Origin of the sequence: Pseudomonas paraeruginosa, from assembly GCF_003025345.2 — a bacterium.
In the GTDB taxonomy this organism is placed as follows: domain Bacteria; phylum Pseudomonadota; class Gammaproteobacteria; order Pseudomonadales; family Pseudomonadaceae; genus Pseudomonas; species Pseudomonas paraeruginosa.
The window spans coordinates 1575739-1631724 of sequence record NZ_CP020560.1 but is presented as its reverse complement, the minus strand read 5'-3'; the positions used below and the strand labels follow the sequence as shown (position 1 = coordinate 1631724).

At 67.8% G+C, this 55986-nt stretch carries 50 protein-coding genes (1 of these 50 only partly in view); 29 read left to right on the top strand and 21 right to left on the bottom strand.

What is annotated here, in order from left to right; genetic code table 11:
* The first annotated feature begins 80 nt into the window (after positions 1–80).
* Positions 81–392, top strand: a complete 312-nt coding sequence (locus tag B7D75_RS07800) for a DUF1244 domain-containing protein (RefSeq protein WP_003150328.1) — start codon at positions 81–83, stop codon at positions 390–392.
* Between the two features lie 48 nt (positions 393–440).
* Positions 441–779, top strand: coding sequence for a HopJ type III effector protein (locus B7D75_RS07795; protein ID WP_034081886.1), 339 nt, complete (start codon positions 441–443; stop codon positions 777–779).
* A gap of 192 nt (positions 780–971) precedes the next feature.
* Here B7D75_RS07795 and B7D75_RS07790 read toward each other — a convergent pair whose 3' ends face one another.
* Together B7D75_RS07790 and B7D75_RS07785 are read right to left on the bottom strand one after the other, a co-directional pair.
* Positions 972–1187: a TOBE domain-containing protein gene (locus B7D75_RS07790; RefSeq protein ID WP_003091900.1), complete on the bottom strand. Its 216-nt coding sequence runs from the start codon at positions 1185–1187 to the stop codon at positions 972–974.
* 414 nt (positions 1188–1601) lie between these two features.
* Positions 1602–2240, bottom strand: coding sequence for a peroxiredoxin (locus tag B7D75_RS07785; RefSeq protein WP_034081890.1), 639 nt, complete (start codon positions 2238–2240; stop codon positions 1602–1604).
* A gap of 205 nt (positions 2241–2445) precedes the next feature.
* Between B7D75_RS07785 and B7D75_RS07780 the strand changes: the two genes are divergently transcribed.
* Entirely contained in the window at positions 2446–2655 is a 210-nt protein-coding gene (locus B7D75_RS07780) for a DUF6316 family protein (RefSeq protein WP_034081893.1), read from the top strand.
* Positions 2656–2857: 202 nt separating this feature from the next.
* Positions 2858–4429 carry a malate:quinone oxidoreductase gene (locus B7D75_RS07775; protein WP_034081895.1) on the top strand — a complete coding sequence of 524 codons (1572 nt, stop codon included), beginning with the start codon at positions 2858–2860 and terminating at the stop codon, positions 4427–4429.
* Positions 4430–4588: 159 nt separating this feature from the next.
* On the opposite strand, the gene B7D75_RS07770 is transcribed toward B7D75_RS07775, so the two are convergent.
* From B7D75_RS07770 to pap, 3 genes are all read right to left on the bottom strand, one after another.
* Positions 4589–5254 carry a YceH family protein gene (locus tag B7D75_RS07770; RefSeq protein WP_034081898.1) on the bottom strand — a complete coding sequence of 222 codons (666 nt, stop codon included), beginning with the start codon at positions 5252–5254 and terminating at the stop codon, positions 4589–4591.
* 113 nt (positions 5255–5367) lie between these two features.
* Positions 5368–6552 carry a thiolase family protein gene (locus B7D75_RS07765; protein WP_053813558.1) on the bottom strand — a complete coding sequence of 395 codons (1185 nt, stop codon included), beginning with the start codon at positions 6550–6552 and terminating at the stop codon, positions 5368–5370.
* Between the two features lie 152 nt (positions 6553–6704).
* Positions 6705–8195: a polyphosphate:AMP phosphotransferase gene (gene pap, locus B7D75_RS07760; RefSeq protein WP_003150630.1), complete on the bottom strand. Its 1491-nt coding sequence runs from the start codon at positions 8193–8195 to the stop codon at positions 6705–6707.
* Between the two features lie 142 nt (positions 8196–8337).
* On the opposite strand from pap, the gene mnmC reads away from it, so the two are divergent.
* Together mnmC and B7D75_RS07750 are read left to right on the top strand one after the other, a co-directional pair.
* Positions 8338–10302: a bifunctional tRNA (5-methylaminomethyl-2-thiouridine)(34)-methyltransferase MnmD/FAD-dependent 5-carboxymethylaminomethyl-2-thiouridine(34) oxidoreductase MnmC gene (gene mnmC / locus B7D75_RS07755; protein ID WP_107113895.1), complete on the top strand. Its 1965-nt coding sequence runs from the start codon at positions 8338–8340 to the stop codon at positions 10300–10302.
* 100 nt (positions 10303–10402) lie between these two features.
* The gene (locus B7D75_RS07750) at positions 10403–11155 is read left to right on the top strand and encodes a sulfite exporter TauE/SafE family protein (protein ID WP_012074816.1); all 753 of its coding nucleotides are present in this window, start codon (positions 10403–10405) and stop codon (positions 11153–11155) included.
* 254 nt (positions 11156–11409) lie between these two features.
* Here the strand turns inward: B7D75_RS07750 and B7D75_RS07745 are convergent, their stop codons facing one another.
* Positions 11410–11883 carry a MarR family winged helix-turn-helix transcriptional regulator gene (locus B7D75_RS07745; protein WP_003157436.1) on the bottom strand — a complete coding sequence of 158 codons (474 nt, stop codon included), beginning with the start codon at positions 11881–11883 and terminating at the stop codon, positions 11410–11412.
* Positions 11884–12025: 142 nt separating this feature from the next.
* Between B7D75_RS07745 and B7D75_RS07740 the strand changes: the two genes are divergently transcribed.
* The 5 genes from B7D75_RS07740 (at position 12026) to B7D75_RS07720 (ending at position 19960) form a co-directional block, all read left to right on the top strand.
* Positions 12026–13795 carry an N-acetylglutaminylglutamine amidotransferase gene (locus tag B7D75_RS07740; RefSeq protein ID WP_107113894.1) on the top strand — a complete coding sequence of 590 codons (1770 nt, stop codon included), beginning with the start codon at positions 12026–12028 and terminating at the stop codon, positions 13793–13795.
* A gap of 40 nt (positions 13796–13835) precedes the next feature.
* Positions 13836–15593, top strand: coding sequence for an N-acetylglutaminylglutamine synthetase (gene ngg / locus B7D75_RS07735; protein WP_107113893.1), 1758 nt, complete (start codon positions 13836–13838; stop codon positions 15591–15593).
* Complete coding sequence (locus B7D75_RS07730; RefSeq protein ID WP_012074813.1) at positions 15590–16786, top strand: osmoprotectant NAGGN system M42 family peptidase; 1197 nt, start codon at positions 15590–15592, stop codon at positions 16784–16786. Before ngg ends, B7D75_RS07730 begins: the two co-directional genes overlap by 4 nt.
* Positions 16787–16922: 136 nt before the next feature.
* The gene (locus B7D75_RS07725) at positions 16923–19679 is read left to right on the top strand and encodes a hybrid sensor histidine kinase/response regulator (RefSeq protein WP_107113892.1); all 2757 of its coding nucleotides are present in this window, start codon (positions 16923–16925) and stop codon (positions 19677–19679) included.
* A 50-nt stretch (positions 19680–19729) separates the two neighbouring features.
* A complete protein-coding gene (locus tag B7D75_RS07720; protein WP_003091959.1) occupies positions 19730–19960 on the top strand; it encodes a YheU family protein in 231 nt (76 codons plus the stop codon).
* A 128-nt stretch (positions 19961–20088) separates the two neighbouring features.
* Here the strand turns inward: B7D75_RS07720 and B7D75_RS07715 are convergent, their stop codons facing one another.
* Complete coding sequence (locus B7D75_RS07715; RefSeq protein ID WP_107114661.1) at positions 20089–21414, bottom strand: phospholipase C/P1 nuclease family protein; 1326 nt, start codon at positions 21412–21414, stop codon at positions 20089–20091.
* A 217-nt stretch (positions 21415–21631) separates the two neighbouring features.
* On the opposite strand from B7D75_RS07715, the gene B7D75_RS07710 reads away from it, so the two are divergent.
* Positions 21632–23350 carry an MFS transporter gene (locus tag B7D75_RS07710; RefSeq protein ID WP_058129889.1) on the top strand — a complete coding sequence of 573 codons (1719 nt, stop codon included), beginning with the start codon at positions 21632–21634 and terminating at the stop codon, positions 23348–23350.
* A gap of 121 nt (positions 23351–23471) precedes the next feature.
* Here B7D75_RS07710 and B7D75_RS07705 read toward each other — a convergent pair whose 3' ends face one another.
* Positions 23472–24812 carry a DEAD/DEAH box helicase gene (locus B7D75_RS07705; protein ID WP_074197440.1) on the bottom strand — a complete coding sequence of 447 codons (1341 nt, stop codon included), beginning with the start codon at positions 24810–24812 and terminating at the stop codon, positions 23472–23474.
* A gap of 185 nt (positions 24813–24997) precedes the next feature.
* On the opposite strand from B7D75_RS07705, the gene B7D75_RS07700 reads away from it, so the two are divergent.
* From B7D75_RS07700 to B7D75_RS07685, 4 genes are all read left to right on the top strand, one after another.
* On the top strand, positions 24998–26365 hold the full coding sequence (locus tag B7D75_RS07700) for an MFS transporter (RefSeq protein WP_034081918.1): 1368 nt from the start codon (positions 24998–25000) through the stop codon (positions 26363–26365).
* A gap of 169 nt (positions 26366–26534) precedes the next feature.
* Positions 26535–27863, top strand: coding sequence for a mechanosensitive ion channel family protein (locus tag B7D75_RS07695; RefSeq protein WP_053813553.1), 1329 nt, complete (start codon positions 26535–26537; stop codon positions 27861–27863).
* A gap of 25 nt (positions 27864–27888) precedes the next feature.
* Positions 27889–28431, top strand: a complete 543-nt coding sequence (locus B7D75_RS07690) for a dihydrofolate reductase family protein (RefSeq protein WP_033996714.1) — start codon at positions 27889–27891, stop codon at positions 28429–28431.
* Positions 28428–28886, top strand: a complete 459-nt coding sequence (locus tag B7D75_RS07685; RefSeq protein ID WP_003155946.1) for an NUDIX hydrolase — start codon at positions 28428–28430, stop codon at positions 28884–28886. Before B7D75_RS07690 ends, B7D75_RS07685 begins: the two co-directional genes overlap by 4 nt.
* Before the next feature lie 301 nt (positions 28887–29187).
* On the opposite strand, the gene B7D75_RS07680 is transcribed toward B7D75_RS07685, so the two are convergent.
* Positions 29188–30882 carry an NAD-dependent malic enzyme gene (locus B7D75_RS07680; protein ID WP_034081923.1) on the bottom strand — a complete coding sequence of 565 codons (1695 nt, stop codon included), beginning with the start codon at positions 30880–30882 and terminating at the stop codon, positions 29188–29190.
* Between the two features lie 456 nt (positions 30883–31338).
* Between B7D75_RS07680 and B7D75_RS07670 the strand changes: the two genes are divergently transcribed.
* Complete coding sequence (locus B7D75_RS07670; protein ID WP_034081925.1) at positions 31339–31935, top strand: C40 family peptidase; 597 nt, start codon at positions 31339–31341, stop codon at positions 31933–31935.
* Between the two features lie 20 nt (positions 31936–31955).
* Here B7D75_RS07670 and rarD read toward each other — a convergent pair whose 3' ends face one another.
* The 9 genes from rarD to apbC all read right to left on the bottom strand — a co-directional run bounded on the left by rarD (position 31956) and on the right by apbC (position 40776).
* The gene (gene rarD, locus B7D75_RS07665) at positions 31956–32855 is read right to left on the bottom strand and encodes an EamA family transporter RarD (RefSeq protein ID WP_033996716.1); all 900 of its coding nucleotides are present in this window, start codon (positions 32853–32855) and stop codon (positions 31956–31958) included.
* The gene (locus B7D75_RS07660) at positions 32852–33712 is read right to left on the bottom strand and encodes a carboxylate/amino acid/amine transporter (RefSeq protein WP_107113891.1); all 861 of its coding nucleotides are present in this window, start codon (positions 33710–33712) and stop codon (positions 32852–32854) included. The genes rarD and B7D75_RS07660 overlap by 4 nt, the downstream gene beginning before the upstream one ends.
* A gap of 93 nt (positions 33713–33805) precedes the next feature.
* The gene (locus B7D75_RS07655; RefSeq protein ID WP_012074802.1) at positions 33806–34612 is read right to left on the bottom strand and encodes a transporter substrate-binding domain-containing protein; all 807 of its coding nucleotides are present in this window, start codon (positions 34610–34612) and stop codon (positions 33806–33808) included.
* A 105-nt stretch (positions 34613–34717) separates the two neighbouring features.
* Entirely contained in the window at positions 34718–35326 is a 609-nt protein-coding gene (gene rhlI, locus B7D75_RS07650) for an acyl-homoserine-lactone synthase RhlI (protein WP_033996717.1), read from the bottom strand.
* A 177-nt stretch (positions 35327–35503) separates the two neighbouring features.
* The gene (gene rhlR, locus B7D75_RS07645) at positions 35504–36229 is read right to left on the bottom strand and encodes a quorum sensing system transcriptional regulator RhlR (protein WP_003119559.1); all 726 of its coding nucleotides are present in this window, start codon (positions 36227–36229) and stop codon (positions 35504–35506) included.
* 124 nt (positions 36230–36353) lie between these two features.
* Positions 36354–37634 carry a glycosyltransferase gene (locus tag B7D75_RS07640; protein WP_003155939.1) on the bottom strand — a complete coding sequence of 427 codons (1281 nt, stop codon included), beginning with the start codon at positions 37632–37634 and terminating at the stop codon, positions 36354–36356.
* Positions 37635–37701: 67 nt separating this feature from the next.
* The gene (gene rhlA, locus B7D75_RS07635) at positions 37702–38589 is read right to left on the bottom strand and encodes a 3-(3-hydroxydecanoyloxy)decanoate synthase (protein WP_012074800.1); all 888 of its coding nucleotides are present in this window, start codon (positions 38587–38589) and stop codon (positions 37702–37704) included.
* Positions 38590–39014: 425 nt separating this feature from the next.
* Positions 39015–39581 carry a dCTP deaminase gene (dcd, locus tag B7D75_RS07630; protein ID WP_003092017.1) on the bottom strand — a complete coding sequence of 189 codons (567 nt, stop codon included), beginning with the start codon at positions 39579–39581 and terminating at the stop codon, positions 39015–39017.
* Between the two features lie 100 nt (positions 39582–39681).
* Positions 39682–40776, bottom strand: coding sequence for an iron-sulfur cluster carrier protein ApbC (gene apbC / locus B7D75_RS07625; RefSeq protein WP_107113890.1), 1095 nt, complete (start codon positions 40774–40776; stop codon positions 39682–39684).
* Between the two features lie 130 nt (positions 40777–40906).
* On the opposite strand from apbC, the gene metG reads away from it, so the two are divergent.
* From metG to B7D75_RS07565, 12 genes are all read left to right on the top strand, one after another.
* A complete protein-coding gene (metG, locus tag B7D75_RS07620) occupies positions 40907–42946 on the top strand; it encodes a methionine--tRNA ligase (protein ID WP_107113889.1) in 2040 nt (679 codons plus the stop codon).
* 33 nt (positions 42947–42979) lie between these two features.
* A complete protein-coding gene (locus B7D75_RS07615) occupies positions 42980–43780 on the top strand; it encodes a DUF4349 domain-containing protein (protein ID WP_053816867.1) in 801 nt (266 codons plus the stop codon).
* A gap of 86 nt (positions 43781–43866) precedes the next feature.
* The gene (gene tse3, locus B7D75_RS07610; RefSeq protein ID WP_012074797.1) at positions 43867–45093 is read left to right on the top strand and encodes a type VI secretion system effector muramidase Tse3; all 1227 of its coding nucleotides are present in this window, start codon (positions 43867–43869) and stop codon (positions 45091–45093) included.
* On the top strand, positions 45090–45527 hold the full coding sequence (locus tag B7D75_RS07605; protein ID WP_034081936.1) for a Tsi3 family protein: 438 nt from the start codon (positions 45090–45092) through the stop codon (positions 45525–45527). The genes tse3 and B7D75_RS07605 overlap by 4 nt, the downstream gene beginning before the upstream one ends.
* A gap of 128 nt (positions 45528–45655) precedes the next feature.
* Positions 45656–46240: an electron transport complex subunit RsxA gene (gene rsxA / locus B7D75_RS07600; RefSeq protein ID WP_003158080.1), complete on the top strand. Its 585-nt coding sequence runs from the start codon at positions 45656–45658 to the stop codon at positions 46238–46240.
* Entirely contained in the window at positions 46237–46803 is a 567-nt protein-coding gene (gene rsxB / locus B7D75_RS07595) for an electron transport complex subunit RsxB (protein ID WP_107113888.1), read from the top strand. The genes rsxA and rsxB overlap by 4 nt, the downstream gene beginning before the upstream one ends.
* Positions 46800–49130 carry an electron transport complex subunit RsxC gene (rsxC, locus tag B7D75_RS07590; RefSeq protein WP_107113887.1) on the top strand — a complete coding sequence of 777 codons (2331 nt, stop codon included), beginning with the start codon at positions 46800–46802 and terminating at the stop codon, positions 49128–49130. Before rsxB ends, rsxC begins: the two co-directional genes overlap by 4 nt.
* A complete protein-coding gene (locus B7D75_RS07585; protein ID WP_107113886.1) occupies positions 49127–50161 on the top strand; it encodes an RnfABCDGE type electron transport complex subunit D in 1035 nt (344 codons plus the stop codon). The genes rsxC and B7D75_RS07585 overlap by 4 nt, the downstream gene beginning before the upstream one ends.
* The gene (gene rsxG, locus B7D75_RS07580) at positions 50161–50802 is read left to right on the top strand and encodes an electron transport complex subunit RsxG (protein WP_058136377.1); all 642 of its coding nucleotides are present in this window, start codon (positions 50161–50163) and stop codon (positions 50800–50802) included. The genes B7D75_RS07585 and rsxG overlap by 1 nt, the downstream gene beginning before the upstream one ends.
* Positions 50795–51514, top strand: a complete 720-nt coding sequence (locus tag B7D75_RS07575; RefSeq protein ID WP_053816865.1) for an electron transport complex subunit E — start codon at positions 50795–50797, stop codon at positions 51512–51514. Before rsxG ends, B7D75_RS07575 begins: the two co-directional genes overlap by 8 nt.
* Positions 51511–52149 carry an endonuclease III gene (nth, locus tag B7D75_RS07570; protein WP_003157202.1) on the top strand — a complete coding sequence of 213 codons (639 nt, stop codon included), beginning with the start codon at positions 51511–51513 and terminating at the stop codon, positions 52147–52149. Before B7D75_RS07575 ends, nth begins: the two co-directional genes overlap by 4 nt.
* A gap of 108 nt (positions 52150–52257) precedes the next feature.
* On the top strand, positions 52258–52437 hold the full coding sequence (locus B7D75_RS07565) for a PA3496 family putative envelope integrity protein (protein ID WP_003157203.1): 180 nt from the start codon (positions 52258–52260) through the stop codon (positions 52435–52437).
* A 138-nt stretch (positions 52438–52575) separates the two neighbouring features.
* On the opposite strand, the gene B7D75_RS07560 is transcribed toward B7D75_RS07565, so the two are convergent.
* The 3 genes in view from B7D75_RS07560 to purB are tightly spaced (at most 49 nt apart) and all read right to left on the bottom strand, a layout consistent with a single transcriptional unit that may run on beyond the window.
* Positions 52576–53649, bottom strand: a complete 1074-nt coding sequence (locus B7D75_RS07560; protein WP_012074792.1) for a class I SAM-dependent methyltransferase — start codon at positions 53647–53649, stop codon at positions 52576–52578.
* A gap of 49 nt (positions 53650–53698) precedes the next feature.
* A complete protein-coding gene (locus B7D75_RS07555; RefSeq protein ID WP_053816864.1) occupies positions 53699–55150 on the bottom strand; it encodes a class-II fumarase/aspartase family protein in 1452 nt (483 codons plus the stop codon).
* Positions 55150–55986: the 3' portion of an adenylosuccinate lyase gene (gene purB, locus B7D75_RS07550; RefSeq protein WP_107113885.1), read on the bottom strand. 597 nt of this gene lie beyond the right edge of the window; 837 of the gene's 1434 nt are visible here — the last part of the coding sequence; its start codon lies beyond the right edge, outside the window; its stop codon occupies positions 55150–55152. The genes B7D75_RS07555 and purB overlap by 1 nt, the downstream gene beginning before the upstream one ends.

The window sequence follows — 55986 nt, the reverse complement described above, 5'->3', positions numbered from 1 at the left end:
CGCACGCGGCAACTCTTATCATCGCCGGACCTGGCCCTGTGCCTGCACCCTGCCCCGAGCCATCGTCGAGAATCACCGCCATGACCGCAGCCAACCTCACCGAACAGCAACGCCTGGAGCTCGAAGCCGCCGCCTTCCGCACCCTGGTCCATCATTTGCAGACCCGCAAGGATGTGCAGAACATCGACCTGATGAACCTCGCCGGTTTCTGCCGCAACTGCCTGTCCAAGTGGTACAAGGCGGCAGCCGACGACCTCGGCGTGGAGGTCAGCAACGACCAGGCCCGCGAGGAAATCTACGGCATGCCCTATGCCGAATGGAAAGCCAAGTACCAGAAAGAAGCGAGCCCGGAACAACAGGCCGCCTTCGCCAAGAGCCAGGGCAAGGCCTGAGGCCCGCGCCCCTTGCCAACCCTGCCCCAACACCATGAGCCTGTTTCGATGACCCTGACCGATTTCCGCGCGCGCCTGCGCAGCGAGCAGCACCTGTTCACCGACACCCTGGCGTTCATCGCCGAGCACTACAGCTACACGCCGAGCGCCTTCGACAACGGCAGCGTGAGCAACCCGGCTGGGCAGAACGAAGGTTCCTGCAAGACCCTGGGCTTCGCCATCCTCGAAGGCCTGAGCCTCGAGGAAACCCTGCTGGCCTTCGGCGAGCACTACCGCGCGGTACGCGACAACCCGGAAGGCGACGACCACGCCAACATCCGCGCCCTGCAACAGACCGGCCTGGCCGGCGTGCATTTCGAGCGCCAGCCGCTGTCGCGCCGGGGCTGAGCACGCCCCACGGCGGATGACCGCGAGCGGTTATTCGTCCTACCGGCCGCCGCCGGACGGCCCCCTCTCCCGCGTGCAGTAGAGGATCGGGAAAGGGCAGGCACCCGGCCTTGCCGATACGCCGACGAAAAAAGGCGGGACCTCCTCGGAGTCCCCGCCCTTCTCGCCGCCGCAACCGCGGCGCAGCCAGCCTCACAGCTTGGCGATGGACACCTCGGTGGATTTGACGAAGGCGATCACTTCGCTGCCGATGGCCAGCTCCAGCTCCTTCACCGAACGCGTGGTGATCACCGAAGTGACGATGCCGGCGGCGGTCTGCACGTCGATCTCGGACAGCACCGGCCCTTCGATGATTTCCTTCACGGTGCCCTTGAACTGGTTACGGACATTGATGGCTTTGATGGTCATGGCGTTCTCCTTGGGGAGTCGGAACGAGGCATGGTTGGGTTAGAGCGCCCGGCGCAATTGCGTGGACAGGGGGGAAACGGGATCGGGTTGCGGCGGCGATCGCCGGGAGCGCCGCGGGAAGGAAGGCGAGCAGGGCCAGCCAGGCCCGGCAGCGCCGCAGAGAGGCGATCATGGGTCCGCTCCTCGAAAGAAGGTGGATGAGCGAGCCTTCTCCCCGTCTGGCGGGCAAGTCAGAGCCGGTTACGGTTAACGATACAAAGCGCCGCCAAGACGCGCCGGAACGAAAAAAAGAGGGCCGGTCGAAACCGGCCAAAAACCCTGCTCGTGGCTAAACAGCGTTGCAAGACGGCACGCACCGTCGAATAAAAGGTCCCACCTGCCGTGCCTGCCCAGGCAGGCGGGACGAATCCGGCTTCAGCGGTTGGGCTGGGGCGTCAGGCGCAGATAGGGCTTCACCGCGCGATAGCCTTTGGGAAAACGCCGCTTGATCTCTTCCTCGTCCTTCAGCGAAGGCACGATCACCACCTCGTCGCCGTCCTCCCAGTTGGCCGGCGTGGCGACCTTGTGGTTGTCGGTCAGTTGCAGCGAATCGATCACCCGGAGGATCTCGTTGAAATTGCGCCCGGTGCTCGCCGGGTAGGTGATGATCAGGCGCACCTTCTTGTTCGGGTCGATGATGAACAGCGAGCGCACGGTCAGCGTGTCGCTGGCGTTCGGGTGGATCAGATCGTAGAGCTCGGAGACCTTGCGGTCGGCGTCGGCGATGATCGGGAAATTGACCCGGGTGTCCTGGGTCTCGTTGATATCGTCGATCCACTTCAGGTGCGACTCCACAGGGTCCACCGACAGCGCCAGGACCTTGACCCCGCGCCGGGCGAACTGCTCCTCGAGCTTGGCGGTGAAACCCAGCTCGGTGGTGCACACCGGGGTGAAGTCGGCCGGGTGGGAGAACAGCACGCCCCAGCTGTCGCCCAGCCACTCGTGCAGGCGAATGCGCCCTTCGCTGGAGTCCTGTTCGAAATCGGGGGCGATGTCGCCGAGTCTGAGGCTCATGGGGGCCACTCCTTGTTCGTGTTGGAGGCCACTATGCCCAAGGTATCCATGCGTTAAAAAGAATATATTTCGATTTTCTTATAACCGGAATAACAGAACCGCTCCTTCGCCTGGAAATCCCGCGCCTTTCGTCCGTCGTCGCCTTCCCCCGCCACACCGCGCCTACACTGGAACCATCCTGAACCGCTATTTCGGAGCCGCCGCCATGTTGGGAAAACGCGCCACCGACCCCGCCCCGGCCACCCACTTCCGCAGCGAACGCATAAGTTCGGTGAATGGCCAGTACTTCTTCTCCACCCGCGAGGGCACCCTCGAAGGCCCCTACTTCACCCGCTATGACGCCGAACGGGAGATCGACGCCTATATCCGCCGGATGCGCCAGTCCAGCGAGATCCAGGCAAAGGGCACGGGCTGAAACGATACAGGCGGCGGTTTCATTTCCCGGCCGCTGAAACGTTCAAGAAAGGGAAGGCAGGTATTCTCGGCGGAACGCCGAGGCAAATGTCACCGCATGTGAACGCACTCACATCGGGGGTGAGTTCCAGTATCATTCACCCGGTGAATACCTGCCACGTCGTGCGTATCCACGCTTCTCCATGTTTTCTAGCGGTAAATCCATGAAAAAAATCTTATTGATGCTTCTGTGCGTCAGCGTGCTGGGTTGCTCCAAAAACAGCGTCGAATCGGAAAAACCGGTCGACGTGCTCCTGATCGGTGGCGGCATCATGAGCGCCACCCTGGGTACCTACCTGAACGAACTGGAACCGGGCTGGACCATCGAGATGGTCGAGCGCCTGGACAAGGTCGCCGAGGAAAGCTCCAACGGCTGGAACAACGCGGGCACCGGTCACTCGGCGTTCTGCGAACTGAACTACACCAGCGAGGCCGCGGACGGCTCGATGGACATCAGCAAGGCGGTGGCGATCAACGAGAACTTCGAGATCTCCAAGCAGTTCTGGGCCTACCAGGTCGACCGCAAGGTACTGAACGATCCGAAGTCATTCATCAACAACGTCCCGCACATGAGCTTCGTCTGGGGCGACGACAACGTCGCCTTCCTCAAGAAACGCCACGCCGCCCTGCAGCACAGCTCGCTGTTCCGCGGCATGGAGTACTCGGAAGACCCCGAGCAGATCAAGCAGTGGGTGCCGCTGGTGATGGAAGGCCGCGAGCCGGGGCAGAAGATCGCCGCCACGCGCATGTCGATCGGCACCGACGTCAATTTCGGCGAAATCACCCGCCAGCTGGTGGGCTCGCTGACGGCCAAGGACACCTTCACGCTGCGCCTGCAGCATGAGGTGCGCGACATCAAGCGCAACGACGACAATACCTGGACCGTGACCATGGCCGACCTGGCCAATGGCGACAAGGAAACCAGCGTCAAGGCGAAGTTCGTCTTCATCGGCGCCGGCGGCGGCGCGCTGAAGCTGCTGCAGATGTCCGGCATCCCCGAGGCCGAAGGCTACGCCGGCTTCCCGGTGGGCGGCTCGTTCCTCGCCACCACCAACCCGGACGTGGTCAAGCGCCACCTGGCCAAGGTCTATGGCAAGGCCTCGGTGGGTTCGCCGCCGATGTCGGTGCCGCACCTCGACACCCGCATGATCGACGGCAAGCCGGTGCTGCTGTTCGGTCCGTTCGCCACCTTCTCCACCAAGTTCCTGAAGAACGGCTCGCTGTGGGACCTGCCGGGCTCGGTGACCAGCGGCAACATCGGCCCGATGTTCAACGCCGGTATCGACAACCTCGACCTCAGCCAGTACCTGATCGGCCAGCTGATGCTCAGCCAGGACGACCGCATGGCCTCGCTGCGCGAGTACTTCCCGGAAGCCCGCGACGAAGACTGGAAGCTGATCCAAGCCGGCCAGCGCGTGCAGATCATCAAGAAGGACGCCGAGAAAGGCGGCGTGCTGCAGTTCGGTACCGAGGTGGTGACCGCCGCCGACGGCTCCGTCGCCGCCCTGCTCGGCGCCTCGCCGGGTGCCTCGACCGCCGCGCCGATCATGCTCTCGGTGCTGGAAAAGGCCTTCAAGGACAAGGTCGCCACCCCCGAGTGGCAGGCGCGCCTGAAGGAAATCGTGCCGTCTTACGGGCGCAAGCTGAACAACGACATCGAGCTGACCAACAGCACCCGTGCCTGGAGCAGCGAGCGCCTGCAACTGATCCACGTGCCGGTGCAGCCGGAGGCCTGATCGTCCACCGACGCTCGCGCATGAAAAAGCCCGGCAATAGCCGGGCTTTTTTCGCTGGCGTTCGCCTTGCGGGGCGGCGCACCGGCGGATAACGCCGCTGGCGCTACTCGTCCTGCCTTGGCTGGGGGAGAGAGGGATCGATTAGCCGCACCCGCGATGTCACACCCCTCCTTCGAGCCTGGCCAGGCGCTCCTCCAGCGCCGCCAGACGCGTCTCCAGCTCGGCGATGCGCGCCTCCGCATCGGCCGACAGAGCGGCCGGCGCGGCGCGTTCCGGGTCGCTGCCCATCGCCGCCACGGCGGCCTCGAGGTCGGCCTGGCTGCCGAGCAGGTGCATGTAGCGGTCCTCGCGTTGCCCGGCGCGACGCTCCAGGTGCACGGCCAGGCCGCGACCGGCAAGGCGCTCGAGGTGGTGGCGGATCTGCTCGACATCGTCGAAGTCGTGCAGGCGGTTGCTGCGGGTGAGCAGCTCGTTGAGGGTCTGCGGACCGCGCAGGAACAGCAGGCCGAGCAGCGCCACCTGTGGCGCCACCAGCTCCAGGCCCTTGCCCAGGGTGTGCTCCCAACGGTCGGCGCGGCTGCCCATCACCAGTTTCACCAGGCCGCGCCCCTCGAGCTGGCGCAGGCTCTGGCCGACCTGGCCGGGGGTGAGGTTCATCACCGGCTCGCGGCTAGTCTTCTGGTTGCAGGCCAGGACCAGCGCGTTGAGGGTCAGCGGGTAGGTTTCCGGAGTGGTCGCCTGCTTCTCGACCAGGCTGCCAAGAATCCGCGCATCGACGGCGCTCAGCGGGTCATCGACGAACGGCGAGTTGGGCTCGGTGGACATCGCTACATCCCTATGCAAGGAAAAGGCGACTAGCCTAGCGCGAGTCGCCCGCGATGGCACGGCGCGTTGCGTAAGAAAAAACCCAAGGCGGGCAGCGCGCCGCCGGTGGCGGATCAGCGCAGCGCTTCGAACAGCCCGCTGGCGCCCATGCCGCCGCCCACGCACATGGTCACCACGCCGTAGCGCAGATTGCGCCGACGCAGTTCACGGACCAGGTGGCCGACCTGGCGCGAGCCGGTCATGCCGAACGGGTGGCCGATGGCGATGGAGCCGCCGTTGACGTTGTACTTCTCGTTGTCGATCTCCAGCCGGTCGCGGCAGTACAGGCACTGCGAGGCGAAGGCCTCGTTGAGCTCCCAGAGGTCGATGTCGGCGATCTTCAGGCCCTTCGCCTTGAGCAGCTTGGGCACCGAGAACACCGGGCCGATGCCCATCTCGTCCGGCTCGCAGCCGGCCACGGTGAAGCCGCGGAACAGGGCCTTGGGTTCGAGCCCCAGCTCCAGCGCCTTGTCCAGGCTCATCAGCAGGGTCATCGAGGCGCCGTCGGAGAGCTGCGAGGCGTTGCCGGCGGTGACCGAACCGTCTTCGGCGAACGCCGGTTTCAGCGAAGCCAGGCCTTCGAGGGTCGTGTCCGGGCGGTTGCAGTCGTCGCGGTCGACCACTCCGTCGAGCAGCTGTTTCTCGCCCGTGGCCTTGTCCTCCACGGCGTAGCGGGTGGTCATCGGCACGATCTCGTCGGCGAACAGCCCCGCGGCCTGGGCCCGCGCCATCCGCTGCTGGCTCTGCAGGGCGTAGGCGTCCTGCGCCTCGCGGGTGACGCCGTAGCGGCGGGCGACGATTTCTGCGGTCTGTCCCATCGGGTAGTAGATGCCCGGCACCTCCCTTTGCAGCAGCGGGTTCACCAGGTGATCGGTGTTGACGCTCTTCAGGGTCAGGCTGATCGACTCGACGCCGCCGGCGACGATCACGTCGCTGCAGCCCGAGGCGATCTGGTTGGCGGCGATGGCGATCGCCTGCAGGCCGGAAGAGCAATAGCGGTTGAGGGTCATCCCCGGCACCTGGATGCCGAGGCCGGAGAGCACCGCCACGTTGCGTCCGATGTTGTGGCCCTGGGCGCCTTCGTTGGAACCGGCGCCGACGACGCAGTCGTCCACCAGCAGCGGGTCGAGGTCGTTGCGCGCCAGCAGCGCGTCGACGCAATGGGCGGCCATGTCGTCCGGCCGGGTCAGGTTGAACTTGCCGCGGAAGGACTTGGCCAGGCCGGTCCGGACGCTGTCGACGATCACCACTTCACGCATGGAAGAACCCTCGCTGTTGTTGTTGGACGGCCGCCGGGGCAGTGGCCGGATCAGGCGAGGATAAGACGAGGCAATCGCGCAAGGCACCGATCATTCATCCGGCGTATGCGTCGCCATCCCCGGGGAGGACGGCGACGCATCCCGGACGGACCTCACTTGTCCTTCTTGTACGCCGCCTCGATGGCATCGTTGATGGTGCGCAGCACCTTGACCCGGGCGAAGCGCTTGTCGTTGGCCTCGACCAGGGTCCAAGGCGCGATCTCGGTGCTGGTGCGGTCGACCATGTCGCCCACCGCGTCGACGTACTGGTCCCACTTGTCGCGGTTGCGCCAGTCTTCCTCGGTGATCTTGTAGCGCTTGTAGGGGGTCTTCTCGCGTTCCTTGAAGCGCTCCATCTGGGTCTGCTTGTCGATCGCCAGCCAGAACTTCACCACGATGATCCCGTACTCGCTGAGCTGCTCCTCGAAGTCGTTGATCTCGCCATAGGCGCGCAGCCAGTCGGCCGGGGTGCAGAAGCCCTCGATGCGCTCCACCAGCACGCGGCCGTACCAGGAACGGTCGAAGATGGTGAACTGGCGGCGCGCCGGGATGTGCCGCCAGAAGCGCCAGAGATAGGGCTGCGCGCGCTCCTCCTCGGTCGGCGCGGCGATCGGCACGATATGGTACTGGCGCGGGTCCAGCGCATCGGTGACGCGGCGAATGGCGCCCCCCTTGCCGGCCGCGTCGTTGCCCTCGAACACCGCCACCAGCGAATGCTGGCGGAAGCGCTTGTCGCGGATCAGCCCGGCCAGGCGCGCCTGCTCGGTGGCGAGCTGTTCCTTGTAGTCGTCCTTGTCCAGGTACTGGCCCAGGTCCAGCGAGTCCAGCAGGCCGCGGTTGTCCAGGCTCGACACCAGCGGCGCGGCGTGCGGCTGGCGCTTGGCGCGCTCCTTGGTGGCCAGCGCGGCCTGCAGTCCTTCGAGGATGATGCGGCCGACGGTCAGCGCGCGGTAGCGCTCGTCCGCGCCCTCCACCACGTACCAGGGCGCGTAGTCGCGGCTGGTGCGGCGCAGCACGCGCTCGCCGTAGTGCACGAATCTGTCGTAGACCTCGCTCTGCTTCCAGTCCAGCGGACTCAGTTTCCAGCTGTGCAGCGGATCTTTCTCCAGGGCCTTGAGACGTTCCTTGAGCTGCTTCTTGGAGAGGTGGAACCAGAACTTGAAGAGCAGCGCGCCTTCGTCGCAGAGCATCCGCTCGAAGCGCTCGGCGGCGTCGATGGCCAGGTCCAGCTTGGACTCCTTGATGTGACCCTCGACCCGTGCGTAGAGCATCTGGCTGTACCAGTTGCCGAAGAAGATGCCGATCCGCCCCTTCGGCGGCAGGCGCCGCCAGAAGCGCCACTGCGGCGGCCGCTCGAGCTCCTCGTCGGAGGGACGGAGGAAGCTCTGCACCTGGATCAGGCGCGGGTCCATCCACTCGTTGAGCAGTTTGACCGTCTCGCCCTTGCCGGCGCCCTCGATGCCGTTGATCAGGACGATCACCGGGAAGCGCGCCTGCTGCTTGAGTTCGAACTGAGCCTCGAGCAGCGCTTCGCGCAACTCGATGACGGCCTTTTCGTAGGTGTCCTTGTCGATGCTGTGGCCAACTTCCGCGGATTCGAACATGAAGGTCTCCCTTATCCTGAGTCCTTCAAGGTAGCGGATCGGCGTGCGGCTGTCTGCGCGCGGCGCGGCATCTTCGCGCAGCGCCTCGCCGCCGGCGGGCAAAGCCCCGTAAAATGCGCCATCCGCTTTTCCAGGTTCTGCCATGTCCGACTTCCAGCATGCCCAGCTCGACTGGGACGAAAACGGCCAGCCGCTGTCCCGCGTCTTCGGCGACGTGTATTTCTCCCGGCATTCGGGACTCAACGAGACACGCCACGTGTTCCTCGCCACCAACCGCCTCGCCGAGCGCTTCGCCGCGCTGGGCGATGGCGAGGCGCTGTGCATCGGCGAGACCGGCTTCGGCACCGGGCTGAACTTCCTCTGCGCCTGGCAGCTGTTCGAGCGGGTGGCACCGCCCGGCGCGCGCCTGGAGTTCGTCAGCGTGGAGAAATTCCCCCTCGCCGCCGCCGACCTGCGCCGCGCCCTGGCCCTGTGGCCGGAACTGGCGCCCTGGAGCGAGCCCCTGCTGGGCCAGTATCTCGCCCTGCACCCGGGCTTCCAGCGCCTGGCGTTCGCCGGCGGCCGGGTCGGCCTGACCCTGCTGCTGGGCGATGCCCTGGAGTGCCTGCCGCAGCTTGACGCGCGGATCGACGCCTGGTTCCTCGACGGCTTCGCCCCGGCGAAGAACCCGGACATGTGGTCGCCCGCGCTGTTCGCCGAACTGGCGCGGCTGTCGGCGCCGCAGGCGACCCTGGGCACCTTCACCAGCGCCGGTTTCGTCCGCCGCGAGCTGATCGGGGCCGGCTTCGCCATGCAACGGGTACCGGGCTACGGGCAGAAGCGCGAGATGCTCGGCGGCACCTACCAAGGGCCGCCGGCGAGTGCCGGCAAGCCCTGGTACGCACGCCCCGCGCCCCATGCCGGACGTCGCGCGGCACTGGTGGTCGGCGGCGGCCTGGCCGGCTGCGCCAGCGCCGCCAGCCTCGCCGCGCGCGGCTGGCAGGTGACCCTGATCGAGCGCCATCCCGGCCTCGCCCGGGAGGCCTCGGGCAACCCCCAGGGCGTGCTCTACCTGAAACTCTCGGCCCATGGCACGCCGCTGTCGCGCCTGGTGCTCAGCGGCTTCGGCCATACCCGCCGGCTGCTCGAACGCCTGCGGCGCGGCCACGACTGGGACGCCTGCGGCGTACTGCAACTGGCCTTCGACGCCAAGGAAGCGCGACGCCAGGCGCAACTGGCCGCAGCCTTCCCCGCCGACCTCCTGCACGGCCTGGACCGCGAGCAGGCCGAGCGCCTCGCCGGTGTCGCCCTGCCCGCCGGCGGCCTGTTCTATCCCGAGGCCGGCTGGGTCCATCCGCCCGCCCTCTGCCAGGCCCTGGCCACCACGCCCGGGATCACCCTGCTGAGCGGCCGGGCGGTACGCTTGCGCCGCGAGGGAGACGACTGGTGCGCCTACGCCGGCGACGAATGCCTGGCCCGCGCGCCACTCGCGATCCTCGCCACCGCCGCCGACATCCGCGACTTCCCGCCCGCCGCCGAGCTACCGCTGAAGCGCATCCGCGGGCAGGTCACCCGCCTGCCGGCCACCGCGCAGAGCCGGGCGCTGCGCACCGTGGTCTGCGCCGAGGGCTATGTCGCTCCGCCGCGTGGCGACGAGCACACCCTCGGCGCCAGCTTCGACTTCAAGAGCGAAGACCTGGCGCCGACCCTCGCCGAACACCAGGGCAACCTCGAACTGCTGCGGGAGATATCCCCCGACCTGTTGCAGCGCCTGGGCGCCGACGACCTGCCGCTGGAGCGCCTGGAAGGCCGCGCGGCGTTCCGCTGCACCAGCCCCGACTACCTGCCGCTGGTGGGCCCGCTGGCCGCGCGCGCGGCCTTCGACCAGGCCTACGCGGTGCTCGCCCGCGACGCCCGCCAGGTGCCGGAACAGGACTGTCCCTGGCTGGAGGGCCTGTACCTGAACAGCGGCCACGGCTCGCGCGGGCTGATCAGCGCGCCGCTGTCCGGCGAACTGCTGGCGGCGTGGATCTGCGGCGAGCCGCTGCCGCTGCCGCGCGCGGTGGCCGAGGCCTGCCACCCGAACCGCTTCCTGTTGCGCGACCTGGTGCGCGGGCAGCGCGGCTGAAGCCCCGGGCGCACCGATTTGCGCTACCCTGCGAGCCTGCCGCACGCGCAGGCCCTACCGGACCACCGGTGTGCTCACCCGCGGAAATAGTTGATCGACGATGGATGTACTGCTCTTCGAATCCCTGGGCATCGGCGCCGTTCTCGGCCTGCTGCTCGGCCTCACCGGCGCCGGCGGCTCGCTGGTCGCCTTGCCCCTGCTGCTCAGCCTGCACCTGCCGCTGCGCGACGCCATCGGCGTGAGCCTCGGCGCGGTCGCCCTGTCGGCGCTGATCGGCGCCATCCCGCGAGCGCGCCAGGGCCAGGTGGCCTGGCGGCCGGTGCTGATCCTGGCGCTGGCCGGCCTGCCGAGCAACGCCGTCGGCCAATGGCTCGGCCGCTTCGTCCCGGAAGGCGTGCTGATCGTCGCCTTCTGCCTGCTGGTACTCTGGTCGGCCTGGCGCATGTGGCGCGGCGCCGGAATGAAACGCGAGGCCAGCGACCAGGCACGGAACCTGCCGCTGCTCGGCATCGGCCTGGCGGTCGGCTTGCTGTCGGGATTGATGGGAGTGGGCGGCGGCTTTCTGGTGGTGCCAGGGCTGCTCTGGTTCACCCCACTGTCGATGATGGCCGCCACCGCCACCTCGATGGCGGTGATCGCGCTGGTCTCCGGCGGCGGCTTCCTCATCTACCTGACCGGCGCCCACCCGCCGCTGCCGCTGCTCGGCGGCCTCGCCGCCGGCGGCGCGGTCGGCGTACTCGGCGGCAACCTGCTGGCACAGCGCCTCGGCGGCCCGACCCTGCAACGCCTGTTCGCGCTGATGCTGGTGGCGGTGAGCTTCTCCCTGGCGGCGCAGAAGCTGTACGGCGGGTAGTTTTCCTCGGCGGCCGGGGCACCGGGGAAGCGGCGTTATGCGCCCTGCTCGACGGTCATGCCATGCCGTCGGGCGGATATCGCTGGGTCGGCGGATAACGCCGACGGCGTTATTCGCCCTACGCGGAGGTCACGCCATGGCGTAGGCGGTTAACCGCAACGCGGTTGTCCGCCAGCCTGCACCGGCAAGGCACCGGCAGGTTCGCCAGGTAAAGACCGCCGACGCGACTGTCTTTCGTAGCGAACCTGAATCCCTCACTCTTCCTCGACATCCTCTTCCGGCAGGCCGAACAGGTCGGCCGCGCGCAGCAACGCGGCCAGCAGGCCGTGGCGCTCCCACTCGGGCAACGCGGCGAAGCGCTCGATGACGTACTCCGGCAACAGCGGTGGCGCTTCGGCCAGGGCCTGGTGACCGGCCGGGTCGAGGTGCAGCCAGGACTTGCGCCGGTCCTGCTCGTCGCGCCGGCGGTAGAGCAGGCCGCGTCCTTCGAGGCGGTCGAGCACGCCGGAGAGCGATGCCTGGGACAGGCTGACCAGCTTGGCCAGTTGCGTCGCGGTCAACTCCCCCTCCACCGCCAGGACGTGCAGGATCAGCAATTGCAGCGGGGTCAGGCCGCCATAGCGGCTGAGCCGCTTGGAGTGGATTTCGGCCGCCTGCTGGAGACGGCGGATGGCGCGGAAAATAGCGAGCGAATAGGTATCGGCAGCGGTCTTATTACTTTCAACCATAATAAATTCTTCGTTAAGGGTCCTGATAGGCCCGGCAAATTCGTATAGAACTCCTTCCAACTGTAACGGTCCTCTGTTAGGTAAGTCATGTACCCGGAAGGAGTACACAACCCACTTCCCCAACGGAGAACCGGTAAGGAATATGTGCGGCATATCAGGAGAGTTTCGTTTCGACAACCAGGCAGCCGACCTCGCAGCGGTCGAACGCATCACCCACCACCTGGCCCCTCGCGGCCCCGACGCCTGGGGCTTCCACGCCCAGGGTCCGATCGCCCTCGGACATCGACGGCTGAAGATCATGGACCTGGCGGAAGCTTCCGGCCAACCGATGATCGATCCCGACCTAGGCCTGGCCATGGTGTTCAATGGCGCCATCTACAACTACCCCGAACTGCGTGGCGAACTGGAAAGCCTTGGCTATCGGTTCTTCTCCGGCGGCGACACCGAAGTTCTCTTGAAGGGGTATCACGCCTGGGGCGCCGATTTATTGCCCCGGCTCAATGGGATGTTCGCCTTCGCCGTCTGGGAGCGCGATCGCCAGCGGTTGTTCCTGGCCCGCGACCGCCTCGGCATCAAGCCTCTCTATTACAGCCTCGAGCGCTCGCGCCTGCGCTTCGCCTCGAGCCTGCCGGCCCTGCTCAAGGGCGGCGACATCGGCAGCGACCTCGATCCGCAGGCGCTGAACTTCTACCTCAACTTCCACGCCGTGGTCCCGGCGCCGCACACCCTGCTCGCCGGCGTGAAGAAACTGCCGCCGGCGACCTGGATGAGCGTCGACCTCGACGGCAGCAGCGAACAGCGCACCTGGTGGAGCCTGGACTACGGACCGCAACCGGACGAGCGCGAGCTGACCCTCGACGACTGGCAGGAGCGTGTGCTCGACGGCCTGCGCGAGGCGGTAGCGATCCGCCAGCGCGCCGCCCGCGAAGTCGGCGTGCTGCTCTCCGGCGGGGTCGACTCGAGCCTGCTGGTGGGCCTGCTGCATGAAGCCGGGGTGGACAACCTGCTGACCTTCTCCATCGGCTTCGAGGATGCCGGCGGCGAGCGCGGCGACGAGTTCCAGTATTCCGACCTGATCGCCGAGCGCTACCACACCCGCCACCATCGCCTGCGCATCGGCGAGCACGAGGTGATCGAGCAGTTGCCGGCGGCGTTCCGCGCCATGAGCGAACCGATGGTCAGCCATGACTGCATCGCCTTCTACCTGCTCGCGCGGGAAGTCTCCAGGCACTGCAAGGTGGTGCAGAGCGGCCAGGGCGCCGACGAGCTGTTCGCCGGCTACCACTGGTACCCGAAGGTGGATGGCGCCGCCGACGCCTTCGCCGCCTACCGCGCGGCGTTCTTCGACCGCGACCACGAGGAATACCTGGCCACGGTCGGCGAGCGCTTCCGCGTCGAGGACGTCGCCGGGCGCTTCGTCCGCGACCACTTCGCCAGCCCCGGCGCCGAGGCCGCGGTGGACAAGGCGCTGCGCCTGGACAGCACGATCATGCTGGTCGACGACCCGGTCAAGCGGGTCGACAACATGACCATGGCCTGGGGCCTGGAGGCCCGCGTGCCGTTCCTCGACTACCGCCTGGCCGAACTGTCGGCGCGCATTCCCGCCCGCTTCAAGCTCGGCGATGGTGGCAAGCAGGTGCTCAAGGGCGCCGCGCGCAAGGTGATTCCCAGCGAAGTCATCGACCGGCCCAAGGGCTACTTCCCGGTGCCCGGCCTCAAGCACCTGCAGGGTCGCACCCGCGAGTGGGTACGCGAACTGCTGCTCGACCCGAGCCAGGACCGCGGCCTGTTCCAGCCGGCGATCTTCGACCGCCTGCTGAGCGACCCGGACGGCGACCTCACCCCGCTGCGCGGCTCCAAGCTGTGGCAGCTGGCCGCGCTGAACCTCTGGCTCAGCGAACAGGGACTTTGAAAACGGACCCCCGACGCAGGGGCCCGAACCAGGAGCGATCATGAAAGGCCACTTGCATCTGCCTCATCCGCACAACCAGCGCCTGCAACGCATCCAGGCGCCCACCTACGAACGCCTGCAGGCGCGTCTTGCCGAAGATCACAGCGAGCCGACCGAGAAACCGCTGAGCATCCACTGCGGCTGGGGTCGCCTGCTGATCGGGCAGACCTATCCGGACGTCGAGGAGCTGGCTCGCGACCTGCTCCAGGAGGCCCCCGGCGAACGCGACATCGCGCTCTACGTGGCGGCGCCGCAACAGGTCCTGGCGCACGCCCCGCAACAACTGTTCCTCGACCCCTCGGATACCCTGCGCCTGTGGTTCACCGACTACCGCCCGGCACGCCGTCCGCCACGTGGCTTCCGCATCCGCCGGGTGCATACCGGGGAAGACTGGGCGGCGATCAACCGCCTGTACCTGGCGCGCGGCATGCTTCCGGTGCAGACCGAACGCCTCAGCCCGCGCCACCAGGGCGGGCCGATCTACTGGCTGGCCGAGGACGCCGACACTGGCGTCGCGGTAGGCACGGTGATGGGCCTGAACCACGCCAAGGCATTCCAGGATCCGGAGGGCGGCTCCAGCCTCTGGTGCCTGGCGGTGGACCCGCAATGCAGCCGGCCGGGGGTCGGCGAGGCGCTGGTGCGGCACCTGGTCGAGCACTTCATGAGCCGCGAACTGGCCTACCTCGATCTCTCGGTGCTGCACAACAACCAGCAGGCCAAGGCGCTCTACCGCAAGCTCGGCTTCCGCGAGCTGGCGACCTTCACCATCAAGCGCAAGAACGGCATCAACCAGTCGCTGTTCCTCGGTCCCGGCCCGGAGGAAGACCTCAACCCCTACGCCCGGATCATCGTCGACGAGGCCCACCGCCGCGGTATCGAGGTGCGCGTCGACGACGCCGAGGGCGGCCTGTTCACCCTGACCCAGGGCGGCCGGCAGATCCGTTGCCGCGAATCGCTCTCCGACCTGACCACGGCGGTGAGCATGACCCTCTGCCAGGACAAGGTCCTCACCCATCGCGCCCTGCACCGCGCCGGCCTGCGCCAGCCGCAGCAGCGCCTGGCCGGCAGCGCCGAGGAAAACGCCGCGTTCCTCGCCGAGCACGGTTCGCTGGTGGTCAAGCCGGTGGACGGCGAGCAGGGCCAGGGCGTGGCGGTCGACCTGCGCACCGCGCAAGAGGTCGAGGAGGCCATCGAGGCCGCCCGCCATTTCGACTCGCGCGTGCTGCTGGAGAGCTGCCACGCCGGCCACGACCTGCGCGTACTGGTGATCGGCTACGAGGTGGTGGCCGCCGCCATCCGCCGCCCCGCCGCGGTGATCGGCGACGGCCGGCACAGCATCCGCGAGCTGATCGAGGCCCAGAGCCGCCGACGCCAGGCCGCCACCGGCGGGGAAAGCCGCATCCCGCTCGACCACGAGACCGAGCGCACCCTGCAGGCAGCCGGCTACGGCTACGACGACGTGCTGCCCAGCGGCGAGCACCTGGCCGTGCGGCGCACCGCCAACCTGCACACCGGCGGCATCCTCGAGGATGTCACCGACGCCCTCCACCCGGCCCTCCGCGAGGCCGCGATCCAGGCCGCGCGCGCCCTGGAGATCCCGGTAGTGGGCCTGGACTTCCTGGTCGAGGCCGCCGACCAGCCCGACTACGTGATCATCGAAGCCAACGAGCGCGCCGGCCTGGCCAACCACGAGCCGCAACCGACCGCCGAACGCTTCGTCGACCTTCTCTTCCCCCTCAGCCGCGAGGTGCCTTCATGACCCCTCTGCCACAACCGGACCTCAACTACCTGCAACGGGTACTGCTGGAAATGCTCGCCATCCCCAGCCCCACCGGCTTCACCGACACCATCGTGCGCTATGTCGCCGAACAGCTCGACGAACTCGGCGTGCCCTTCGAGATGACTCGCCGGGGAACCATCCGCGCGACCCTCCAGGGCCGCCTGAACACCCCGGACCGGGCGGTTTCCGCGCACCTCGACACGATCGGCGCGCTGGTCCGCGAGATCAAGCCCAACGGCCGCCTCGGCCTGGCCCCGGTAGGCTGCTGGTCGAGCCGCTTCGCCGAGGGCAGCCGGGTCACGGTGTTCACCGAACAGGGCGTGTTCCGCGGCAGCGTGCTGCCGCTGCTGGCCTCCGGTCACGCGTTCAATACCGAGGTGGACAACCTGAAGATCAGCTGGGACAACATCGAGTTGCGCCTCGACGCCTATACCGCCAGCCGCGCCGACAGCGAGAGCCTGGGCGTCTCGGTAGGCGACTACGTGGCCTTCGATCCGTTGCCGGAGTTCACCGAGAGCGGCCACATCAGTGCCCGCCACCTCGATGACAAGGCCGGGGTCGCGGCGCTGCTGGCGGCACTGAAGGCGGTCAAGGAAAGCGGCCAGGAGCCGCCGATCGACTGCCACCCGCTGTTCACCATCACCGAGGAAGTCGGCTCCGGCGCCGCCGGCGCCCTGCCCTGGGACGTCAGCGAGTTCGTCGGGATCGACATCGCCCCGGTGGCCGAGGGCCAGAACTCCAACGAGCACAGCGTCAGCGTGGCCATGCAGGACTCCGGCGGACCGTACGATTTCCATCTGTCGCGGCACCTGCTGCGGCTCGGCGAGCGCCATGACATCGCCCTGCGCCGCGACCTGTTCCGCTACTACCACAGCGACGCGCAGTCGGCGATCGCCGCCGGCCACGACACCCGCGCCGCGCTGCTGGCGTTCGGCTGCGACGCCACCCACGGTTACGAGCGCACGCACATCGACAGCCTCGCCGCGCTGAGCCGCCTGCTCACCGCCTACATGCTCAGCCCGCCGGTCTTCGCCAGCGACGCCAAGCCGCGGGACGCCTCGCTGGAGCGCTTCAACAAACAGCTCGAGCATCCGGTGCACATGGAAAGCTGCACCCACGTCCCGCCAGTGGACGAGGTGCTCGACAGCAGCAACAACAGCGACAAGGACTGAATCCACGCCGGCCTCCCCGCCCCCGGGGAGGCCACTCTCCTCTCCAGCCAACTGCTAGGCTGATGGCAGGTTCCCTCGCCTGTCTCATTTCCTCCGTAGCATCATGCGTGCCGACTCGTGTCCATGGAGTAGTTGCATGTCCCGACTCTGCCTGGTCCTGCTGTTGCTCTGCTGCGCGCTGCCGGTCCGGGCGCAGCCGCCGGCGCCGCTGGACGGAGAGGACCTGCGCCTGTCACTGGGCGAGTACGCCGAGTACTACCGCGACGCCGGCGGCAAGGCGCGCCTGGACGACATCCTCGCCTTGCCGGCCCAGGCCTTCGCATCCCTGCACGGCGACCACGCGAACTTCGGCAAGAACCCCGCGGCCTGGTGGTTCAGGGTGCGCCTGGACAACCGCAACGGCGCCGACCTGGCTGGCTTCCTGGAAGTCAACTACCCGCTGCTGGACGACCTCAAGGTCTACCTGCTGACTGCCGACGGGCGCATCGAGCAGCAGGAGAGCGGCGACCTGTTCGCCTTCTCCCAGCGCCCGGTGCAGGTGCGCAACTTCTGGTTCCCGCTGCGACTGCCGCCCGGCGAGAGCACCCTGCTGCTGCGCGTGCAGACCACCAGCACCGTCTACGTTCCGCTGTACTTCGCCACCTACTCCGCCAGCGCGGCCAGCCAGGAGATCCTGATGGGCTTCAACGGGGCCTTCTACGGCGTGCTGTTCGGGCTGTTCTGCTACAACCTGTTCCTGTTCGTCTCGCTGCGCGAGGCGACCTATGCCTGGTACCTGCTCTACAACCTCAGCCTCGGCCTGTTCTCCGCCAGCTTCGACGGCCTGCTGTTCAGGCTGCTGCCCGGATACGTGGCGCTGGAGTCGGCCGGCATCTACCTGCTGATGTACCTCAGTTGCCTGGTGTCGATCCAGTTCAGCCGCGGCTACCTCTACACACGCCGCGATTTCCCGCGCCTCGACCGCGTCCTCCGCGGCCTGCTGCTGGCCTGCGTGGTACTGCTGGCCAGCGAGCCGCTGGTGGGGCTGCGCGCCTGGAACGTCCTCGCCAGCCTGACGGTGATGCTGGTATCCCTCAGCCTGCTGCTGGCCGGCGTCCACGTCTGGCGCCAGGGCCTGCGCTACGGCCTCTACTACATCCTGGCCTGGGGCGCGCTGCTGCTGTCGTTCCTGGTCACCACCGCCGCCTCGCTGGGCTTCGAGCTGTTCGGCCTGTTCGGCAGCGGCGTGGTCAAGGTCGGCATGATCGTGGAGCTGGTGACCCTGTCCATCGGCCTCGCCGACCGCATCAACGCGCTCAAGGAGGAAGGCTTCCGCTCGCGCCAGGCGGCCGAGCAGGCACGAGTGGAGAACGAGGCGAAGAGCCGCTTCCTGGCGAAGATGAGCCATGAGATCCGCACCCCGCTGAACGGCGTGCTGGGCATGCTGCAACTGCTCCGCGACACCCCGCTGGACCGCGGCCAGGCGGCCTGCGTGGAGACCATCGCCAGCTCCGGCAACGCACTGATGTCGGTGATCAACGATATCCTCGACTACGCCCGCATCGAGTCCGGCAAGCTGCAGCTGGAACGCATCGACTTCGACCTGGAGGAACTGCTCTCCGACACCCTCGCCCTGTTCGGCGCCCAGGCCCGGGAGAAACGCCTGCGCCTGCACCTGGGCCTGGACAGGGGCGTGCCGCGCCGCCTCAACGGCGACCCGACGCGTCTGCGCCAGGTCCTGACGAACCTGCTCGGCAACGCCCTCAAGTTCACCGCCGAAGGCCATGTCGCCCTGCGCGTGCAGCGGCGCTTCGACGAGGCTGGGCGCGAGCGCCTGCTCTACAGCGTCAGCGACAGCGGCATCGGGATTTCCGCCCAGGCGCAGGCGACCCTGTTCGAGTCCTTTTCCCAGGCCGATTCCAGCACCACCCGCCGCTACGGCGGCAGCGGCCTGGGGCTGGCGATCAGCCGCGAACTGGTGCAGATGATGGGCGGGCGCATCGAGGTGAGCAGCGAACCCGGCAAAGGCACCCGGTTCAGCGTCGACCTGCCGCTCAGCCCCGCCCTCGACAGCGGCGATGCGGATGAACTGGTGCACCTGCTGCAAGGTCGCCCGGTCCTGCTGGCCAGCGAGGACAACCTGACCCTGGACTGTCTGCAGGCAACGCTGGAACGCTGGGGGCTGCGAGTCGAGCGCTGTCTCCAGCCACGGCGGCTGAACGCCTATCTCGAGGACTTCAGTGCGCCCCCCCTGCTGGTGCTGGCGGCGCCCTGGCCGGGTCCGCCGTCGATCTGGCTGGACTCCCTCTACGCACAGCTGGAACGAGGCCAGCGCATCCTCCTGCTGTGTCCGCCGCAGCACTGCCACGACCTGCCGCCGCACGAGGGCCTGCGCCTGCTGGCGCTGGCCCAGCCAGTGACGGTGAATGCCCTGCGCACAGCGCTGCTGGAGCTGTACCGCGAACGCCGCCGGCAGCTACGAGGCAACAGCGAGGCGCCCCGGGAACCAGAGCGGGATACCCCATGCATCCTGGTGGCCGAGGACAACCCGGTGAACCAGCTGGTGGTACGCGGCTTCCTCGCCAAGCGCGGCTATGCGGTGCGCCTGGCCGGCAACGGCCGGCTGGCGCTGGACGAGTACCTGCGCGACCCGAACGGTATCCAGCTGATCCTGATGGATGGCGAGATGCCGGAAATGGACGGTTTCGAGGCGACCCGCCTGATCCGTCGGGAAGAGCGCGCCCGGGACTGGCCACGGGTACCGATCGTCGCCCTGACCGCGCACATACTCGACGAGCACCGCCAGGCCGGGATCGAGGCCGGCATGGACGCCTACCTCGGCAAGCCGGTGGACCGGACGGAACTCTACGCCACCCTCGAACGCCTGCTCGGCCAGCCCTCGCGCCAGGCATGACAGCCGAGGACGCGCCGCGCTAGCATTCGCCGCCATACCGGAGTACCGCCATGCTGATCCCCCACGACCTGCTCGAAGCCGACACCCTGAACAACCTGCTGGAGGACTTCGTCACCCGCGAAGGCACCGACAACGGCGACGAGACCCCGCTGGACGTGCGCGTGGAACGCGCCCGCCATGCCTTGCGGCGGGGCGAGGCGGTGATCCTGTTCGACCCGGAGAGCCAGCAGTGCCAGTTGATGTTGCGCAGCGAGGTGCCTGCGGAACTGTTGCGCGACTGAGTCGCGGTATCGACCCGCCTGGCGGGACGGGTTCGCCGCCCTGCACACCCCGGAAATGCCGGACAGCGCCCCAACTCCGTAGGGCGAATAACCGCTCCCGGTTATCCGCCGCTTATCCGCCCTCCCCCTCACTCTTTCCCCCCTCCCTCCTCCGTCTCCAACGCCGCCCTGGCGATATTCCGGCTATGCGCGCCGAAATGCCCGATCAGTTCGACCAACTGCACGTTCAACGCCGCGTTGTCGTGGGTTTCGTGGCGCGGCTGGTTGCTCTCGCTGAAGTCCTGCGCGGCGGAGGCCGGGCGTGCGGCCAGCCATTCGCCGATGGCGGCGTCGAAGGCCGCGGCGTGGGCGTTCGACTCGGCGGCCACCACCTCGCGCAAATAGGTCGGCGAATAACCCGGATAGGCACTGTCGCGGCGGGTGTCGGCGTAGGCGTCGAGCATCGGCTGCGGACGGCCGTCGCGCAGCAGTTGGCGCAGCCAGTCGAACTGGTATTTCTCCACCGCGGTATGGCGGTTCGCCACGCGCTCGATGGCCGCCTGTTTTTCCTCCGGGTAGCCGAGCAGCGCCTTGCCCTCCATCTGCAGCATCGCCGCCAGGCTGGCACCGGGCAGCGGCGTGGAGTGGTAGGGCTGGGTGAGGTCCTGGATGTAATGCATACCCCAGCCGAGGAAGCGGTAGCCCCAGTAGGGATGGCCACTGGCGAAGGCGAAGCGCGACAGTCCGAAGTACTGGTAGGCGCGCCATTCCGGCCAGGCACGGGCGAGGAACGGCGCACCGCTGTAGATCACCGCCGACTCGTGGTAGAAGCCCATGTGGAACGGCGCCTGGGAGCTGAACTCGAAGCGTGGGTCGCCGAACGGCTGCGGGCCGAAGCCGTAGCGCTGGCCGGCCTCGCCGGGATTGTCGCTGAACAGGTTGATGTCGTGGCCGTAGTCCGGTTCGTCGGCGGCGGTGGCCAGCACCGCCAGGGGTGCGACCCGCTCGCCCGGTTGCAGACGGATGAAACGCCAGGCGGTCCAGGGCGAGAGGTTCTGGAACACCAGCACCTCCCGGGCCTTGAGGTGCGGGCGCTGCGGCGGGTCCTGCCCGGGCAGCGGCTGGAGCGCCAGCGCCAGGCGGATCTCCGGGTTGACCCGCAGCGCCGCGAGGAACGCCTGGCGCAGGTCGCCGGCCTCGCCCTCGGCGGTGAAGCGCAGGGCGTCCGGGCGTGCCGGGTAGTTGCCGATATGCGCGCGGGCGTAGGCTTCCTGCTCGTCCAGCAGCGCGGCCAGGCCGCCGCGCTCGGCGGTGAGGAAGGCCTCCAGCGGCTCCACCACGACCTCCGGCGCCTCGCGGATCGCCGCTACCTCGCGCAGCGCCAGGTAGCTGCCCACCGTATGGTTGGACCAGGCCCAGAGGCTTGGCGAGACCGTGTACAACCCCAGCAGCAGGCAACGCAGCAGCAACTTCATCGGCTTTTCGCTCTTGTCTTCGTCCGGTGCCGGCAAGCCTACCAACCCCGGGCGCGGCAGGGCACTGTCCAGCCCCGCCATCGGAACTCTCCGATAGCGCCATCGGACCAATGTCTATCCACGCCGGGCCGGCCCCATGACCGCCATCAATGGCGCCCAGGCGCCAGGCGGCTAGACTTTCCCGACATCAGGCACGCTGATACAAGGCACCCATCTGATGCTCCAGTCCGTTTCGCCCAAGCACGACCTGCCCCTCAAACCCGAAGGCCAAGCGGCCAAGCCCGAACGCACCGGCACCTGGGCGCCGTTCTCGATCCAGGCCTTCCGCATCATCTGGATCTGCAACCTGTTCGCCAACCTCGGCACCTGGGCGCAATCGGTGGCCGCCGCCTGGGTGGTCACCGACGCCCATGCCAGCCCGCTGATGGTGGCGATGATCCAGGTCGCCGCAGCGCTGCCGCTGGTGCTGCTGTCGATCCTCTCCGGGGTCATCGCCGACAACCACGACCGGCGCAAGATCATGCTCTGGGGCCTCAGCTTCGAGATGACCGGGGCGATGTTCGCCACCCTCCTGGCCTTTCTCGGCTACCTCGATCCGGTGCTGCTGATCATCTCCATCCTCTGGATCTCCCTCGGCGGCTCGGTGACCATCCCGGCCTGGCAGGCGGCGGTCAACGAGCAGGTGCCGGCGCGCATGGTCAGCGACGCGGTGCTGCTCAACAGCGTCAACTACAACGTCGCCCGTGCCGCCGGCCCGGCCCTCGGCGGCCTGCTGCTGAGCGCGGTGGGGCCGGCCTGGGTGTTCCTGTTCAACAGCTTCTGCTACATGGCGTTGATCTGGGCGATCTGGCAGTGGCGGCGCGACCTGCCCAAGCGCAGCCTGCCGCCGGAAGGCATCCTCGAAGGGGTCATCGCGGCGCTGCGCTTCACCCAGTACTCCACCGTCACCCGCCTGGTGATGATGCGCTCCTTCGCCTTCGGCCTCTCCGCCAGCGCGGTCTGGGCCCTGCTGCCGCTGCTGGCGCACCGCAACCCGGACGGCGACGCGGCGATCTACGGTTACATGCTCGGCGCCCTCGGCCTCGGCGCGATCCTCGGCAGCACCCAGGTCTCGCGCCTGCGCCAGCGGATCGGCAGCAGCCGGCTGATCAGCCTGGCCGGCTTCACCCTGGCCCTGATCCTGCTGACCCTCGGCCTGGTGGACAACCTCTGGATACTGTTCCCGGTGCTGATCCTCGGCGGCGGCTGCTGGATCGGCGCCCTCGCCACCTACAATTCGGCGGTGCAGATCCTCGTTCCCGACTGGATCAAGGCGCGCGCCCTGGCGCTGTACCAGACCGCGCTGTACGGCGGCCTGGCGCTGGGCTCGTTCCTCTGGGGCCATCTCGCCGAAACCATGACCGTGCACGGCGCGCTGCTGGCCGCCGGCTGCCTGCTGCTGGCCTCGGTGATCCTGCTGTACAACTCGCGCCTGCCGGAAATGGACGCCGCCAGCATCTCCCGCGCGCCGGCGAGCATGCCCGGGCAGCCGAGCTTCGTCTTCAACACCCGGCGCGGCATGGTGCTGGTCTCCATCGAGTACCGGATTCCCGCCGAGCGCACCCGCGACTTCGTCCGCGCCGCCCAGCCGTTGCGCCGCCTGCGCCTGCGCAACGGCGCGGAGCGCTGGTCGCTGTTCCGCGACGTGAGCAACCCGGAGGTCTGGCAGGAACTGTTCCTGGTGGACAACTGGATCCAGCACCTGCGCATGCTCGACCGCATGACCCTGGCCGACAAGATCGTCATCGACAACGTCACCGCCCTGCATGCCGGCGACGGTCCGCCGCAGATCCGCCATTGCGTGAGCTACGAGGCCAGCAGCTACGACACGCCGCTGGTGAAGAGCGCCGCGCCGCCGCCAGCCAACGACGAGGCGGGCGCGACGGCGGGGAGTTGAGAAGGATGCCTGGCAAACCCGTAGGGCGGATGACGCCAGCGGCGTTATCCGCCATCGAGCGCCGGCACGGCGGGTAACCGCAAGCGGTTGTCCGCCCTACGAGGCCGTCGGTGGCGCGCGCTCACTCCGCCGCCGGTTTCTTGCGCCTGAGCGGCGCCATGCCGTCGGCGCTGACCACCGCCGACGGACCGGCCTTCGGCCGCGCGGCGGGCTTGCGCCTGGCCGCGGGCTTGGCGGCGGCGCCCTTCCGATCCTGTTTTTTCTTCTTGCTGCCGGCGGCCTTGCCCGAGGCCTTGAGCTTCTTCGGCCCCTGGTAGGCGGCCTTCAGTTCCTTGATGTTGCGCCGTTCGAAATGCTGCTTGAGGTAGCGCTCGACGCTCGACATCAGGTTCCAGTCGTTGTGGCAGATCAGCGAGATCGCCAGGCCCTCGGCGCCTGCGCGGCCGGTGCGGCCGATGCGGTGCACGTACTCGTCGCCGCTACGCGGCATGTCGAAGTTGATCACCAGGTCCAGGCCCTCGACGTCCAGGCCGCGCGCGGCGACGTCGGTGGCGACGAGGATCTTCACCGCGCCCTGCTTCAGGCGCTCGATGGCCAGCTTGCGGTCCTTCTGGTCCTTCTCGCCATGCAGGACGAAGACCTTGTGCTGGTTGGCGATCAGCCGCCCGGTCAGGCGATCGGCGGAGACCCGGGTGTTGGTGAAGACGATGGCCTTGGTGTAGGTCTCGTTGCCCAGCAGCCATTGCAGCAACTGTTCCTTGTGCGCCACGTCGTCGGCGGTGATGACCTGCTGGCGGACGTTCTCGTTCAGCTCGCCGACCTGGTTCAGGCGCAGCACTTGCGGCTCGCGCAGCACCTCGGCGATCACCTTGTTCAGCCCGGCGCCGCTGTGGGTGGCGGAGAACAGCAGGGTCTGGCGCTCGGCCGGGCAGGCGTTGGCCAGGGCCAGCACGTCGTCGGCGAAGCCCATGTCGAGCATGCGGTCGGCCTCGTCGAGCACCAGTACCTCGATGTCCTGCAGCGGCAGGTTGCCGGCGTTGCGCTGCTCGAGCAGGCGGCCGGGGGTGCCGATGACGATCTCCGGGTTCTTGCGCAGGCGCGCGCCCTGCACCTTGAAGTCCTCGCCGCCAGTGATCAGGCAGGCCTTGATGAAGGTGAACTGGGCGAAGCGCTCGACTTCCTTGAGGGTCTGCTGGGCCAGCTCGCGGGTCGGCAGGAGGATCAGCGCGCGCGCCAGGGAGCGCGGCTTCTCCTCGGCCAGCAGACGGTTCAGCAACGGCAGCAGGAAGGCCGCGGTCTTGCCGCTGCCGGTCTGCGCCGTGACCCGCAGGTCGCGTCCCTCCAGCGCCTGGGGAATGGCCGCGGCCTGGACCGGCGTCGGCTCGCTGAAGGACAGGCTATCCAGTGCCTTCAGCAGGCGTTCGTGGAGGGGGAATTGGCTGAACAAGGGAAACCTCGGCATTGCAGGTGAAAATGGACAGGTGCATAGCCTAACGGTTGCCGCGCCGCCGCGCAGGCTTTATTCGCACGACGCGACGGCCAGCGCGCGGGTCGCAATCGGCCCGGCGGCGGGTCGCCGCCAGGCAAGCGCGGCGCGGGCGGCGCTCGCAGACTGGCCCGATGCCCGCCGTCCAGAGGACTCCCGTCATGCCCACCGCGCCGCCCTCCGCCGCCGAACGTCTGGAACGACTGCCGCTGAGCCCCTACCACCGGCTGATCTTCGTGATCATCGCCCTGGCGTTCTTCTTCGACTCGATGGACCTGGCGATGATGACCTTCCTGCTCGGCTCGATCAAAGCCGAGTTCGGCCTCGACTCGGCCCAGGCCGGCCTGCTGGCCAGCTCCAGCTTCTTCGGCATGGTGATCGGCGCGGCGCTGTCGGGCATGCTCGCCGACCGTTTCGGGCGCAAGCCGGTGTTCCAGTGGAGCATCGTGCTCTGGGGCCTGGCCAGCTACCTCTGCTCCACCGCCGGCGACCTCGGCAGCCTGACCCTCTACCGGGTGCTGCTGGGGATCGGCATGGGCATGGAGTTCCCCATCGCCCAGTCGCTGCTCTCGGAAATGATCCCGGCCAGCCGCCGCGGCAAGTACATCGCCCTGATGGACGGCTTCTGGCCGCTGGGCTTCGTCGCCGCCGGCTGCCTGTCCTACATCCTCCTGCCGCTGACCGGCTGGCGCACGATCTTCCTGGTGCTGGCGCTGCCGGCGGTCTTCGTCCTGGTCATCCGCTTCCTGGTGCCCGAGTCGCCACGCTGGCTGGAGCAGGCCGGCCGGCGCGAACAGGCCGAGCGCGTGCTGCGCGGCATCGAGGCACGGGTGATGCGTTCGCTGCGCCTCGCCGAGCTGCCGCCGCCGCAGCGCCTGGCGCAGCCGGAACCTTCGCGGCCGGGCTTCTTCGGCGCCTTCGCCGAACTCTGGTCGCCGACCTACCGGCGCCGCACGCTGACCGTCTGGGGTCTGTGGTTCTTCGCCCTGCTCGGCTTCTACGGCCTGACCTCCTGGCTCAGCGCGCTGCTCCAGCAATCCGGCTTCGCCGTCACCCAGTCGGTGTACTACACCGTGCTGATCTCGCTGGCCGGGATACCCGGCTTCCTCTGCGCGGCCTGGCTGGTGGAAAGCTGGGGGCGCAAGCCGAGCTGCGTGCTGATGCTCCTCGGCGGCGGCGCGATGGCCTACGCCTACGGCCAGACCGCGGTGTTCGGCGGCAGCCTGGCGCTGCTGGTCGGCTTCGGCCTGGCCATGCAGTTCTTCCTGTTCGGCATGTGGGCGGTGCTCTACACCTATACCCCGGAGCTCTATCCGACCTCCGCGCGGGCCACCGGCTCGGGCTTCGCCTCGGCGGTCGGGCGGATCGGCTCGCTGCTCGGCCCGCTGGTCACCGGGCTGATCCTGCCGCTCACCGGCCAGGGCGGGGTGTTCACCCTCGGCGCGCTGTGTTTCGGCCTCGCCGCCCTGGTGGTCTGGGGCTTCGGCATCGAGACCCGCGGGCGCACCCTGGAGGAGCTCGCCGGCTGATTCCACACGTCGGCGGGAAACCTTTTCAGACACATCCTAGGTGCGAAGCGGGGCCCGATGAGGCACTCTTGATCCCTTTGTGCGCTCCCGGCCCACGGGTCGGGGTGTTCGTTAAACCGTGGGAAGCGGCTCGCCCGCCCCCGCCCGCAACAAAGGAAGTCGCCTGTCCATGGACTCCACATCCCTTCTCGATCAGCTCTCCGGATACTGGTCGGCGCTCGACCAGCACCCTATCCTCCACGCCAGCCTGGCCTTCGGCCTGCTGCTGGTGGGCGCCCTGATCCTCGGCCGGATCGCCCGCTACGTCGTTCTCTACGCGGTCAACCTGCTGGCCCGCCAGCCGGCGTTGCACTGGTTCGGCGACCTGATCCGCAACAAGGTGTTCCAGCGCCTGGCGCAGACCACCCCGTCGCTGCTGGTACAGTTCGGCCTGCCGTGGATTCCCGAGATGCCGGACAAGGCCGCGCATTTCCTCGGCAACCTGGCCCTGGCCTTCACCGTGCTGTTCCTGATCCTCGCCCTCACCGCGCTGCTCAACGCCCTGCTGGACATCTACGCGCGCACCGAGCACGCCCGCACCCGTTCGATCAAGGGCTACGTGCAACTGGCGAAGATCGCCGTGTTCGTGTTCGGCGCGATCATCATCGTCTCGATCATCATCGACCGCTCGCCGCTCCTGCTGCTATCGGGCCTCGGCGCGATGTCGGCGGTCCTCCTGCTGGTCTACAAGGACACCCTGATGTCGTTCGTCGCCAGCGTGCAGCTGACCAGCAACGACATGCTGCGGGTCGGCGACTGGATCGAAATGCCGCAGGTCGGCGCCGACGGCGACGTGGTGGACATCACCCTGTACACCGTGAAGGTGCAGAACTTCGACAAGACCATCGTCTCGGTGCCGACCTGGCGCCTGATGTCCGAGTCGTTCAAGAACTGGCGCGGCATGCAACAGTCCGGCGGGCGGCGGATCAAGCGCGCGATCTACGTCGACTCCAGCCAGGTGCGTTTCCTCGACGAGAAGGAAGAGCAACGCCTGGGCCAGGTGCGCCTGCTCACCGAGTACATGGCGCGCAAGCAGACCGAGCTGCAGGAATGGAACGCCACCAACGGCGGGGTCGCGCCGCTGGCCGCCAACCGCCGCCGGCTGACCAACATCGGCACCTTCCGCGCCTATGCCCTGGCCTACCTGCAGAACCACCCGGACATCCACCAGGGCATGACCTGCATGGTCCGCCAGATGCAGCCGACCGCCCAGGGCATCCCGCTGGAGATATACTGCTTCACCCGCACCACCAGCTGGATCGACTACGAGCGCATCCAGGGCGACGTGTTCGATTACCTGCTGGCGGTGATGCCGGAGTTCGGCCTCGGCGCCTACCAGCAGCCCAGCGGCCAGGACCTGCGCCAGGGCCTGCAGGGCATGCTCGACGGACGTGAACCGGCGACGCGTTCGTTCGAGACGCTGGCTTCGCCGAGCCGCAGCGACGAAGCCACCGTTTGATTGACCGAAAAAAGGCGGGCCAGCCATGAAGCCACAGTTGATCTACTACGTCGCCACCAGCCTGGACGGCTTCATCGCCCGCCCCGACGGCAGCGTCGACTGGCTCGACCGTTTCGCCGGCGGCGGCAGCGACCATGGCTACGCCGCCTTCTACCAGGGCATCGACGGGTTGCTGATGGGGCGCGGCAGCTACGATGTCGTGCGTGGCTTCGGCGACTGGCCCTATCCGGGCAAGCCCTGCCAGGTACTCACCCGCAATCCTCGGGTGAGCGGGCTGGAGGGGGTCGAACTGCGCCATGCCACGCCCCAGGACGGCCTGTCGCGCCTTGGCGAACAGGGCTGCCGGCGGGTCTGGCTGGCCGGCGGCGGCAGCCTGGCCGGCAGTTGCCTGGGCGCCGGGCTGCTCGACGAGGTGATCGTCAGTGTCGTTCCGCAACTGCTCGGCGCCGGCATCCCGCTGTTCGCCGGCGGCCGCGAGCGGCGCCTGCGACTGCTGGAACAACACAGCTACCACAGCGGCATCGTGCAGATGCGCTACCAGGTGATCACCGAGGACGATCAGGAATGACCGATACCCTGCTGAGCATTTCCGCCGCCTGCCTGTTCGACGACCAGGGCAACCTGCTGCTGGTGCGCAAGCGCGGCACCCAGGCCTTCATGCTTCCCGGCGGCAAGCGTGAACCGGGCGAGACGCCGCTGGCCGCGCTGCAACGCGAACTGCTGGAGGAGTTGCGCCTGCCGATGGGCGCATCGACCTTCGAGCACCTCGGCAACTTCCAGGCGCCGGCGGCCAACGAGGCGAACACCCGGGTCGATGCCGATATCTACGTCGCCCGCCTGCCCCATGCGGTCTGCGCCCAGGCCGAGCTGGAAGAGCTGGCCTGGCTGCTGCCCGGCCAGCCGCAACCGGACAACCTCGCGCCACTGCTGCGCGACCATGTCCTGCCGGCCCTGGCCCGACGCGCGGCAGAGCGAGCGCAAGCGCCGACGGAACAGCGTACCCGCCCCGGCCACGTGCGCTGAGCGCAATCTCCCCTCCCCACGAGCAAGGCCTCCCGGAGGATGCCCTTTCACGCCCCTGCGCCGAACCACGACGTAGGGTGTATAACCGCCCCGCGGTTATCCGCCGATGCGCGGGATATCGGCGGATAACGCCTGTGGCGTTATCCGCTACGGAACCAGGCCAGGCCTTCCTTCAACGAAAAAGGCCACCCTGGGGTGGCCTTCCTGCACTCGCGCGCGAACTGCGGCACAGGGCTGACAACCGCCACGCCCATGGGATCGGCGGACGATTGCCCCGCCCTTTCGGCGGTCTTCCTCCGGCTCAGAACGAGGTCCGGCGGTAGGCGCGGTAGCGCGGGAACCAGAAGTTCGCCTCGATCGCCTCGTTCAGCGCCTCGTCGCTGGTCTGCAGGGCCTTGCCCTCGGCCTGGGCCTGCTTGGCCACGGCGACTGCGATGCGCTTGCTGACCTCGCGGATATCGCCCAGCGCCGGCAGCACCGCGCCCTCGCCCCGGGTGACGATCGGCGAGCAGTTGGCCAGGGCGTTGGCCGCCGCCATCAGCATGCCGTCGGTGACGCGGGTGGCCCGCGCGGCGATCACCCCGAGGCCGATGCCAGGGAAGATATAGGCGTTGTTGCACTGGGCGATGGGCATCCGCCTGTCGCCCACCTGTACCGGCTGGAACGGGCTGCCGGTAGCGACCAGCGCCTGGCCGTCGGTCCAGTTGAGGATTTCCTGCGGGGTCGCCTCGACCCGCGAAGTCGGGTTCGACAGCGGCATCACCAGCGGCTGCGGGCAATGCCTGTGCAGCTCGCGGATGACCTCCTCGGAGAACAGCCCGCGCTGCCCGGAGACGCCGATCAGCACCGTCGGCCGGGCGTTGCGGATCACCTCCAGCAGCGCCAGGTCGTCGCCCTGCTGGCCGCCCCAGGCGCCGAGATCGGCGCGCTTCTGCGCCAGGCGCTGCTGGAAGTCGAGCAGGTTGCTCATGTCGTCGGTGAGCAGGCCCCAGCGGTCGACCATGAAGATGCGCCGGCGCGCCTGGGCCTCGTCCAGTCCTTCCAGCCGCATGGCGGCGATGATCTGCTCGGCGATGCCGCAACCGGCGGAACCGGCGCCGACGAAGGTCACGGTCTGCTCGCTGAGCTTCTCGCCCTTGGCCTTGCAGGCCGCCAGGAGGGTGCCCACGGCCACCGCGGCGGTACCCTGGATGTCGTCGTTGAAGCAGCACAGCTCGTCCTTGTAGCGCTCCAGCAACGGCATCGCGTTGGTCTGGGCGAAATCCTCGAACTGCAGCAGGACGTTCGGCCAGCGCCGCTTGATCGCCTGGATGAACAGGTCGACGAACTCCTCATACTGCGCCCCGCTCACCCGCTCGTGGCGCCAGCCCATGTACATCGGGTCGTTGAGCAGGTCGGGGTTGTTGGTGCCGACGTCCAGCACCACCGGCAGGGTATAGGCCGGGCTGATGCCGCCGCAGGCGGTGTACAGCGACAACTTGCCGATCGGGATGCCCATGCCGCCGATGCCCTGGTCGCCGAGGCCGAGGATCCGTTCGCTGTCGGTGACCACCACGATCTTCACGTTGTTCTTGGTGGCGCTGCGCAGGATGTCGTCGATCCGCTCGCGGTCCGGGTAGGAAATGAACAGCCCGCGATGGGTGCGGTAGATCTTCGAGAACTCCTGGCAGGCCTGGCCGACCGTGGGGGTGTAGATGATCGGCAGCATTTCTTCCAGGTGCTCCTCGAGCAGGCGGAAGAACAGGGTCTCGTTGTTGTCCTGGATCGAGCGCAGGAAGATGTGGCGGTCCAGATCGGTGTTGCACAGGTTGTACTGGCTGTAGGCGCGCTCGGTCTGCTCCTCGATGGTCTCGATGTTGTGCGGCAGCAGGCCTTGCAGGTTGAAATCGATGCGTTCCTGGGTACTGAACGCGCTGCCTTTGTTCAGCAGCGGCATCTCCAGCAGCGACGGGCCGGCATGGGGAACGTACAAGGGGCGCTTGGCTGTTTCGGTCATATCTGGACTCGCTTCTACGGGCTTCACTCGGGTACGGGGACCACGAACATACCCCCGGCGCAGAGGCTTTCCAAGGCCATGGCGCACAACAGGACGTTGCCGGCCCCGCAGCTGTCGTCACTTGCACGCTGAAACCGGCGCGTCACATCCGGAACCGATCATTCGACGAATGGTCAGAAGGCCGGCGTCAAAATAGGTCACAATAGCCGCCGCTTTCGTAGGGGAATACGCTGGGAACACCGATGAGTCCCCGATTTTCCTTCGTTAAGCCCGTTATCGCCGGGACAACCTGAATGCATCCAGGCCCGGTGGCAGTTGGCCGTTTCGCTTGACGGCCTGGTCGGAAGAGTCAGGAGGGCTCGTTCCGGTCACCCAGAAGACACTCCGATGAACAGAGAGTAACCACGAACCAGCGGAAGCCTGGACCGTTATTCACGCACGCGAAGACATGCCGAAATGCGTTCACCCTTTTTGACATGCCTGTCTGTAGGCTTCGCGGCCCTTCTGGCCGCACTCTCGATGCCCAGCCTGGCTTCCAACCAGGTCACCCATACCTTCAAGCCGTCGAAGAATTCCACCCTGTCGCCCAGCCGGGTCGTCAGCACCCGCCAGTCGGCCAACCGCTCGGTGGTCGCGGCCGCCGCCTCCGAAGTCACCGACCGCGCCTTCAGCATGATCGGCACCCCCTACCGCTGGGGCGGCACCACGCCGAAGAAGGGCTTCGATTGCAGCGGCCTGGTCAACTACGTATTCCAGGATGTCGACGACGTCGACCTGCCGCGCACCGCCCGCGCCATCTACAACATGGACAACAACAAGGTTTCCCGCGGCAAATTGCAGCCGGGCGACCTGGTGTTCTTCCGGATCCGCAGCCGCAGCGTCGACCACGTCGGCATCTACGTCGGCAACGATCGCTTCGTGCATGCGCCGCGGCGCGGCAAGAAGGTCCGCGTCTCCGACCTCAACAGCAGCTACTGGAAGCGCCACTACCTGGCCGGCAAGCGTATCCTGCCGGCCACCCTCGCCCAGGTCGAGAGCACCCGCAAGCGCTGACTCCGGCGCCTGCGGCTCGCTCAGATGCCCCGCCGCGCCTGTTTCCTCAGCAGGCGCGCGCTGTCCCAGCCGGTCAGCAGCACCGCCAGCCAGATCGGCGCGTAGGTCCACAGCTGCTCGACGCGGAATGCCTCGCCGAGGAACAGTACCGCCACCAGGAACAGCAGCACCGGTTCGACGTAGCTGAGGATGCCGAACAGCCCCATCGGCAACAGCCGGCTGGAGGCCATCATCGCGCCGAAGGCCAGCGCGCTGATCAGCCCCAGCATCGGCAGCAGCAGCCACAGCCGCGGCGCCTCGCGGAACGCCTGGCTTTCATCGCCCAGCCAATACAGCGCGAACAACGCCACCGGCAGCAGGAAGAGCATCTCGAAGACGAACCCTGACAGCGCGTCCACCCCCATCTTCCTGCGCAGCATGAAGTACGGCGGGTAGCCCAGGGCGGTGACCAGCGAGACCCAGGAGAACGCCCGGGTCAGCCAGAACTCGTGCAGTACCCCGGCCAGCGCGCAGGCCACGGCGATGCCCTGCAGCGGCGTCAGGCGCTCGCCGTAGAACACCCGGCCGACCAGGACCATCGCCAGCGGCAGGAGGAAATAGCCCAGCGAAAGCTCCAGGGTCTTCCCGGCCAGCGGTGCCCAGATGAAGATGCCCCATTGCAGCAGCATCATCGCCGCGGTCAGCGGGAAGCAGGCCAGCAGCCAGGGCTCGGCGAACAACCGGCGCCAGGCGGCGCGCAGGGTCGGCCACTGGCGGGTGGCGACAACCAGCAGGAGCACCATCGGGATCGACCAGAGTACCCGGTGCGCCAGCACCTGCAGGCTGTCCAGCGGTTCCAGCAGGTGGACGTAGCCCGGCAGGGTGACGAACAGCAGCGAGGCGGCCAGCGACAACAGCACTCCCTGTCCGGAGATCCTCATGCGCGCACCTCGCGGCGGCCGAGCCGGTTGACCCACAACGAGGCGACGATGATCGCGCCGCCCAGCGCCAGGCGCGGCAGGTCGGCGTGCTGGTTCCAGATCAGCAGATTGAGCAGCAGCCCCACCGGCACATGCAGGTTGTTCATCACCGCCAGGCTGCCGGCGTCGACCTCGGTGGCGCCCTTGTTCCACCAGAACTGGCCAAGCGCGGTGGCCAGCAGGCCCATCCACACCAGTACGCCCCATTGCAGTTCGCCGGCCGGCAGGCGCTGCGGATCGCCGAACAGCAGCCAGGCCGGCAGGGCGACCAGCAGCGCGCCGAGGAAGAAGTAGCCGAAGCGCTGGCGCTGCGGCAGTTGCGACGGATATCGACGCACCAGGCGCTTGTACAGCACCTGCCCGGCGGCGAAGGTGGCGTTGGCCAGTTGCAGCAGCAGGAAGCCCTGGAGGAACTCGCCGGTGATCCCGTCGTAGCGGATGATCGCCGCACCCACCACCGCCACCAGCGCGGCGGCCAGGGCCCAGGCATTGAAGCGGCGGTTCAACAGGTCGTCGAGCAGGGCCACGTGGACCGGGGTCAGCACGGTGAACAGCAGTACCTCGGGCACCGTCAGCACGTTGAAGCTGAGGTACAGGCAGACATAGGTGATGCCGAACTGCAGCGCGCCGACCAGCATCACCCCGCCGATGAAGCGCGGCTCCACCCCGCGCCAGCGGGTCAGCGGAAGGAACACCAGGCCGGCGAGGAGGACCCGGGTGAGCACGGCGAAGTAGCTGTCGACCTGGCCGGCGAGGTACTCGCCGATCAGGTTGAAGGAAAACGCCCAGAGGACGGTGACGAACAGTAGATAACGCATGGACCAGGCACCAGGATGGGGCGCCGACCATAACGTTTTTGCCGCCGCCACGGAAGGCCGCGCGGGCCCGCGGCGAACCTCGCCGCTTCCGCGCTATCTGCCGTGCGCGGTCGGCCAGCGGTATTCGAGCCAGTGCTGCATGCGCTGGCGCAGCTGGCCGGTCTGCTCGGCGATGTGCAGCCACTGGTCGACGTAGCGCTTGAAGGCCTCGTCGCGCGGCAGCAGGTAGGCCTTCTCGGCGAAGTCGAAGGGCCGCTCCGGATGCACGGCGCACAATTCCGGGTGCAGCCTGGATTGCAGGCGGGTCTCGATGGCATCGGTCATCATCAGGTCGGCCTTGCCGTCGACGATCTGCTGGAAGATCGTCACGTTGTCCGGGTGTACCAGGATCCGCGCCTGCTTCAGGTGCGCGCGGGCGAACTTCTCATTGGTGCCGCCGGGATTGACGATGGCGGTCACGCCCGGCCGGTCGATCTGCTCCAGAGTCTGGAAGCGCGCCTGGTTGGCGCACAGGGTGATCGGCGTCTTGCCGTCGCGCAGGTAGGGCATGGAGAAGTAGGCCTGGCGCTGGCGCTCCAGGTTGATCGAGATGCCGCTCATGGCGATGTCGAAGCGGTCGTCGGCGAGATCGCGCATCAGGCTCGGCCAACTGGTCGGCACCAGTACCAGCCTGGCGCCCAGGCTCTCGGCCAGGCGCTGCGCCATGTCCACGTCGAAACCGACGTAGCCGCCCTGCTCCGTGCGGTAGCTGAATGGCTTGTAGTCACCGGTGCTGCCCACGCGCAGCACACCGCTGTCGAGTATGCGATCGAGACGGCTTTCCTGCGCCTGCAGGCTGGCGCTGGCCAGCAGTACGAGACAGGCCAGGGCCTGGATGAGATGGCGGATGGATTTCGGCATGGCGGCTCCTCGGGATGGCGGACCGCAGAGAGACTACGCAAGTCGGCGGCCGCGGCCAAATCCCGGGAGGACCTGGAGTCGCTCAGCGGCCCGGGGAAAATCCGTTCACACCGCCATCGACAGCGGCACGCCCCGCAGCCACTCGGGATGGTAGCGCAGCAGCATCTCCAGGCCGCGTTCCTGGTAGGCCGGGAAGCTGATCGCGACCAGCGACTCGCCCTTGTTCTTCTGCGGCGGACCGAGGCGCTCGAGGACCACCCCGTTGCGGATGAAATAGCGCTCCATGGCCGTGGTGGTCACCGCCACCACCGAGCTGGCGCCCAGGTACCAGGCGCATTGCAGGCTGGACCAGAACACCTTCATCGCCAGTTGCGGGTCGTCCGCGGCGCCGGCGGCGTAGCGCGAGAGCTCCCAGACCGACGGATCGCTCGGCGGGGTCTCGCTGCACAGGTAGGCGAAGACGTCCTTGAGCAGGTAGGCCTCGGTGGTCGGCAGCAGGCGGGCGCAGCCGCAGATACCTTCGCGCGGGCTCCTGGCGATGATGTAGCGGGTTTGCGGATGGTCGAACTGGTCGAACTCCTGGCCGCGGGTCCTGGAGGTGGACTCCACGTCCCAACCCAGCTTCTCGATGAAGACCTCGTGCCGGTAGCGTCCCAGCTCGGCGATCATGCTGGCGGAAAGCCCTTCCAGCGATTCCGAGAGCAATTCGATCATGACCAGTCCCCGTGTCGTGCCGGCCGAGAAAAAAAGGCGGCATCCCTACCCCTGTACTCCTGGGCCCTCTCAGTCGGAGGACATACCAGCACACACATGAGGGGGAAGACTAAAGGAGGATGAACGGCAGGCAACCTGCCAGATCTGGTAGGGCGCGCCGGCTGGCGCGCCCTCCGTTCAGATAAGCCCCAGCGCGGCGGCGTAGGCTGCGGCCAGGGTCTTGTTCGGCGCGTCGAACTTCTTCTGGATGTTCTTGTGGTGGAAGTTCACCGTGCTCTCGGAAATGCTCAGGATGATCGCGATTTCTCCCGAGCTCTTGCCGTCGGCGGTCCATTGCAGGATCTCGCGCTCGCGGTGGCTGAGGCAGACCGGGTTGGACATCAGCATCGGATGCTCCAGGTCGGTCAGCTTCTGGGTCAGCAGCTCGATCATGCAGCGCAGCCGCAGGCGGATTTCCTCGCGCTCGAAGCTGGAGATGTTCTGCTGGTCGCGCGCCACCGAAAGCACGCTGAGCAGGTTGTTCGGCGCACGGATCGGCAAGGTCGCGCCGACGCACAGGCCCCAGTCGCGGGCCTCGTTCCAGAGCATCCGGCTCTGGTCGAACAGGCTGTCGCTCCAGACCACCATTTCCGAGGAGCGCAGGCCATTGAGGATCGCCGGGTCGACCGCCCCGTAGTTCTGCATCTGGTAGCGTTCCAGCCAGGCCTTGGGATAGGTACCGTGCACCTCGGTCTTCGGCCGGGTGAAGGGAATCGTGTGACGCACCCCATAGGCGTAGTAATCGAAGCCCAGGCGACGCACTTCCTTTTCCAGGACGGCAAACACGCCCTGGCTGTCGTGGATCGGTTGCATCTCGCTCCGCAAACCGTCCCACCACAGCAAAAAGCCTCCGTCGTTCCTCATTGCAGTAAGCCCTGATCGATAAAATGCATCGCAGCAGAATTGGCCCGGGGTATGGCACTGTCAAGCGTGCTCCCTTGCCGATACGGCAAAACCATGGCAATCCTATCTGTTATGCCAGCACGGCTCAGGACGCGGCTTTCAGCCATCGCACATCCCCCTCCCTATGACAACGTTCGACCACCTGGGCCGCTTTACCGCAAGCGATACTGTGCGGTTGTGACAATTCCATGAAACGCCGACAGGCCGCCGCCAGCGCCGGGTCCTCGAGCAGCCGCCAGAGCGACTCGCGCAGCGCCTGCTCGCGTAGCGGCAGGCCCAGGCGGATACCACAGCCGAGGCGGACCAGGCGTTCGGCGTTGTCGAACTGGTCGTGGGCGCAAGGCAGCAGCACCTGCGGCACCCCCGCCGCCAGCGCCAGGCTCATGGCGCCGATGCCGGCCGGGTGGACCAGCCCGGCGCACGCCGGCAGCAAGGCCCCCAACGGCACGTACGAGCGTTGCAGCACGTGGCTCGGCAAGCCACGCAGCGGCTCCTGGCCGGCGCCGGTGAGGAAGATGCCGCGGGCGCCGAGACGCTCCAGCGCGCGCAAGGCCATGGCATAGAAGTCTCCCTGCAGGTGCTCGGTCGAACCCTGGGTGAACACCAGCGGCCGACTGCCCTGCTCGAGGAAGCGCTGCAACTCGTCGTCGAGGCGGGTCCCCGGGACGCTGCCGTCGAACAGCGGGAAGCCGGTCATGTGCAGCGGTTGCGGCCAGTCCTGCTGGGGCGGTGCGAACCAGGCCGGGAACAGGCAGAGCACTCCCTGTGGCGAATGCATCCACTGGGTGAAGATGCGCTTCGCCGGGCCGACCAGGCCGACCTTGCGGCGCACCGCGTTGATCTCCGGGGCGCAGGTGCGGTCCAGCTTGAAGCGTTCGATGCAGCGCCAGAGCAACTTGCGCATCGCCAGCGGGACCTGCTCGGGCACGTTGAACCTGGGGTGGACCGGCGGCAGGTGCGCCGACAGCAGGGTCGACGGCGAGACCTGCACCGACAGGTAGGGAATCCCGTATTTCTCATGGGCGATCCGCGCGCCCAGGGCCCACAGCGAACCGACCACCACGATGTCGTCGTGGCGCTGTGCGCAGACGTACTCGTAGACCGGCTCGATCATCCCGGCGATGGCCTGCCAGAGCACTCCGAACGAGGTCTTCGGATCCCACAGGCGCGGGTCGCCCATGGTCCGGCGGTAGGTCAGTTCGTCGCTGAGCGGGACGAACTCGATGCCGTGCTGCTCCACCGCGGCGCGAAACACCGGAATGGTGCACAGACTGACGCGGTGGCCGCGCAACTTCAGGGTGCGGGCCAGGCCGATGAAGGGGAACACGTCGCCGGCCGAACCGATGGCGATGAGAATGGCGTGCATGGGGCTACTCCTTGCGTTGTGCAACGGCAAGGCCCGGCCATGCCGGGCCTTCGCAGATCCCGACGGGTCAGGCGTAGCCGATGGCCATCTCGTGGAATCCCGCCGCCTGCTCGGAGCGCCACGGTTCCGGTTGCGCCAGCAGGTGCTCGAGCAACGCCCGGTGCACACGCGCCGCCGCCAGCTTGGACTCCAGGTCGAGGAAGTGCCCGGTGCCTTCCACCCGCGAAAAACTGCAATGCGGCAGGTAATCGCGGAACTGGCGGGCGTCCTCGGCGGTGGTGTACTCGTCCCAGCTGCCGTTGATGAAATGCACGTGACTCTGGATCTGCCCCAGGCAGCTCAGGTAGCCACGGTCATTGAGCGCCAGCACCTGGTCAATGTGGAAACGCGCCTGCTCGTACTCGCCAGTGGCCAGGGAGGCCATGTGCTGATGGTTGCTGGCCTTCAGCCGCGGCGGCAGGTACTTGCCGACGGTCTCGTTGAGCAGGTGGCCGATCGCCGACTTGTCGTCCAGTTCGATCAGTTCCTGGGCCCGCCCGACATAATCGAGCATCGCCTGGTTCAGCCCCGGCGCGAACGCCATCACCACCGAGCTGCGGACCCCGCGCGGGTTGCGCGACAGCGCCAGCAGCGTGGAGATGCCGCCCCAGGAGGCCGAGACCAGGTGGTTGACGGCGAAGCGCTCGATCAGCGCCAGGAGAATCTCCACCTCGTCGTCCTTGGTGATCAACCCGCGCTGCGGATTGTGCTGCCGCGACTGCCCGGCGAAGGGCAGGTCGAACAGCACCACGTTGAAATGTTCGGCCAGGCACTTGCAGGTCCGGGCGAACGAGGCGGTGGTCGCCATTGCGCCGTTGACCAGCATCACCGTGTCGCGCCCGGGATCCTGCCCCACGCGCTCGACATGTACCCGCAGGCCCTTGCATACCGTTACCAACAGACTTTCGCGCCGCATCTCACACCTCCCAAAAAGTTTTCGAACAGGCAAACAGCTATCGCTGCCACGGGTATCCCGGCATTACGTAGAGTTCGTTCTTGTTGTTCGAACGGCAGACAAGTAACTCAGCGGCCACCCGCGCCAATCAGCCACAGCGGGTGCATACCCCTTCAGGGGAGGGGCTTGTATGGATCTTGCAGATCGGCCTGCGCAAACGATTGGCGTCCCTGTTCACGCCAGGCCGATGAACACTTTTTAGCCAATTCGAAAGCTAACGGTAACTGCCAGATTTCACAGGACGGACGCCCGCCATCGTCTAAGCCCCTGTCCACCCGCCATAAGGGCGGGCCAGAGCGGCTGGTGGGCAGGAACGGGGGGTGAGGAAAAAAGCCAAAGAAAAACCGGGCACGAGGCCCGGTTTTCGTTGACGAAGCGCTTTGGCGTCAGGCTTTTGGCAGGGTCACGCCACGCTGCCCCTGATACTTGCCGCCGCGATCCTTGTAGGACACCTCGCAGGCCTCATCGGACTGCAGGAAGAGCATCTGCGCCACGCCCTCGTTGGCGTAGATCTTCGCCGGCAGGTTGGTGGTATTGGAGAACTCCAGGGTCACGTGGCCCTCCCACTCCGGCTCCAGGGGGGTGACGTTGACGATGATGCCGCAGCGCGCGTAGGTGCTCTTGCCCAGGCAGATGGTCAGGACGTCGCGGGGGATGCGGAAGTACTCGACGGTGCGCGCCAGGGCGAAGGAGTTCGGCGGGATGATGCAGACGTCGCTGTTGATGTCGACGAAGCTCTTCTCGTCGAAGTTCTTCGGATCGACCACCGCCGAATGGATGTTGGTGAACACCTTGAATTCGGCGGCGCAGCGCACGTCGTAGCCGTAGCTGGACACCCCGTAGGAAATCACCCGGCTGTCGTCCGCGCCGCGCACCTGGCGCTCGACGAACGGCTCGATCATGCCGTGCTCCTGAGCCATGCGGCGAATCCACTTGTCCGATTTGATGGTCATGGAGGGTGTCCTGTCGAAAGCTGCGAAAAATGATCGCGAATCTTACCGGGGCCGTCGCCGCAGGGCAAAGGCAGCCGTCGTCGACGACTGCCCGGCGGCCTCAGTCGTCGCTGATACTGATGTCCGGCAGGCCGAGGCTGGCCCGCTCGCTGAGGACGATGCGCGCACCGACGTGGCGGGCGATCTCCTGGTAGAGCATCGCCAGTTGGCTTTCCGGGTCGGCGATCACCGTCGGCCGACCGCTGTCGGCCTGGGTGCGGATGGCGATCGACAGCGGCATCGAGGCCAGCAGCTCGACGCCGAACTGCGCCGCCAGCTTCTCGCCACCGCCCTCGCCGAACAGGTGCTCGGCGTGGCCGCAGTTGGAACAGATATGCACCGCCATGTTCTCCACCACGCCGAGCACCGGGATGTTCACCTTGCGGAACATCTCCACGCCCTTCTTCGCGTCGAGCAGCGCCAGGTCCTGCGGCGTGGTGACGATCACCGCGCCGGCCACCGGCACCTTCTGCGCCAGGGTCAGCTGGATGTCGCCGGTGCCCGGCGGCATGTCCACCACCAGGTAGTCGAGGTTGTCCCAGGCAGTCTGGGTGATCAGCTGGATCAGCGCGCCGGAGACCATCGGCCCGCGCCAGACCACCGGCGTGCTGTCGTCGGTGAGGAAGGCCATCGACATGACCTGTACCCCATGCGCCTGCAGCGGCTCGAACCACTTCTGCTCGCGGACCTTCGGCCGGGTGCCTTCCGGCAGGCCGAACATGATGCCCTGGCTGGGACCGTAGATATCCGCATCGAGGATACCCACCCGCGCACCCTCGCGGGCCAGCGCCAGGGCCAGGTTGGCGGCGGTGGTGGACTTGCCGACGCCGCCCTTGCCGGACGCCACCGCGACGATGTTCTTCACGTTGCCCATCACCTCGACCTGCGGCTGCGCCTTGTGCGACTGGATCACGCAGTCGACCTGCACCTCGGCGCGGCCCACGCCGTCGAGCGCCTCCAGGGCCATCTGCAGGGTCTGCGCCCAGCCGTTCCTGAACAGCCCGGCGGCGTAGCCCAGCTCCAGGCGCACCCGCACGCGGTCGCCGTGGATCTCCACCTCGCGCAGGCAGCCGGCGCTGACGGGGTCCTGGTTCAGATAGGGGTCCTGGTACTGGCGGAGGGTGGCTTCCACCGTTTGGCGAGTGATAGCGGACATGGGGGATTTCCTGAGGGTTAAGCGGGGAATCGATGCCGGTCATCCTACCCGAGTGGCACGCGGATGAAAAAAAACCGCCGCTTCTTTATAGTGACCGATCCGTTTAGCTCTCAGCCGATAAGCCGAACCCATGTCCGAACCACGCAAGATCCTCGTTACCAGCGCCCTCCCCTACGCCAACGGTTCCATTCACCTGGGACACATGCTGGAGTACATCCAGACGGACATATGGGTGCGCTTCCAGAAGATGCGTGGCAACCAGGCCATCTACGTCTGCGCCGACGACGCCCACGGTTCGGCGATCATGCTCCGCGCCGAGCGCGAGGGCATTACCTCCGAGCAACTGATCGACGCTGTGCGCGCCGAGCACATGGGCGATTTCGCCGACTTCCTGGTGGACTTCGACAACTACCACTCGACCCACTCGGAAGAGAACCGCGAGCTGTCCCGCGCGATCTACCTGAAGCTGCGCGACGCCGGGCACATCGACACCCGCCCGGTGACCCAGTACTTCGATCCGGACAAGCAGATGTTCCTCGCCGACCGCTTCATCAAGGGCACCTGCCCGAAGTGCGGCACCGCCGACCAGTACGGCGACAACTGCGAGGCCTGCGGCGCGACCTACGCCCCGACCGAGCTGAAGGACCCGAAATCGGCGATCTCCGGCGCCACCCCGGTGCTCAAGGAGTCGCTGCACTATTTCTTCAAGCTGCCGGACTTCGAGGCCATGCTCAAGCAGTGGACCCGCAGCGGCGCCCTGCAGGAGTCGGTGGCCAACAAGCTCGCCGAATGGCTGGACAGCGGCCTCCAGCAGTGGGACATCTCGCGCGACGCGCCGTACTTCGGCTTCGAGATTCCCGACGCTCCCGGCAAGTACTTCTACGTCTGGCTGGACGCGCCGATCGGCTACATGGCCAGTTTCAGGAACCTCTGCGCGCGGCGTCCCGAGCTGGACTTCGACGCGTTCTGGGGCAAGGACTCCGGCGCCGAGCTGTATCACTTCATCGGCAAGGACATCGTCAACTTCCACGCGCTGTTCTGGCCGGCCATGCTCGAAGGCGCCGGCTACCGCAAGCCGACCGCGCTGAACGTGCACGGCTACCTGACCGTGAACGGACAGAAGATGTCCAAGTCGCGCGGCACCTTCGTCAAGGCGCGCACCTACCTCGACCACCTGGACCCGGAATACCTGCGCTACTACTACGCGTCCAAGCTCGGCCGCGGCGTCGAGGATCTCGACCTGAACCTCGAGGACTTCGTGCAGAAGGTCAACTCCGACCTGGTCGGCAAGGTCGTCAACATCGCCAGCCGCTGCGCCGGCTTCATCCACAAGGGCAACGCCGGCGTGCTGGTCGGCGCCGATCCGGCGCCGGAGCTGCTCGCCGCCTTCCGCGAGGCCGCCCCGGGGATCGCCGAGGCCTATGAGGCCCGCGACTTCAACCGCGCCATGCGCGAGATCATGGCCCTCGCCGACCGCGCCAACGCCTGGATCGCCGAACAGGCGCCCTGGGCGCTGGCCAAGCAGGAAGGCCAGCAGGACAAGGTCCAGGCCGTCTGCGGCCTGGGCATCAACCTGTTCCGCCAGCTGGTGATCTTCCTCAAGCCGGTGCTGCCGAAGCTGGCCGCCGCCGCCGAAGCCTTCCTCAACGTCGCCCCGCTGACCTGGGCCGACCACCAGACCCTGCTGGCCAACCACCAGCTGAACCCGTTCCAGCCCCTGATGACCCGTATCGAACCCGCGAAAGTAGAAGCCATGATCGAAGCCTCCAAGGAAGACCTCGCCGCCGCCGCAGCATCCCAACCCGCCGGCAACGGCGAGCTGGTCAAGGAACCCATCGCTGCGGAGATCGACTTCGACGCTTTCGCCGCGGTCGACCTGCGCATCGCCCTGATCGAGAAATGCGAATTCGTCGAAGGCGCCGACAAGCTGCTGCGCCTGTCGCTGGACATCGGCGACGCGAAGCGTAACGTGTTCTCCGGGATCAAGAGCGCGTATCCCGATCCGAGCGCCCTGGAAGGCCGCCTGACGCTCTATGTGGCCAACCTGGCGCCGCGCAAGATGAAGTTCGGGGTGTCCGAGGGCATGGTCCTGGCCGCCGGTCCGGGTGGCGAGGAAATCTATCTGTTGAGCCCGGACAGCGGCGCCAAGCCGGGCCAGCGCGTCAAGTAACGCAGACCACGAAGCCATGGAGGGCTCGATAGAATGAACGCATGGAAGCTTGCCGCCGGCGTCCTGCTGGCGGCGCTCTACGGATGCTCCGGCGAACACGCCGAACGCATTTCCGGCAACGCCGGGTTCCAGGGCGAGACGGGCAAGCCCGGCACTGCCCTCGCCTACGAACACCGCGTCGGCATCCGCCTGCCCGCCGCGCGTATCGACGCGCAACTCGCCGCCAGCCGCGATGCCTGCAACAGCGAGCGCTTCGGCCAGTGCGACGTGCTCGCCATCGAGCAGCGCGGCGGTATCGGCCATTACGCCGAACTCACCGTGCGCATCGTCCCGGACGGCGTCGAGAAGCTGGTGGCCGCGGCCGCCGAGGGCGGCGCGCTGGAAAGCCGGCAGACCCGTGCCGAGGACCTGGCCCAGGCGGTCGCCGACACCCGCCAGCAGCGCGAGCGCCTGGAGCGCGAGTACCAGACCCTGCAGCAATACCAGGGACGCAAGGACATGAGCGTCGCCGACCTGCTGGCGCTGGCCAAGGAAATCGCCGCGGTGGAGGCCCAACTGGCCGACAACGCCCAGGCCGGCGCCCAGCAGCAGCGACGCATCGCCACCAACCTGCTGACCCTGAGCTTCAGCAGCGAAGCGCAGCCGGACAGCCGCCTCGGCCAGCTCGCCACGGCCGCCGGGCAACTGCTCGACGACCTTGTCGATGGCACCATCGCCGCGATGAAGTTCTTCGCCTACAGCCTGCCGTTCCTCGTCGTGCTGCTGCCGCTGGGCCTGTTGCTGCGCGGCCTGTGGCGCTGGCTGCGGCGGCCTGGCAAGAACGAGGCGCGCTGAGCCCAGGCATACGGGCGGACCGGGAGGGTCCGCTCTTTCGCCCAGGACCGCCTGACGGACCTGGCAACTCACAAGGAGGAAGACCGATGACCGCCACCAGCGACCTGATCGAGTCACTGATTTCCTATAGCTGGGACGACTGGCAGGTGACCCGCCAGGAAGCCCGCCGGGTGATCGCTGCGATCCGCAACGACAACGTGCCCGATGCGACCATCGCCGCACTCGACAAGAGCGGCTCACTGATCAAGCTGTTCCAGCGGGTGGGCCCGCCGGAACTGGCGCGCTCGCTGATCGCCAGCATCGCCGGGCGCACCACCCTGCAGCGCTACCAGGCACGCAATGCCTTGCTCCGCAGCCTGATCAACAATCCCCTGGGTACCCAGACCGACAACTGGATCTACTTCCCCACCATCACCTTCTTCGACATCTGCGCCGACCTCGCCGACGCCGCCGGCCGCCTGGGCTTCGCCGCGGCCGGCGCCACCGGGGTGGCCAGCCAGGCGATCCAGGGTCCGTTCAGCGGGGTCGGCGCCACCGGCGTCAATCCGACCGACCTGCCGTCCATCGCCCTCGGCGACCAGTTCAAGCTGCTCAACAAGGACCCGGCGACCGTCACCAAGTACAGCAACCCGCTCCGCGACCTGGGCGCCTACCTGAGCCAGCTGTCGCCGCAAGACAAGCTGAACCAGGCACAGACGCTGGTCGGCCAGCCGATCAGCACGCTGTTCCCCGACGCCTATCCGGGCAACCCGCCGTCGCGGGCCAAGGTCATGTCCGCCGCCGCGCGCAAGTACGACCTGACACCGCAACTGATCGGCGCGATCATCCTCGCCGAGCAACGCGACCAGACCCGCGACGAAGACGCCAAGGACTATCAGGCGGCGGTCAGCCTCAAGGGCGCCAACACCTCCATCGGCCTCGGCCAGGTGGTGGTCTCCACCGCGATCAAGTACGAGCTGTTCACCGACCTGCTCGCCCAGCCGGTGCGCCGCGGCCTGTCGCGCAAGGCGATCGCCACCCTGCTGGCTTCCGACGAGTTCAACATCTTCGCCACCGCCCGCTACATCCGCTACGTCGCCAACCTGGCGGCGCAGCAGGACCTGCGCAGGCTGCCAAAGACCCGGAGCGCGTTTCCCACCATCGATCTGCGCGCCTACGCCGGCAATCCGCGCAACTGGCCACGGGACAATATCCGCGCGCTGGCCTCGGAATACACTTCGCGGCCCTGGGACGACAACCTGTCGCCGGGCTGGCCGATGTTCGTCGACGATGCCTACGCCACCTTCCTCGACCCCGCAATGAGGTTCCCATGAAGACACTCGCCCTGTTGATCGCCAGCCTCGTCCTGCCGGCCTGCACCGTGGAGTCCGGGATCGAGTTCGACAAGCCTCTGGTCCACCCGAACGGCCTGGTGGTGGAGCGCCCGGTCGGTTTCGACGCGCGACGGACCGCCGACGGTTTCCGCTTCGATGAAGGCGGCGACCTGCGCAATCCGCGGCGGCTGGAGCTCGGCCGCGAGGACACGGCGCCGCGCACCGGCCTGGCGAGCAGACGCCTGGACAGCGGCGAAGCGCGCTATGCGATCGAGGAAGACGCCGGCGGCTCGGCCGGCAGCGAATACCACCTGTGGGCAGCCAAGCCGGCTGGCGGCCAGTGGATCGTGGTCAGCGCCAGCGAACAGAGCGAGGATGGCGAGCCGGCCTTCGCCCTGGCCTGGGCGCTGCTGGAGCGGGCCAGGCTGCAATGATCGGCGGAGGGAGATGGCGCGACGGCCTGTCGCCCCTCTTTCCTACGCGTTTGCGCTAGCCTTGCAGGGCAATCCGGCCCGATAATAGGCGATTTTCCCGGCCCAGCCCTGCAACGAATGCCTCGCGTATGACTGAACTCGCCCTGATCCTGGTCAGTGCCATCCTGGTCAACAACTTTGTCCTGGTACAGTTCCTCGGCCTGTGCCCGTTCATGGGCGTGTCGCGGAAGATCGAGACGGCTATCGGGCTATCCCTGGCCACCACCTTCGTCCTGACTCTCGCGGCGATCTGCAGCTACATCCTGCAGCGCTACGTGCTGCGCCCGCTGGACCTGGAATTCCTGCGCACCATCGGTTTCATCCTGGTGATCGCGGTGGTCGTGCAGTTCACCGAGATGCTGGTGAAGAAGACCAGCCCGTTGCTGTACCGGGTGCTCGGTATCTTCCTGCCGCTGATCACCACCAACTGCATCGTCCTCGGCGTCGCCCTGCTCAACGCCAACAGGGCCGAGTACGGATTCCTCGAGGCCACCACCCAGGGCTTCGGCGCCGGCCTGGGCTTCTCCCTGGTGCTGGTGCTGTTCGCCGCCCTGCGCGAGCGCATCGCCATCGCCGACGTGCCGGCGCCGTTTCGCGGAGCGGCCATCGGCATGATCACCGCCGGCCTGATGTCCCTGGCGTTCATGGGCTTCAGCGGGCTGATCCGGCCATGAACGGCGTACTCCTGGCGATCGGCGTGCTCCTGCCGATCTGCCTGGCCAGCGGCGCGCTGCTCGGCTATGCCGCGGTGCGCTTGCGCGTGCAGGGCGACCCGGTGGCCGAGCGGGTCAACGCCCTGCTGCCGCAGACGCAGTGCGGCCAGTGCGGCTACCCCGGCTGCAAGCCCTACGCCGAGGCGATCGCCGCCGGCGACAGGATCAACAAGTGCCCGCCGGGCGGCGCGGCGACCATCCAGGCCCTCGCCGACCTGCTCGACCTCGAGCCCGAGCCGCTCGACGCCGCCGAGGAAACCCCGCCGCGGGTGGCCTACATCCGCGAGGCCGAATGCATCGGCTGCACCAAGTGCATCCAGGCTTGCCCGGTGGATGCCATCGTCGGCGCGGCGCGGCTGATGCACACGGTGATCGCCGACGAATGCACCGGTTGCGACCTGTGCCTGGAACCCTGCCCGGTGGACTGCATCGAGATGCGCGAAATCGCTCCCGACGTGCGCCACTGGAAGTGGCCGCCGCCGTCGCCGCGACTGATCGCCAGCGACCGGGAGCGGGCCGCATGAATGCCCTGCACGATTTCCCCGGCGGCCTCCGGCTGCCGGCCAACAAGCGCCAGTCCACCGCCCTGCCGATCCAGCAGGCGCCGCTGACGCAGCGCTACGTCGTGCCACTCGCCCAGCACATGGGTGCGCCGGCGCGGCCCTGCGTGGAAGTCGGCCAGGCGGTGCTCAAGGGCGAGACCATCGCCCTGGCCGACGGCAGCCTCAGCGCGGCGCTGCATGCGCCGACCTCGGGCCGCGTGGTCGCCATCGGCGAACAGCCCTACCCGCACGCTTCCGGCCTGCCGGCGCCGGCCATCGTCATCGACAGTGACGGCGAGGACCGCTGGACCGAGTTGCAGCCCTGCCCCGACTTCCGCCTCGAAAGCCCGCCGGCGCTGCTCGAACGCATCCGCGCCGCCGGCATCGGCGGCCTCGGCGGCGCCGGTTTCCCCACCGCGGCCAAGCTGGCTGCGCGCCCGGCGGAAAGGATTCATACGCTGGTGGTGAACGGCGCCGAATGCGAACCCTACATCAGCGCCGACGACCTGCTGATGCGCGAGCGCGCCACACGTGTGCTGGGCGGCATCGACATCCTGGCGCGGATCCTGGAGCCCGAAGAAGTGCTGATCGGCGTCGAGGACGACAAACCGGAAGCCATCGCCGCCCTCGGCGCCGCGCTCGGCGAACGGCCCTACCGCATCGTCGTCCTGCCGAGCCGCTATCCCTCCGGCGGCGAGCGCCAGCTGATCCAGCTGCTTACCGGCCAGGAAGTCCCGGCCGACGGCCTGCCGGCGGACATCGGCATCCTCTGCCAGAACGTCGGCACCCTGGCCGCCGTGCATGACGCGGTGGTCCTCGGCCGCCCGCTGATCTCGCGGATCGTCACCCTCACCGGCAAGGCCCTGGCGCGGCCGATGAATGTCGAGGCGTTGATCGGCACCCCGGTCAACGAGCTGCTGGCCTTCGCCGGCCTCGCCGCGGAGCGCCTGCAGCGCGTGCTGATGGGCGGGCCGATGATGGGCTTCGCCCTGCCCGATCTCTCGGTGCCGCTGGTCAAGACCTGCAACTGCCTGCTCGCCGGCGATGCCAGCGAACTGCCGCCGCCGCCGCCGGCCATGCCGTGTATCCGCTGCGGCGACTGTGCGCAGGTCTGCCCGGCGAGCCTGTTGCCGCAACAGTTGCATTTCTTCGCCCTGGGCGGCGAGCACGAACAACTGCTGGCCCACCACCTGTTCGACTGCATCGAGTGCAGCGCCTGCGCCTACGTCTGCCCGTCGGACATCCCGCTGGTGCAGTACTACCGCGCGTCCAAGGCGCAGATCCGCGAGCAGCGGCAGAAACTGCGCAAGGCCGAGCAGTCCCGCGAACGCTTCGAGCAGCGCCAGGCGCGCCTGACGCGCGACGAGGAGCGCCGGGCGGCCGAACGGGCCGAGCGGGCGGAAAAAGCCGCGCGGGTACGCGCCGCCCAGGCCGAACGCGAGGCAGCCACACCCGTCGCGGCGGCCGACCCGGTCCAGGCGGCGATCGAGCGGGCCAGGGCGCGCAAGCAGGCCGGTAGCGGCAGCGAGCGGCTGAAGCGACTGAAGATCGAAGCGAGCATGGCCCGGGTGGCCCTGAAGAAGGCCGAGAAACAGCTGCTCAGCCACGACACCCCGGAACAGCACGGCCTGGTCGCCGAGCTGCGCGCCGCCGCCGAGGCCGCCGACAGGGCCCTGGCCGATGCCCAGGCCAGCCCGCCGCGCGACGAGCCCGCCGCGCCGGCTGCCACGTTCGACGACGAGGCCGCGCTGAAGCAGGCCAAGGTCCAGGCCGCCATGGCCCGGGCCCAGCTCAAGCGCTCGGAGAAGGCTTTCGGCGATACGCCCAGCGCCGAACAGCAGGCGACCCTGGCCACGCTGCGCGCCGAGGTCGAGCGCTGCGAAGACGCTCTCGCCCGCCTCGAACGCAGTTCTCCCAGGCCCACCGAGCCCCGCGACGACGGCCAGGCCGCGCTGAAGCGGGCGAAGATTGCCCTGGTCGGCAAGCGTGCGGCGCTGCAGAAAGCCGAACAGTCCGGCGTGATGGACAGCGAGCTGGAACGCCTGCGCGGCGAGCTGCAAGCCGCCGAGCGCGACCTGCACGCCGCCGAGGATGCCTGCGGCAGGCCGGCGCCCGACCTGGTACGGATCGACAAGCGCGCGGTCGACCCGCGCACCCGCGAGCTGAAGACCGAACTGGCCTATGCCCGCGCCGGCCTGAAGAAGCTCGAACGCCTGGCGAACGCCGATCCCGCCGTCCTCGACGCCGCCCGCGCGCGCCTGGGCGCCGCCGAGCGGGCACTGGCCGAACACGGCACGGAGAGACCATGACCCTGCCCCGCCCCACCTCGCCCCATATCCGCGGCCCCCTGCGCACCCCGGCGATCATGCGCCTGGTGCTCAGCGCCTGCGTGCCCGGCCTGTTCACGCTGACCTGGCTGTACGGCGCGGGCACCCTGCTCAACCTGGCCTGGGCCGGCCTCGTCGCGCTGGCCTGCGAAGCCGCCATGCTGGCCCTGCGCAAACGTCCGCCGGGGATGTTCCTCAAGGACGGCAGCGCGCTGGTCACCGCCCTGCTCCTGGCCGTCGCCCTGCCGCCCTGCGCGCCCTGGTGGCTGACCCTGGTGGCGACCGGTTTCGCCCTGATATTCGGCAAGCACCTGTACGGCGGCCTCGGGCAGAACCCGTTCAACCCGGCGATGCTCGGCTACGTCGTGGCGCTGGTCTCGTTCCCCCTGGAAATGACCCGCTGGCCCTCCCCGGACAGCGCACCCGGCCTGGCCGACAGCCTCCACGCCTTCCTCGGCCTGGCTGTGCAGCCGGACGCCTGGGCCCACGCCACCGCCCTCGACGTGCTGAAGACCAACCGCAGCCTGACCGTCGACGAGCTGTTCGCCGCCGATCCGGCCTTCGGCCACCTCGGCGGCGCCGGCGGCGAGTGGGTCAACCTGGCATTCCTCCTCGGCGGCCTGTTCCTGCTCTGGCGCCGGCTGTTCACCTGGCACGCGCCGCTGGGCATGCTCGCCGGCCTGTTCGCCATGAGCCTGCTGTTCTGGAACGGTTCCGGCTCCGATTCCCATGGTTCGCCGCTGTTCCACCTGTTCAGCGGGGCGACCATGCTCGGCGCCTTCTTCATCGTCACCGACCCGGTGTCCGGCGCCACCAGCAATCGCGGCCGGCTGCTCTTCGGTCTCGGCGTCGGCGTGCTCACCTACCTTATCCGCGCCTGGGGCGGCTACCCGGACGGCGTGGCGTTCGCCGTGCTGCTGATGAACCTGGCGGCGCCGACCATCGACTACTACACCCGGCCGCGCACCTACGGCCACCGCAAGGCCGAGCGCGGCTTCCGGAGGGGTGACTGATGGATGCCGCCATGCGCTCGATGGCGAAGAACGCCCTCCTGCTGGGGATGTTCGCGCTGGTCACGGTAGGCCTGGTGGCGCTGGTCCACCAGGTCACCGCGCAGCGTATCGCCGAGTCCCAGCGCGAGGCGCGCGGACGCGCCCTGCTGGAGCTGCTGCCGCCGGGCAGCTACGACAACCATCCGCTGGACAGCCAGGTGGAGACCTTCGCGCCAGCGCTGCTCGGCCTGGACACCCCGCACCCGGCCTACGTCGCCCGCCTGCGCGGCGCGGCCAGCGCGGTGATCCTCCAGGCCAGCGCGCCGGACGGCTACAGCGGTGCCATCCGGTTGCTGGTCGGGGTCGGCGCCCAGGGCCGGCTGCTCGGCGTGCGCGTGGTGGCGCACAAGGAAACCCCCGGGCTCGGCGACCGCATCGAACTGGCCAGGAGTCCCTGGGTGCACGGTTTCGCCGGTCGGAGCCTGGACGACCCGGGGCCGTCCGGCTGGGCGGTGAAGAAGGACGGCGGCGCATTCGACCAGTTCGCCGGCGCCACCGTCACCCCACGCGCCGTGGTCCGCGCCGTGCACCGGGCCCTGCAATACTTCGACGCCAACCGCGAGCGCCTGCTCGCCCCCGAGGAGGCCGCCGGACATGAGTGAGCAAGGCTTGCGCGAGATCGCCCGCGACGGCCTGTGGCGCAACAACCCGGGCCTGGTCCAGTTGCTCGGCCTGTGCCCGCTGCTGGGCACCAGTAACTCGACGGTCAACGCCCTCGGCCTGGGCCTGGCCACCCTGCTCGTGCTGGTCTGCTCCAACGCCGCCGTGTCGCTGGTGCGCGGCGCGGTCAGCGAGGCGATCCGCCTGCCGGCATTCGTCATGATCATCGCCGCGCTGACCACCTGCATCGAGCTGCTGATGCAGGCCTGGACCTACGAGCTGTACCAGATCCTCGGCATCTTCATCCCGCTGATCACCACCAACTGCGTGATCCTCGGCCGCGCCGAAGCCTTCGCGGCGAAGAACGGCGTGCTGCGCGCCAGCTTCGACGGGCTGCTGACTGGCCTCGGCTTCGCCCTGGTGCTGCTGGTCCTGGGCGGCCTGCGCGAACTGCTCGGCCAGGGTACCCTGCTGGCCGACATGCAACTGCTGTTCGGCCCGGCCGCGGCGACCTGGAAGATCCAGGTCTTCCCGCACTACCAGGGCTTCCTGCTGGCGATCCTGCCGCCGGGCGCGTTCATCATGCTCGGCCTGCTGATCGCCCTGAAGAACCGTATCGATGAAAGCCTGGCGGAACGCGCCAGGGCGCAGGCGGGCGACGTACCCGCCAGCCCCCAGCGCCAGCGCGTCCGCGTCACCGGAGTGATTGAATGAATGCCGCCAAGCGCGCGGAGATCTTCCGCCGACTGCACGAAGACAACCCCGAACCCAGGACCGAACTGGCCTACACCACGCCCTTCGAACTGCTCATCGCGGTGATCCTCTCCGCCCAGGCCACCGACGTCGGGGTGAACAAGGCCACCGCGCGCCTCTACCCGGTGGCCAATACCCCGGAAGCGATATACGCCCTCGGCGTCGAGGGGCTGTCGGAATACATCAAGACCATCGGCCTGTTCAACAGCAAGGCGAAGAACGTCATCGAAACCTGCAGGATCCTCATCGAGAAGCACGGCAGCCAGGTCCCGGACAACCGCGAGGACCTCGAGGCCCTGCCCGGCGTCGGGCGCAAGACCGCCAACGTGGTGCTCAACACTGCCTTCCGGCAACCGACCATGGCGGTCGACACGCATATCTTCCGGGTCGCCAACCGCACCGGCATAGCGCCGGGAAAGAATGTGCTGGAAGTGGAAAAGAAACTGCTGAAGTTCGTGCCTCGCGACTACCTGCTCGACGCCCACCACTGGTTGATCCTGCATGGCCGCTACGTCTGCAAGGCTCGCAAGCCACAGTGCGGAAGCTGCCGGATCGAGGACCTGTGCGAATACAGGCACAAGACTTCCGACGATTGATCAACTATTCGGAATCTTATCTTTACGATTGAAAAAATCTTTTTTACCAGTCACGGCTTTGTCGCTATAAGGTGCGCCATTACCACCCCATAAGTTGGAGTGAATGTCATGGCAAAAGCCAAAGAAGAACTCGAGATCGACGACGACGCCGGCGTTGAAGAGGATGACGGCGAGGAGACCGGGGTCGAGGTGGCCAAGACCAACCTGACCAAGCGTCGCATCATCGACAACCTGCTGGAAGAGCGCCGCCTGCAGCGCCAGCTGTCGGACTACGATTTCGACCTCTGAGCCCTGCCGCCGGCACGCAAGCAAGCCCCGCAACTGGCGGGGCTTCGTTTTTTCTGCCAGTTCGAAAACGCCGCCGGAGCGAGGCTTTCCCCCAGAAAGCTCCCGGGAACGCGCCCGGCGCGGTCCCGGGATCCGACCTCAGGGTCGCAGTTCGAACAGCGCCGGCAGCGGCGGCCACTCCGAAGGCACCTTGCGGAAGCGGCTGAAACCGGCGGCCTCGGCCATCTGCCGGGCGCGGTCCTCGCCCATGAAGGCGCCGAGTCCTTCGCCACCGTGCGACAGCGAGCAGGTCATGCAATACAGCGTGCTCTGCGGGTACATCACGCGGCCGAACAGGTTCATGTTCTCGTGCAGCTCCTGCGACAGGTTGAGTTCCACCATCAGGTAGGTACCGTCCTCGGCGGTGGAGTCGCGCAGGTCCTTCATCATCTGCTGCGGATCGGTGGCGTCGTGGATCACCACGAAGGTGGTGACGAAGTCGAACTTCTTGCCCGCCAGCGCGTCCGAATCGGCGACTTCGAAGCGCACCCGGTCACCGACCCCGGCGGCCTCGGCGTTGGCCCGCGCGCGCTCGATGGACGGCCCGTGGAAGTCGCAGCCGTAGACCTGGGCCTCGGGGAACGCCTTGGCCATCATGATCGCCGCTAGGCCGCTGCCGCAGCCGAAGTCGAGCACGCTGCCGCCGGCCTGGAGCTTTTCCTTGACCCCATCCAGCGAGGGAATCCAGTGTTCCACCAGGAAGTGCTTGTACCAGGGCATGGTCATGCGCTCCATGCCTTCCCAGGTTTCCAGCGGGAAGGACTCCTCGGGGCAGCCGCCGCCACAGCGGAAGGCCTCGATGATCTTCGGCGCCATGCTCACGAACGGCACGCTGAGCTGGATGATCCCGCCGGCGAAGTACGGCGAGTCCTCGTCGGCGAGCACCGGGACGAACTCGGCCGGCAACTGGTAGCGCCGCGTCTGCGGGTCGTAGGCCAGGTAGTTGCCGGTGACCATGCTGCCCAGCCATTCGCGCAGGTAGCGGGGGGTGTAGCCGGTCTGCTGCGCCAGTTCCTCCAGGGTCACCCACTGGCCATGGGCGAGCGTCTTGAACAGCCCCAGGCGGTCGCCGATGTAGAGCATCGCGCCGCGCAGGGTGTTGCCGTAGTCTTCCATTATCCGCGCGGAAAACTGCTTGACCTTCGCGGTTTCGATTTCGTTAGCCTTCGTCATTCTTGTTCTCCGTTGTCGTGCAGGTCCGCCGCCGCTGGCGGCGGCTTTTTCAGTGATGGCTGGCGACCCGGTCCAGCACGTTGTCGACGATCGTCCCGGCCATGCCCAGATGGGTCCGGGGTTCGAACAGCCTGGCCAGGGTTTCCTTCGGCATGACCGCGCTCACCCGCGGGTCGGACTCGAGCGCCTGGCGCATCGGGATGCGCTTGCGCTGGCAGGCCTGGGTGATCTCGAAGATGATTTCGTAGGCGCTGCTCTTGCCCAGCTGCTTGGCCATCTCGAACACGAACGCCTCGGTGCAGATCGCATCGCTATAGGCTTCGGCCGTGCGCGCCATGGCCTCGTCGTGGACGGTGAGCCCGCCGATGGTGTCGTCCAGCAGCGACATCGCCATCAGCGCGTAGTGCGACACGTCGGCGACCGCGCACCACTCCAGACGCGTGCCGCGGTAGTCCCGCTCGTGCTCGAGGATCATCGCGTCCAGCGCAAGCATGACCTGCGCCTTGGCCAGCCGCGCGAGCACCACGACCTGCTCGCAGCCTTCCGGATTGCGCTTGTGCGGCATGGTGCTGCTGCCGATCTGCTGCTGCGTCCAGCCCACCTCCAACTCGCCGATCTCCCAGCGATTGAGGGTGCGGATCTCGTCCGCGATCCGCGCCAGGGAGGCGGTGACCATCGCCAGCGTACTGACGAACTCGGTGACCCGGTCGCGCGACACGTGCCAGCCGGCGAGCGGCACATCCAGCGCCAGCCGGCTGGCGAAGCGCTCCAGCAGCGCCATGGCCTCGGCGCCGAAGGCGGCCATGGTGCCGACGCCGCCGAACAGCTGCACCACGAGGATCCGCTTGCGCGCCTCGCCCAGGCGCTCACGGTGGCGCAACAGCTCGTCGATCCAGCCGGCCACCTTCAGGCCGAAGGTGGTCGGCAGGGCCGGGATCGAGTGGGTCCTGGCGACCATAAGGGCATCGCGCTTGCCGCTGGCCAGCGTCGCGAGCCGCTCCAGCAGGCGGTCCAGGGCGCGCTCGGTCTCATCCAGCACATCGCGCATCTCCAGGGACTGGGCGGTGTCCTGGATGTCCTGGGTGGTGGCACCGAAGTGCACGTACTCGCGGGCGCTGGCGCCGCAATTCTTCTGCAGGGCGCCAAGCAGCGGCATCAGCGAATGCCCGGTGGTCGCCACGCCCTCGGCGATCTGCCGCAGGTCGACCGCCGACAGCCGGGCGGCGCGGGCGATCTCCAGCGCCGCCTCGCGGGGAATGATGCCGACGTCGGCCTGCGCCAGCGCCAGCGCGGCTTCCACGTCGAGCCAGCGCTGCAGGCGGCAGTGACTGCAGAAGATGCGCCGGCTCACCGGGCCGGCGTAGCCTCCGCCATGGGTCTTCGAGTCCACGATGTGGCTGTGTTCGTGCTGGCAACCGCCCTCCTCCGGCGCGTCGCCGAAGCCTTGCGGATGCGCGGCGCACGAGGAACGGGCAAGCATTTCCAGGGTTTCAGCATCCATCACCTATCCTCCATCACGTACAGGGACTGACTGGGATTTTCTTGGGAAGTCGCCATGCCTACAGGGCCTTCGCCCGAAGCGTTGGCGTGGGGTTTGCCGGCGACCAGGTCGACCATGTCCGCCGCGAGGCCGACATAACCGAGCGGATCGAGCAGCGCTTCGAGCGCCTGCGCCGAGAAGCAACCGCGCAGGCGCGGGTGCGCGAGCAGCGCTTCGCGAAACGGGACGCCCTGTCGCGCGGACGCCAGGGACACCTCGTGGAGCAGCTCATGGGCACTCTGCTTGCCGAACTGTCCGGCCAGGGCGAGCATGACCCGCTCCGACAGGATCAGGCCGCCGAGCAGGTCGAGGTTGGCGCGCATGCGTTCCTCGCGGACCTCCAGACCTTCGGCCAGCAGCGCCTCCATGCGCGTCAGCAAGGCACCGGCATAGACGAACAGCTCCGGCAACGCCGCCCACTCGATGCGCCAGGTCGTGCCGTCGCGCTCGTGCAGCTGGAACGCGGCGTCGGTGAGCGCGACCATCTGCGAGCGCACCAGGCGCGACAGCGCGCTGATCAGGTCGACCGTCGACGGGTTCTGCTTGTGCGGCATGGTGCTGCTGCCCACCTGCCCGTGCCGGGCAGGCTCGCGCAGTTCGTCGATCTCGCTGCGCTGCAGGTGGTAGACCTCGGTAGCCACCCGGCCCAGCGTCAGCGACACCTGGACCAGCAACCAGGCGGCTTCCAGCACCCGGTCGCGGGCGCTGTGCCAACTGGTCAGCGGCGCGCCGAGGCCGAGCCTGGCGAGGGTCCGCCGCTGGATCTCGAAGCCCTGCGCGCCGAACGCGGCCAGGGT

Bases quoted from the DNA above. Each gene is read 5' to 3' on its own strand.
- B7D75_RS07670 (WP_034081925.1), top strand. From the start codon at position 31,339: ATGCGTTCACCCTTTTTGACATGCCTGTCTGTAGGCTTCGCGGCCCTT.
- B7D75_RS07565 (WP_003157203.1), top strand. From the start codon at position 52,258: ATGGCAAAAGCCAAAGAAGAACTCGAGATCGACGACGACGCCGGCGTT.
- B7D75_RS07795 (WP_034081886.1), top strand. From the start codon at position 441: ATGACCCTGACCGATTTCCGCGCGCGCCTGCGCAGCGAGCAGCACCTG.
- B7D75_RS07685 (WP_003155946.1), top strand. From the start codon at position 28,428: ATGACCGATACCCTGCTGAGCATTTCCGCCGCCTGCCTGTTCGACGAC.
- B7D75_RS07720 (WP_003091959.1), top strand. From the start codon at position 19,730: ATGCTGATCCCCCACGACCTGCTCGAAGCCGACACCCTGAACAACCTG.
- rsxG (WP_058136377.1), top strand. From the start codon at position 50,161: ATGGATGCCGCCATGCGCTCGATGGCGAAGAACGCCCTCCTGCTGGGG.
- B7D75_RS07710 (WP_058129889.1), top strand. From the start codon at position 21,632: ATGCTCCAGTCCGTTTCGCCCAAGCACGACCTGCCCCTCAAACCCGAA.
- B7D75_RS07725 (WP_107113892.1), top strand. From the start codon at position 16,923: ATGTCCCGACTCTGCCTGGTCCTGCTGTTGCTCTGCTGCGCGCTGCCG.
- rsxB (WP_107113888.1), top strand. From the start codon at position 46,237: ATGAACGGCGTACTCCTGGCGATCGGCGTGCTCCTGCCGATCTGCCTG.
- B7D75_RS07770 (WP_034081898.1), bottom strand. From the start codon at position 5,254: ATGTCCACCGAGCCCAACTCGCCGTTCGTCGATGACCCGCTGAGCGCC.
- metG (WP_107113889.1), top strand. From the start codon at position 40,907: ATGTCCGAACCACGCAAGATCCTCGTTACCAGCGCCCTCCCCTACGCC.
- nth (WP_003157202.1), top strand. From the start codon at position 51,511: ATGAATGCCGCCAAGCGCGCGGAGATCTTCCGCCGACTGCACGAAGAC.
- B7D75_RS07750 (WP_012074816.1), top strand. From the start codon at position 10,403: ATGGATGTACTGCTCTTCGAATCCCTGGGCATCGGCGCCGTTCTCGGC.
- B7D75_RS07640 (WP_003155939.1), bottom strand. From the start codon at position 37,634: ATGCACGCCATTCTCATCGCCATCGGTTCGGCCGGCGACGTGTTCCCC.
- pap (WP_003150630.1), bottom strand. From the start codon at position 8,195: ATGTTCGAATCCGCGGAAGTTGGCCACAGCATCGACAAGGACACCTAC.
- B7D75_RS07615 (WP_053816867.1), top strand. From the start codon at position 42,980: ATGAACGCATGGAAGCTTGCCGCCGGCGTCCTGCTGGCGGCGCTCTAC.
- B7D75_RS07705 (WP_074197440.1), bottom strand. From the start codon at position 24,812: ATGCCGAGGTTTCCCTTGTTCAGCCAATTCCCCCTCCACGAACGCCTG.
- tse3 (WP_012074797.1), top strand. From the start codon at position 43,867: ATGACCGCCACCAGCGACCTGATCGAGTCACTGATTTCCTATAGCTGG.
- rarD (WP_033996716.1), bottom strand. From the start codon at position 32,855: ATGAGGATCTCCGGACAGGGAGTGCTGTTGTCGCTGGCCGCCTCGCTG.
- B7D75_RS07730 (WP_012074813.1), top strand. From the start codon at position 15,590: ATGACCCCTCTGCCACAACCGGACCTCAACTACCTGCAACGGGTACTG.
- rhlA (WP_012074800.1), bottom strand. From the start codon at position 38,589: ATGCGGCGCGAAAGTCTGTTGGTAACGGTATGCAAGGGCCTGCGGGTA.
- B7D75_RS07745 (WP_003157436.1), bottom strand. From the start codon at position 11,883: ATGGTTGAAAGTAATAAGACCGCTGCCGATACCTATTCGCTCGCTATT.
- B7D75_RS07780 (WP_034081893.1), top strand. From the start codon at position 2,446: ATGTTGGGAAAACGCGCCACCGACCCCGCCCCGGCCACCCACTTCCGC.
- B7D75_RS07575 (WP_053816865.1), top strand. From the start codon at position 50,795: ATGAGTGAGCAAGGCTTGCGCGAGATCGCCCGCGACGGCCTGTGGCGC.
- rhlI (WP_033996717.1), bottom strand. From the start codon at position 35,326: ATGATCGAATTGCTCTCGGAATCGCTGGAAGGGCTTTCCGCCAGCATG.
- B7D75_RS07700 (WP_034081918.1), top strand. From the start codon at position 24,998: ATGCCCACCGCGCCGCCCTCCGCCGCCGAACGTCTGGAACGACTGCCG.
- B7D75_RS07775 (WP_034081895.1), top strand. From the start codon at position 2,858: ATGAAAAAAATCTTATTGATGCTTCTGTGCGTCAGCGTGCTGGGTTGC.
- rsxC (WP_107113887.1), top strand. From the start codon at position 46,800: ATGAATGCCCTGCACGATTTCCCCGGCGGCCTCCGGCTGCCGGCCAAC.
- B7D75_RS07785 (WP_034081890.1), bottom strand. From the start codon at position 2,240: ATGAGCCTCAGACTCGGCGACATCGCCCCCGATTTCGAACAGGACTCC.
- dcd (WP_003092017.1), bottom strand. From the start codon at position 39,581: ATGACCATCAAATCGGACAAGTGGATTCGCCGCATGGCTCAGGAGCAC.
- B7D75_RS07790 (WP_003091900.1), bottom strand. From the start codon at position 1,187: ATGACCATCAAAGCCATCAATGTCCGTAACCAGTTCAAGGGCACCGTG.
- rhlR (WP_003119559.1), bottom strand. From the start codon at position 36,229: ATGAGGAACGACGGAGGCTTTTTGCTGTGGTGGGACGGTTTGCGGAGC.
- mnmC (WP_107113895.1), top strand. From the start codon at position 8,338: ATGTCCGACTTCCAGCATGCCCAGCTCGACTGGGACGAAAACGGCCAG.
- apbC (WP_107113890.1), bottom strand. From the start codon at position 40,776: ATGTCCGCTATCACTCGCCAAACGGTGGAAGCCACCCTCCGCCAGTAC.
- B7D75_RS07585 (WP_107113886.1), top strand. From the start codon at position 49,127: ATGACCCTGCCCCGCCCCACCTCGCCCCATATCCGCGGCCCCCTGCGC.
- B7D75_RS07655 (WP_012074802.1), bottom strand. From the start codon at position 34,612: ATGCCGAAATCCATCCGCCATCTCATCCAGGCCCTGGCCTGTCTCGTA.
- B7D75_RS07715 (WP_107114661.1), bottom strand. From the start codon at position 21,414: ATGAAGTTGCTGCTGCGTTGCCTGCTGCTGGGGTTGTACACGGTCTCG.
- B7D75_RS07680 (WP_034081923.1), bottom strand. From the start codon at position 30,882: ATGACCGAAACAGCCAAGCGCCCCTTGTACGTTCCCCATGCCGGCCCG.
- B7D75_RS07560 (WP_012074792.1), bottom strand. From the start codon at position 53,649: ATGACGAAGGCTAACGAAATCGAAACCGCGAAGGTCAAGCAGTTTTCC.
- B7D75_RS07765 (WP_053813558.1), bottom strand. From the start codon at position 6,552: ATGCGTGAAGTGGTGATCGTCGACAGCGTCCGGACCGGCCTGGCCAAG.
- B7D75_RS07605 (WP_034081936.1), top strand. From the start codon at position 45,090: ATGAAGACACTCGCCCTGTTGATCGCCAGCCTCGTCCTGCCGGCCTGC.
- B7D75_RS07695 (WP_053813553.1), top strand. From the start codon at position 26,535: ATGGACTCCACATCCCTTCTCGATCAGCTCTCCGGATACTGGTCGGCG.
- B7D75_RS07690 (WP_033996714.1), top strand. From the start codon at position 27,889: ATGAAGCCACAGTTGATCTACTACGTCGCCACCAGCCTGGACGGCTTC.
- ngg (WP_107113893.1), top strand. From the start codon at position 13,836: ATGAAAGGCCACTTGCATCTGCCTCATCCGCACAACCAGCGCCTGCAA.
- B7D75_RS07555 (WP_053816864.1), bottom strand. From the start codon at position 55,150: ATGGATGCTGAAACCCTGGAAATGCTTGCCCGTTCCTCGTGCGCCGCG.
- B7D75_RS07800 (WP_003150328.1), top strand. From the start codon at position 81: ATGACCGCAGCCAACCTCACCGAACAGCAACGCCTGGAGCTCGAAGCC.
- B7D75_RS07660 (WP_107113891.1), bottom strand. From the start codon at position 33,712: ATGCGTTATCTACTGTTCGTCACCGTCCTCTGGGCGTTTTCCTTCAAC.
- rsxA (WP_003158080.1), top strand. From the start codon at position 45,656: ATGACTGAACTCGCCCTGATCCTGGTCAGTGCCATCCTGGTCAACAAC.
- B7D75_RS07740 (WP_107113894.1), top strand. From the start codon at position 12,026: ATGTGCGGCATATCAGGAGAGTTTCGTTTCGACAACCAGGCAGCCGAC.